A 56216-nucleotide genomic window follows, 5' to 3' on the forward strand; every position below is an offset into this window, starting at 1 on the left:
TGCGTGCGTGGCGGCCGAAGGAGCAGGCGGGTTGCACGGTCCGGACCGGACAGGGCGCAACCGCGGCGTGCCGCGGTCAGTCCGGGAGGGTCATCGCGAGCCGTTGTCGGGCGATCTGCTTCACGTCCGTTGACAGTGCTGCATCCGGCAGGCCATTGGCCCAGACGGAGAACGAATCCTCGATCAGGTTGCGCGTGTCGGGCGGCAACTCGGCCAGGACCAGCGACAGGACGGTGAACAGCACGGCGGTGTCGCCGGCCTGGCGGCTCGCGTTCGCGTCGACCGCCTTCTTCAACTGGTCGACCGACGCCTGCAGCGCCTGTAATGCCTCATTCGACTCGCTCATCACACACTCCATGCAAAGTGGGTTCGATCGGCGACGAACATGCAGCCGGCCGCGCGCGACGCCCAGTGGGCATCGCGCGGACAGCCGAGGTCAGGCCGTTGGGTTGCCCTGCGGTGCGACGGCCACCGATGCTTCGCTCGTCAGCATCAGGAACGTGAACGTTTCGCGCAGGTACAGGCGGACGACCTTGTCGGTATGGCTCGTGTAGCCGATCGATACGTCTTCCCCGAGATGCAGCTCGTAATCGCCGCCGCGCGTGGACAGCACGCAGCCGCCGCTGATCGCCGGCGCCCAGATGATCTCGCCGCTGACGATCCGTTTGATATGGCCGAGGACCGGATAACCCTGGTCGCGCGCCTCGCTGAGCGCCGTGTACGCATCCGAGCCGAGCACCACCGAATACGGGCCGTCGACGCCGGCCAGGCGGAGCGCCTCGAGCGCATCGCTGATCGCGTCGGGATACGCGCTGACGTCCGCCGGCAGCGTGAGCTTGCGGTTCGACGTGCCTTCGCGGATGCCGACGATGCCGGCGGCCCGGTAGCCGTCGAAGATCGCGTTGTCTTCGGCGAACGCGAGCCGCTGCGCGGCGTCCTTCGCCGGTTGCCAGTCGGCATCGCGCGCGCCGCGCTCGACGCTGTCGATCGCATCGCGGCTCAACTCGAACGGCACCGTCAGCTCGACGATCGTGCGGACTTCGCGCAGCCGCGCGTTCACGTGCTCGCGGGGCGCGTCGACGGCGACCAGGTGCCCGGTACCGACGGCCGACAGCTCGGGGCCTTCGGGGCCGTCGACATCGACGACGCGGCGGCCGGCCACCGATCGTTTGAACGTGCGTGCCACTTCCTCCTCGATTTGTTCCCAGGCGGAAGACGAGATCGGGGCGAGTTCGCGGTGCAGGTTATTCATGGATTTGGATTGCCTCACGTCAGCGGAAACACTTGATGGCGGGCCGATCGGCTGACGGGCTGTGCGTGATGCCAGCCTGCCGATCGCGGACGAAAATGAATATTAGCAGGCTCGATCGACACCGCTGCAGCACAAATCGAAACGACACCGTGCGGTCGCGCAACTGTGATGCAATTCGTGCGGTGCGGGTGTGGGCGAACACGGAATGCCGCGACTGGATTGCCGCGATACCCGGGGCGTGCCGGCGGCACCGTCGCCCGGGCCGCGTTCGACGCTGTGCGGAATCAATTCCGGTCGACGTCCTGTCGCGAGTCGTGCATTCTTACGAACATTCATCCAGCCGGGTTTCTGCCAGCAGGGGTTGGGCGGTCGTCGGAGCCGGGCCCGGATGAATCATAGACGCAGCCTATTGATGCTTCACAACAAGTGGAGGTCGTTCATGGCATTGCAACTCGTCTCGCCCGAAGACAAATACATGCTGAAGACGGGCGTCATCAATCACGAGGATGTCATCGGGCATTTGCGGCAGGTATTGAACGCGTTTGCCGCGAAGCCGGAGTACAGCAAGTTCTATATCGGCATCACCAGCGACCTGTACACCCGGCTGGCGAAACATCGCGCCACCAAGCCCGACTTCAAGCTGATGGCCCCGATCTATCTCGAAGCGCACAACCTGGTCGGGAACGCGTTCGACCGTCTGGAGCGCAAGGCCATCGAGACGTTCCGTACCGGCATCACGCACCCCCAATCCGGCGAACGGCTGCTGGCATGCAGCAACGGCCCGGGCGGGGCGTTGCCGAAGAACTGGCTCTATATTCTGGTGGGTTGAGTCACGTGGGCGGCGTGCCGGGAATGCAAGCCTGCGCGCATAACTGCCCATAAGCGGTGGCGCGGTGGGGGGGGGCTGTTGCGCAGCGCTGCACGCGCGCTCCGGCCGACTGCACCGCGGCGGCTCCGGACACGCCCGGCGCGCGGTCGCGCGCCGGACGGCCATCGGTACCCTGCGTTACGACGGGATGCCTTTCAGCGAGCCGATTTTCAGCGAACCGTCGCGATGCGGCGCGGACGGCGACGCTTCCGGCTGCGCGGCGTCGGCGGCCGGCGCCGCGCGATCGGCGAGCGCTTCGAGCAGGTCGGCGGACGGCACGAAGAACAGCGAGCCGGTGACCGCGCGGCTGTAGTCGAGCAGGCGGTCGTAGTTGCCGGGCGGCCGGCCGACGAACATGTTCTCGAGCATCTGCTCGATCGGCGCCGGCGAGCGCGCGTAGCCGATGAAATAGGTGCCGAATTCGCCCGCGCCCGGGCGCCCGAACGGCATGTTGTCGCGCAGGATCTTCACTTCCTGGCCGTTCTCGTCGAGCGTGGTCAGCGAGCTGTGCGAGCACGACGGCTTCACGTCCGGCGCGAGTTCGATATCCGACAATTTGGTGCGGCCGATGATGCGCTCCTGCGTCTCGACCGCGAGCGCGTTCCAGCCGGCCATGTCGTGCAGGTACTTCTGCACGATCACGTAGCTGCCGCCCGCGAATTCCGCGTCTTCGTCGCCGATCACCGTGAAGTCGACCGCCTCGCGGCCTTCCGGGTTCTCGGTGCCGTCGACGAAGCCGATCATCGCGCGCTGGTCGAAATTGCGGAAGCCGTGCACCTCGTCGACCACCGTGACGGCATCGCCGAGCGCGCCGAGCAGCTGCGTCGCGAGTTCGAAGCACAGGTCCATCGCTTCCGCGCGGATGTGCAGCAGGATGTCGCCCGGCGTCGCGACCGCGACGCGCTGCCCCGCGCCGAACTCGCGGAACGGATGCAGCGCGGCGGGGCGTGGGTCGCCGAACAGCGCGTCCCATGCGTCGGCGCCGAAGCCGCACACGCAGGTAAGGTTGCCGCCCGGCACGCGCTTGCCGACCGAGCGCACGAGCGCGGCGATGTCGCCGCACCATGAACGGATCGTGTCGGCGTGATCGGTGCCGGGATTGATCGTCGCCACGAGGAAGATCGCGCTGCGCGTGATCGGGCTGTGAACGGCCTGGGAGAGTGGGGGAGGTGTCTGCATCGTGGGCTGCCGGTCAGTCATGTCGGGACGGGCGGGCCGTGGCGCGCGAAGGCGAACGGATGAACTGTGTCATGCGACTGTTCTCTTGGTGTCATGCGGATGAAGGACGTCGCGCGTGCCTCGCGCAACGGGCCGCGGCGGTGGCGGCCGGCCGCGCGGCGCGTGACCGGCCCGCACCGCGTAACGTCGTCGAGCAAGCAATCTAGCAGCTTCGGCGGGGCTTTGGAACCCGTATCGCCGAACTGTCATGCGAATGCGTCAAACAGGGCCGGTTTTCGGGCGGCGCGCGCGCAGCTGTACTCCTGGCGTGCGCGGCGCTGTGCTCTTGAGCGTGCGCGGCGCGTGCAGTAGATTAGGTTCCGCTGCGCCCGCCGACGAGGAGCGTCATCATGAACCTGCTGGAAGCGATGCGTGTGTATGTCGCGGTGGTCGAGCGTGGCGGCCTGTCCGGCGCGGCGTCCGAACTGCGGCTCGACGAAGCGCAGGTGAGCGAACGGATCGACTGCCTCGAACGGTATCTCGGCTGTCGCCTGCTGCTGTGCCGCGAGCACGACGACGTGGCCTGCTCCGATGCGGGCGTCGCGTTCCACGTGTGCTGCCGCCGGACGCTGTCCGCGGTCGAGCAGGCGATCGGCGCGGCCGGCCAGCACGCGCCGGCGGTGCCGGATGCGCCCGACGTGCCCGATAGCGGGGCCGTGCATGCTGCCGCGCGCGACGCGGCGTTCCCGCCACCCGGCGCCGTTCAAGTTTCCTCAACGCGACTGTCACCTTGAATACGACCACCGTTCCCAGCTCGCCGGCCGAGCGCATTCGCCGCCGCTTCGGCCATTTCCTTCACGCGGCCGAGCTGGCCGGGCTGATCGTGATCGGGCTCGCGACCGCGTTCGCGATGGCGCAGGAAGCGTGGAAGGTCGTGCTGGCGGGCGAAGTGTCGCTGACCGACCTGCTGCTGATGTTCCTGTACCTCGAAGTGCTCGCGATGGACGTGCGCTACCTGCGGCTCGGCCGGCTGCCCGTGCGGTTTCCGCTGTTCATTGCGATGACGTCGCTCGCGCGCGACCTGATCCTGCGCGGGGCGACCGACAGCCCCGAGCGGATGCTGATGACGACGTTCGGAATCGTGCTGCTCGCGGTGGGCGTGCTGATCCTGAGTTTCGGCCAGCATCGCTTTCCGGCGGATGTCGACGATGTCGAGGACGATGTGCATGCACGCAGGTGAGGCGCGGGCGGCGTGCCGCATGCGGTGCGGCGGCTGTAACCGGCCAAACTGACTAACCAACCAACCAACCGAGCGAGGTATCGAATGACCAGGCAACTGATCGTCGCCGTGTTCGGCAGCGTCGACACGGCCCGTCGGGCCGCGAGCGATTTCGAGGCGCTGTCGGACAAGCATGAGGGATTCCACATCGAGAACGGCGTCGTCGTCGAGAAGGACGCGACCGGCAAGCTCGCGGTGCTCGATGCCGAATCGCGTCCGTTCAAGGGCGGCGTGATCGGCGCGATCGCAGGCGGGTTGCTCGGGCTGCTCGCCGGGCCGCTCGGCGTGGTCACCGGCATGGCGGCCGGCGCGGGGGCAGGCATTCTCGCGGAAGCGGCCGGCAACGCGCTGCTCGACGGCACGTTCGTCGAGACGATTGCGGCGCGGCTCGTGCCCGGCAGCGTCGCGGTCATCCTCGAAGCGAAGGAGGACACGCCGTTCTCGGTCGACAACGTCGTGACGGGATTCGGCGGCAAGGTGTTCCGCCAGACGCTCGATTGAGACACTTCCTTTCGGCCTGCTTCGGGAGAACCGCATGCGCATCGATCAATCGTACCGGCGCTTCGACATCGCGGCGACGTTGACGCCGCTGCCCGGCAGCGGCAAGCGCGCGATCGCGACCGTCGACGTGACGACCGCCGATCCGGCCCGCCTCGCCGATCTCGGCACCGGGCAATTCCTGCAGATCCGCAAGTGGGTCGAGTCGAACGACGTCGCGTGGCTGACGGTGGTGTTCGACGAGTGCAAGGTCGCGATCGACCACTACGCGGACAACGTCGACGACGCTTGATCGCACGCGAGGCCCGCGCATGACCGGGCTTCGCGTGATGGCCGCCCGCCGGCCGGCGGCAATACGCGAGCACGTGCTCCTGCATGGAGCCCGGTGAATGGCCCCGCGCCGGGCCGTGTCGTCGCGTTCGAATCTGTTCACCACGCCGGCCGGATTTGGCGTTTCCTCGCCAAACTGTCACTTACATTCGTCGAAATGACGCAGTAGGATGCCGAACCTTGTCTAGATGAGATTCGCGTTGCTATCCGCCTTCAATTTCGATAACGGACGAGGTTCGAACCGGGCCCCCCGCGCCCGGGCACGGCTATCCGGCTTCGTGCACCGGCGCGGCCATGCCGCCCGTGCAGCGCAGGCCGGTTCATCGCTGGCGGGGCGAGGCGGATGAAGCTCTACGAGAAGTTTGCAAACGACGTAGAGAGACTCATCCGGCAAGGCGTATATCGACACGGCGATCGTGTGCCGTCGGTGCGGCAGGCGAGCCAGCAGCACCGGATCAGCATCACGACCGTGCTGCACGCGTATCTGCTGCTGGAAAGCCGCGGGCTGCTCGAAAGCCGCCCGCAGTCCGGCTATTTCGTGAACCTGCGGCGCGACGACGGCCATGCGCCGGTGCGCGAGTTGCGGCCGTCGAAGCCGATCGCGATCTCGTCGTCGGTCGACGTGAGCCGGCTCGTGCTGTCGACGCTGCGCTCGATCGGCACCGACGACGCAGTGCCGCTCGGCTCGCCGTACCCGGACCCGAGCCTGTTCCCGTTCGAGAAGCTGAACCGCTACGCGTATGCGGCCGGCCGCGACAAGTCGCTGTGGGGCGTGACGGACGGATTGCCGCCCGGGCATCCGCGGCTGATCCGGCAGATCGCTCGGCGCTACCTGGAAAACGGGATGTCGGTGGACCCGAACGAGATCATCGTGACGGTCGGTGCGACGGAGGCGATCAACCTGTGCCTGCAGGCGGTGGCGAAACCGGGCGACACGATCGCGGTGGAATCGCCGACGTTCTACGCGATGCTGCACGCGATCGAGCGGATGGGGATGAAGGCGATCGAGGTGGCGACGCATCCGGAATACGGAATCGACATCGCGGCGCTGGCCGCGATCGCGAAGTCGCAGCCGATCGCCGCATGCATGGTGATGCCGAACTTCCAGAACCCGCTCGGCTTCCAGATGCCCGACGAGCGCAAGCGCGAACTGGTCGAGTTCGCCGCGAAGGCCGATCTGCCGGTCATCGAGAATGGCGTGTACAACGAACTGTACTTCGGCAACATGCATCCGAGCACGCTGAAGTCGTTCGACCGCCACGACATCGTGCTGCATTGCGCGTCGTTCTCGAAGAGCCTGACGGCCGCGTACCGGATCGGCTGGGCGCTGCCGGGCCGTTATCGCGAGCAGGTCGAGAAACTGAAGTTCCTGAACACGCTCGCGACGCCGTCGCTGCCGCAGCTCGCGATCGCGGAGTTTCTCGAACGCGACGGCTACGAGCATCACCTGCGGCGGATTCGCAAGGCGTATGCGCAGCAGGCGAACCTGATGCGCACGATGGTGTCGCGGTTCTTCCCGGAAGGCACGCGCATTTCGAGCCCGGCGGGTGGTTACGTGCTGTGGGTCGAGTTGCCCGTGCAGGTCGATGCAATGCGGCTGTACCAGCTCGCGCTGGAGCAGGGCATCACGATCGGGCCCGGCTACATGTTCTCGATCGCGGACAGCTACCGGAATTTCATCCGCCTCAACTACAGCAGCCCGTGGTCGCCGGAGATCGAGCAGGCGGTCGTGACTGTCGGCAAGCTCGCCGCCTACTGCGTCGACTGATCGTACCGCCGCGCGTCGGGCGCGGCGCGTGGCGTCACGTCAGCCGGTACGACTGCGCGCCCGTTCCCGCGAGCGTGCCGCCGTCGACGATCAGGTATTCGTTGCGGATCGGCTTGCCGTCGAACCAGCACTGCAGGATCTCCAGCGTGCCGGCCGCATAGCGTGCCTGCGCGGACAGCGACGTGCCGGAGATGTGCGGGGTCATCCCGTTGAACGGCATCGCGCGCCACGGGTGATCGGCCGGCGCCGGCTGGGGAAACCACACGTCGCCGCCGTAGCCCGCGAGATGCCCGGACGTGACCGCATTCACGACTGCGTCGCGGTCGACCAGCTTCGCGCGGGCGGTGTTGATCAGGTACGCGCCGCGCTTCATGCGCGCGATCATCGCCGCGTCGAACAGGTGCTCGGTTGACGGGTAAAGCGGAATCTGCAGGTTGACGATGTCGACGGCGCTCGCGAGCGACGCGGCATCGGCGTGATACGTGAGCGCGAGTTCCTGCTCGACCGACGCGTCGAGCCGGTGGCGCTGCGTGTAGTGCAGCTGCAGGCCGAACGGCTTCAGCCGGCGCAGCACGGCGAGCCCGATGCGCCCCGCGCCGACCGTGCCGAAATGCATGCCCTCGACGTCGTAGCTGCGCGACACGCAATCCGCGATGTTCCAGCCGCCTTGCTGCGCGATCGCATGCGACGGCAAGTAGTTGCGCACCAGCGCGAGCGTCGTCATCACCACGTGCTCGGCCACGCTGATGCTGTTCGAGCCGGTGACTTCGGCGACGGTGACATGCGCGCGCGCGGCGGCGTCGAGATCGACGTGATCGGAGCCGATGCCGGCCGTCAGCGCGAGCTTCAGCTTCGGCGCGCGGGCGATCCGTTCGGCCGTCAGGTACGCGGGCCAGAACGGCTGCGAGATCACCACGTCCGCTTCGGGCAGCCGGCGCTCGAATTCGGAATCGGGGCCGTCCTTGTCGCTCGTGACGATCAGCGTGTGGCCGTGCGCCTCCAGATAGCCGCGCAACCCGAGCGCGCCGGACACCGAGCCGACGAGTTCGCCGGGCCGGAAGCCGGGCGGGCCGGCCGGCGTCGGCGCGGTTTGCCCGTCCGCGTAGTGCGTGATGACCGGAATCGCATCGCGCACGTAGCGCGGCGGGTAGCCGTCGACCGGATCGGGGTAGAGCACGCACAGGACGGTGGCCATCGGGTAGCACTCCTGGTGAAGGGGGGAATGTGGCACGCGGATTGCGCAGGACGCGCGACGTGCCCTCGCAGGCAACGGGTGTGTTGCGCCGCAACGTTGATGACGTTCTACGCCCGTCATGGCTCGCGTACAAGCTACAGTCGGTGTTTGCGTGCGCTGCGGAGGCGTCTGTACCTGTTCTTTTCAAATGGGATGTCGATAATGGGATCGTTACCTGACTTTCCGGGAGCCACGTCATGACTGGAAGCGACGCTTCGTCGTCACGCCCCGACCTCACGCAAGGCATCGCGCTCGACGATCTCGCCGACGGCGCGATGATCGAGGGCCATGTCGGCGATACCGCGGTGCTGCTCGTGCGCCGCGCCGACGAACTGTTTGCCGTGGGCGCGCAGTGCCCGCACTACGGCGCGCCATTGGCCGACGGCCTGCTGGAGGGCGACACGATCCACTGCCCATGGCATCACGCGGCGTTCTGCCTGCGCACGGGCGCGCTGCTGCGCGCACCGGCGCTCGACGGGCTCCCGTGCTGGCGCGTCGAACGCCGCGACGGCCGTGCCGTCGTGCTCGATGCGCGGCCGGCTGCCGCGCCTCCCACGCTGAATGCGGCCGGGCTGCCCGCGTCGGTGGTGATCGTCGGCGGCGGCGCCGCCGCGATCGCGGCCGCCGTGACGCTGCGGGAGGCGGGTTATCCGCATCCCGTCACGATGCTCACCGCCGATGCCGATCCGCCGTACGACCGGCCGAACCTGTCGAAAGACTATCTCGCCGGCACGGCCGACGCCGACTGGCTGCCGCTGCGTGCGCCGTCGTTCTATACCGACCACCGGATCGACGTGCGGTGCGGCACGCGTGTCGCGCGGATCGACCCCGCGCGGCAGGCGGTCGAACTGGCCGACGGCAGCCGTGTCGGGTACGGCGCGCTGCTGCTGGCAACGGGCGCCGAGCCGAACCGGCTGAGCGTGCCGGGCGCGGATCTGCCGCACGTGTGCGTGCTGCGCTCGCGTGCCGATTGCGACGCGCTGATCGACAAGCTGAAAACGGCCCGCCGCTGCGTGGTGGTCGGCGCGAGCTTCATCGGGCTCGAAGCGGCCGCCGCGTTGCGCACGCGCGGGCTCGACGTGCAGGTCGTCGCGCCCGATGCGCATCCGATGGCGCGCGTGCTCGGCGAAGCGCTCGGCGATACGATCAAGGCCCTGCACGAATCGCACGGCGTCGTGTTCCATCTCGGCGCGACGCCGGCGCGGATCACGCCGGACAGCGTGACGCTGTCGACCGGCGACGTGCTGCCGGCCGACGTCGTGTTGGTCGGCATCGGCGTGCACCCGAACGTCGCGCTCGCGCAGGACGCGGGGCTGGCCGTCGAACGCGGCGTGACGGTCGACCGCTTCCTTCAGACGAGTGTGCCCGGCATCTACGCGGCCGGGGACATCGCGCGCTGGCCCGATCCGTTGACGGGCGAGCGCATTCGCGTCGAGCACTGGGTCGTCGCCGAGCGGCAGGGCATCGTCGCGGCGCACAACATGCTTGGCCAGCAGCGCCCGTTCGACGCGGTGCCGTTCTTCTGGAGCCAGCATTACGACCTGACGATCAACTACGTCGGGCATGCGGAGCAATGGGATCGCGTCGAGATCGACGGCGACCTCGGCGCGCACGACTGCGCGATCGCGTACTGGCGCGGCGACACGCGGCTCGCGGTCGCGACGATCGGCCGCGATCTCGACAGCCTGAAGGCGGAAGCGGCATTCGAGCGGCAGATTGCAGCCGCATGACAGCCGCGTGACGACATGATTCGAACCCGGAGGCAAGATGAGTCCTGAAATCCGCACACGTTTCGAAACCGAGTTTGCGCCGCGCATCGCGGCGCGCGTGCTCGGCCTGTATCAGCCTGGTGACGTGCGCGTGGAAGTCGTGCCGCACGACGGGCAGGGGAGTCCGACCTGTGTGGACGTGATCGGCCTCACGTCGACGGTCGGGCTGCCGAACCGGCTGAACGCGCGGCTCGCGTGGCGCGACGATGCGATCGCTGCGTTGCTGGCCGAGTCCGACCGCAGCCGCTTCGACCGCTATCTCGCGGCGCTGCCGGTCACGATCGAACGCTGGCAGATGGAATTGCCGGTCGACTTCAGCTCACGGACCCAGCGCGACCGCGAAATCCTGATCGGCGATCTCGATTTCGATGCGTGAAACGCGCGGCGCGCTGCCAGCCGACGATGCGGCGATGAACCGCGCGACGTTAACGGTCGCGTGTCTTGATGATCACGCGGCCCTGGTCGATGCCGCCGCGCAGCGCTTCGTCGCACGTGAGCCATTCGGGCGTGACGAGTTCGGGCGCGGGCAGGTCGACCGGCGCGCCGTCGCGGAAGATCCGCACCTGCGCGACCCACGCGCCGTTTGCGTTGCGCGTCGCCTCGACGCGAATCTCGTGATCCATGAAGGTGTCGGTGGCTTGCATTGGTCGGGGCCCTCCGTCGTGCGTGAACGCGGTGCGTCGATCGTAGCAGCATGGCGCGCGCCGTGCACCGGAAACGAAGTGGAACCTGCGTGCGATTGGGCATGCGAACCGACGCGTGAGACGGGAGCGAACCTGTGGCATTCGACCTGACCTTTTCGATCAAGGTGTTCGCGGCGCTGTTCGCGATCATGAACCCGATCGCGAACATCCCGGTGTTCCTGTCGCTGACCGAAGGCGCGGCGGACGGCGTGCGCCGCAAGGTCGCGCTGACGGCCGCGATCGGCGTGACGGTCGGCTGCATCGTGTCGGCCGTCGCGGGCGGCGCGATCCTGCACGTATTCGGCCTGACGATCGACGATTTCCGTCTCGCGGGCGGGCTGCTGGTGCTGCTGATCGCGCTGTCGATGCTGCACGGCGCGCCGAGCCGCCAGCATTCGCCGGGCGAGGACGAAGGCGCCGACCCTGCGGCGGCCGAGAGCGTCGCGATCTATCCGCTGACGATCCCGCTGCTCGTCGGCCCCGGCACGATCGCGACGATGATCGTGCTCGGGCACAGCGCGTTCTCGACCGGACAGGAACTCGCGTTCGCGCTCGGGCTCGCCGCGTTTCTCGTGCTGCTGGCCGTTTCGTTGCTGTCCGCGCCGCTGATCGGCCATTACCTGTCGCCGCGCGTGACGGCGGTGACCCAGCGCCTGATGGGGATGATCCTCGCGGCGATCGCGATGCAGATGATCGTCGCGAGCCTGAAGGCCGCGTTCGGGTTGCCGCATTGAATGCAATGCCGCGCCACGGCGAGCCGTGCGGCAGTTCGAGCACGGGCGTTACGACGGACGCCGAATCCCGCGTGCGACACGCTGCAGCAGTGCGTCGAGCACGTTGATCTCGACGGGTTTCACGAGGTGCGCGTCGAAGCCCTCGCGTTCGGTGCGTGCGAGGTCGGACGCGCGCGCGTGGCCGGACAGCGCGACGCAGGTCGTGTCGCGCAGCGCGTCGATCGCGCGCAGTTCGTGCAGCAGCGTGAAGCCGTCGACGTCGGGCATCGTCAGGTCGAGGATCATCAGTTGCGGCGCGTAGTCGCGGGCGAGCGCCAGCGCATCGCCTGCGTTGTACGCGACGCGCGGCGCATGCCCCTTCACCTTGAGCAGCACGGCGAGCGTGTCGGCCGAGTCGCGGTTGTCGTCGACGATCACGATGCGCAGCGGCGTGGTGTCCGATGGCGCGTGCGCCGCCGGCTCGCGCGCGCCGGCCTGCTCCGCACGTCCCGTCCGTGTGATCGGCAGCCGCACCGTGAACGTCGCGCCGTGCCCGGGCCCGCCGCTTTCCGCGGAAATCCGCCCGCCGTGCAGTTCGACGAACGTCCGGCAGATCGCGAGCCCGAGCCCGAAGCCGCCGGTCGGCGAGCCACCCGACGCGCCTCGCTGCTCGAACAGGTCGAAGATCGTTTCGAGCGCGCCGTGCGCGATGCCGACGCCATGATCGGTGACGCGGATGGCGACCACCGGCCCTTCCACCCGTGCGCCCACGTCGATCCGCCCGCCGTGCGGCGAGAACTTCGACGCGTTGTCGAGCAGATTGTGCAGCACCTGGACGAGCCGTGCATCGTCGCCGTGCAGCAGCACGGGATCGGCCGGCAGGTCGATGTGGATGTGCTGCCCGCGCGCGGCCAGCTTCGGCTGGATGCTTTCGACGCCGCGGCACACGATGTCGCGCACGGCGACGGGGCGATCGTTCAGCTCGACCTTGCCGGCCGTGATGCGGCCGACGTCGAGCAGATCGTCGACGAGCCGCGTCAGTTGCCCGACCTGGCGATGCACGGCGTCGCGGCATTGCGCGAGCACGGGCGCCGGATCGGGCAGGCTCTGCAGCACGCCGATCGAATGGCGCAGCGGCGAGAGATGGTTGCGCAGCTCGTGCGCGAGCATCGCGATGAACACGCTGAGCCGGTGCGTGGACGCTTCGAGTTCCTCGAGCCGCTTGCGCTCGGTCATGTCCCGCGTGATCTTGATGAAGCCGCACAGGTGATTCTCGTGATCGTGCACGGGGGCGATCGTCACGCTCGCCCAGAACTGCGAGCCGTCCTTGCGCACGCGCCAGCCTTCATCCACGAAGTGGCCCCGCGCGGCCGCCTCCTCGAGCCCGTGCGACGGCCGGCCGGCCGCGATCGCATCGGGCGGATAGAAGCACGAGAAGTGATGGCCGACGATCTCGGCCGCGCGATAGCCCTTGATGCGCTCGGCACCCGCATTCCACGTCGCGACATTGCCGTGCGGATCGAGCATGAACACCGCGTAGTCGGTAATCGAACCGACGACCGTCTGGAAACGGAACTCGGCGAAGCGATGCACCAGGTCGCGCGCGTCGGGTAAACCGGGCGGCGGATGAGAGCGAGGAGAGTCGTTGTCTTTCTTCATCGTGTGGCAGGTCGAAGACGGGCAGGCAAACGCTGCCCGGCCGCCGCCGGGCGCGCCGGCGGTGGCCACATCAAACGGATTGGCACCCCGGAAAGCATAAGGGAACTCAATTCGGCTGATCAATGGGCGCGCATCGCCCGTGCCGTCCGCGATCCCGGCAAGGGCATCCGTTCCGGGTGCGCGATGCGGCATGCCGATTGCACGCGCCTCCCGTCCGCATGCCGTGCCGCGGCCGCCCGGCCACACGTAGCGGCAAGCAGCGGCAAGCAGCGGCACGCCAGCAAGGAGGTCGACATGAACAGCACGCTGAACCCCGACAACGAACCGGCCGGCCCGGACGACGAGAACGCCCGTCGCGGCCGCGACGGCCGCGCACTGGGGCCGGGCGACTCGTCCGACAGCGGCAGCGACACGGCCGGCGCGCGGCGCTATCCGTTCGACATCGATTCGCCGCTCGACGCGCATGCGCTCGAACGCGGCGATGCATCGCTCGACAGCGATACGGACCGCGCTGGTACCGGCGAGCGCGCGTCGGCGGACGGCGATTCGACGCTCGAAGAAGGTGCCGATATCGAGCCGGATCGCGACGACGCATCCGGGGACCCGGACGACCCGGACGATCCGGACGCCGGCGGCGGGCCATGACGCCCGGCACGCAAAAACTGCAATCGCATTGCAGATTGGCGCGCCCGGCAGCGGATCGACGGCGCGATGCGCATCCGTCGTGCGCCGGCAACGATATCGGCACGCGGCTTGCGTTCGAGCCGGCCGGCATGCGCCGTGTCGCGACCCGGCATGGGGCCGTGCGCGGCGCAGGCGCGAACAAGGAGAGACACGATGCAACGACGATATCCCGGACGGCACGGCGAGCGCGGCATCCCGGACGACCCGGCACGATGGCCTGAGGAAGACCCTGAATCGGCGCGCCGTCGCTCGGCGAGCGAGAGCGTCGGCGCGGAAGACTGGGGCAGCGAATGGACCGAGCGCGCCGCGCGGCCGGTGGACCAGCGGCGCGGCATGTCTGACCCGGGCCGGCAGGGCGGTGCGCGCCCGCCCGCATGGGAGGCCGAACGAGGCTACCGCGAACCGGGCCGTCGTGCGGAGGGCAGTGAAGGCCCGTACGGCGGCGACCGTCCGGAATTCCGCGGTCATTTCCGGATGGGCCGGTACGGCGGCGAGCACGACCGTGGCGACCCGCGAGACACGCCGCGCTACGGCAGCGACGCCGACCGCGACGCGCTGCGCCATCGTCGCGGGCCGAAAGGCTATACGCGTTCGGACGAGCGCATCCGCGAGGACGTGTGCGAGCGGCTCGCGCATGCGCTCGACATCGACGTGAGCGACGTCACCGTGCAGGTGCAGGACGGCTGCGTCGTGCTGGACGGCACGGTGCCGTCACGCTGGATGAAGCACGACATCGAGGATCTGGCCGACGGCTGCATGGGCGTGCGCGACGTCGAGAATCGCGTGCGCGTGCACCGCGACAGCGAACACGATACGGGCATGGTGCTGCATCCCGACCAGCGAACCGTCACGCCGACGCTGCCGCCCGCGCGCGATCCCGAACCCGGCACCGTCGAACGCGACCGCGAGCGCAAGCCGCATCATTGACCGGCCGTGCACGAAACGGCGCGACCGCGGGCGGCGTGCGCATGACGACAACCCGCACGGCCTGACGCGGGCGCGTGTTCCGGTATCGATCGGTTCACGCGCGGCCGGGTCGCGCACCGTGCGACGACGTGGCAGCGTGACGGGCCGCGTTTACGGGGGCGTCGCGTTCGACGGGCTGGTCGTGTCGGTTGCGCCGGTCGCATTCGCGGACCCGGCGGCGTTCGTCGCGGCGCCGCCGTTCGCCGCATTGCGTTCATGCTCGGGCAGCAGCGCGAGACGGTTGTACAGCGTCTTCAGGCTGATGCCGAGCGCTTTCGCGGTGCGCGGCTTGTCGCCGTTGAAATGCCGCAGCGACGCGACGATGAAACGCTGCTGCGTATGCGCGAGCGTCGTGCCGAAATGCAGCGTCATCGCGTTGTGGCGCACGTCGTCGCGCGGCTGCAGCCGGCGCGGCAACTGCAGGTCGATCTGCTCGTCGGCGAGGATGAAGGCGCGCTCGAGCGCATTGCGCAGCTCGCGCACGTTGCCGGGCCACGAATACGCGCGCAGCGCCTTCATCGCCTGCATCGACAGCCGCTTGCGCGTGCGGTGCCGCGCATTCAGCCGCTCGACGATCTGCAGCGCGATGTCGTCGACGTCGTCCTCGCGCTGCCTGAGCGCGGGCACGTGCAGCGCGACCGGCGCGATCCGGTAGAACAGGTCCTCGCGCAGCCGGCCGCTGCGCACGGCCTCGACGGGATCGTGATGGGTGGCCGCGACGATACGCACGTCGAGCGGAATCGGCTCGTGACCGCCGACGCGGACGATCGTATTCGATTCGAGCGTGCGCAGCAGCTTGACCTGCAGTTCGGCCGGCATCTCGGCGATTTCGTCGAGAAACAGCGTGCCGCCGCGAGCGGCTTCGAACATGCCGACATGCTGGGCGATCGCACCGGTGAAGCTGCCTTTCTCGTGCCCGAACAACTGCGACTCCGCGATATCGGGCGGGATCGCGCCGCAGTTCACGGGGACGAATGGCCCGCGCCGGCGCGGGCTCAAGTCGTGCAACAGCCGCGCGACGATGTCCTTGCCCGCGCCGCTTTCTCCGACGATCAATACGCTGATGCGTGTCGCGGCCACGCGCGACACCTTCGTCAACAGGGTCTGGATCGAACGCGAGCGTCCGGACAGACGCTTGCCGTCATCGACGGATTTCGACATGACGTGATATCGAATGGGGAAGATTTGACCGACTATGACCCAGGCACACGAAAAAACGACACGTTATGCGCCGTTATTCATGCGCAAAGCATACGTGTTATGTCGCCGCGGCCGCATTGAATCTCGCAATGCATGCCGCGCGGGCGGATAGATTTATTCGATGAAGGGCCGATGCGCGACGTCGCTCTTCTATACTGCTAAGCGATTCCTTCGTCATGGCAGCATCGCCTGCCAGTTCATTCGCTGCAGCGTGGAATGCATTGCCTCGTGCCTGGCGGCGTGCGATGCGCTGCACATCTGTCGCGATGTCCGGTCGACACTTGCACCGGCTCGCATCACGAGGAGCTTCGATGCCCTACGTCCTGATCGTCGAAGACGATGCCGATACGCGCACGATGCTGGCGACGCTCGCGCGAACGCAGCAACTCGCCTGCGATACCGCCGCGACGCTGGAGGAAGCACGCGCGCTCGTGTCGACGCATACCCCCGATCTCGTGCTGTGCGATCTCGTACTGCCCGACGGCAACGGGATGGACTTGTTCGACGCGTTGCCCAAGCGCGCGCATTGCGAGATGGTGCTGACCACCGGCCATGCGAGCCTCGAAACCGCGATCGACGCATTGCGGCGCGGCGCGACCGACTATCTGGTGAAGCCGCTGAACATGCAGCGGCTGAACAGCATCTTCGCGCGCGTGCCGCGCACGACCGCGCTGCACGAGGAAATCGCGGAGCTGCGCTCGGAACTGCAGCGCCTCGGCCGTTTCGGCCGCATGCTCGGCAGCTCGCCCGCGATGCAGGCCGTCTACGATGCGATCGGGCGCGTCGCGCGCACCGAGGCGTCGGTGTTGCTCACCGGCGAATCGGGCACCGGCAAGGAGCTTGCCGCGCAGACCGTGCACGACCTGAGCTTGCGCCGCCGCGGCCCGTTCCTCGCGGTGAACTGCGGTGCGATCGCCGCGAACCTCGTCGAGAGCGAGATGTTCGGCCACGACCGCGGCAGCTTTACCGGCGCGGAGCGCCAGCACAAGGGCTTCTTCGAACGCGCGGACGGCGGCACGCTGTTTCTCGACGAGATCACCGAGATGCCGCTCGAATCGCAGGTGAAGCTGCTGCGCGTGCTCGAGACGGGGCGCCTCACGCGGCTCGGCTCGACGCGCGAGATCGACGTCGACGTGCGCATCGTCGCCGCGACGAACCGTGATCCGGAAGCCGCGATGGCCGACGGCAAGCTGCGGCCCGACCTGTTTCACCGGATCAACGTGTTTCCGATTCCGCTGCCGTCGCTGCGCGAGCGCGGCGACGACATCCCGATGCTCGCCGATGCATTCTTGCAGCACTACAACGAGGAAAGCGGCCGCAACCTGCGCTTTGCGCCGGCCGCGCGCGAGGCGCTGAAGACCTACGAATGGCCCGGCAATGTACGCGAACTGCGCAACTTCGTGCAGCGCGCGAGCATCTTCACCGACGCCGACGTGATCGACACGCTGCCGCCGCCGATCATGGAGGAGCTGTCCAGCATGGTCGATTCGCACGAGGATCGCGTGACGGTGCCGTTCGGCACGCCGCTCGAGGAAGTCGACCGCAAGCTGATCCTCGGCACGATCGCGCAGTGCGGCGGCGTGAAGGCGCAGGCGGCCGAAGTGCTCGACGTCAGCCTGAAAACGATCTACAACCGGCTCGCGCAACTGGAAGACGAAACGGAGAAGCCGGACTCCTGATGCCGTCGCGATCACACTCATGCTCCCGTTTCCGCATCACGCGTGCGCAACCGGCGACGGCATCGCCGGGATGCGGCGAGACGAGCCCGCGCGCCGGCGCGGCCGTCGCGTGAATCATCCCGTGGCGGGCGGCTGCACGGCCGGTTCCGGCCGGCCGTCGCGCGTCGTGCCGGTCGGCGGTGTCCGGGGTCGCGGCCGTCGGCCGGCCCCGCAGGAGCGTGTCCGATGATCGATCTTCCCCGGCGGCAGGCCGGAAACTACGCGACGGCCGCGATGCTGGTCGCGATCGCGACCGTGCTGCAGGTGCTCGCGATCCGCTTCGGCGGCGTGAACCTGCCGTTCGTGATGTACTACCCGCTGCTCGCAGGCGCCGCGTGGGCGACGTCGTTCCTGTTCGGGATCGTGTCGACCGTCGTCAGCGGGCTGCTCGTGTGGACCCTGTTCCTGTCCGATCCGGCCGCCTATCCGGCGCCGCTGCCCGAGCGGCTCGTGCAGCTCGGCACCTTCATCCTGATCGGTGCGCTCGTTTGCGCGATCGCGTCGATGTTGCGACAGACACGGATCACGAACGATCGCGCGCGCCGACACGAGGCGGCTTTACGCCGGCAGCTCGAAGCCGTGCTGAGTGCGCTGCCGCACGGCGTGATCGCGGTCGACACGAAAGGGCGGCTGACCTATATCAACGCGGCGGCGGCCGAACTCGCCGGCTGCCGGCCTGGCGACGCGGCGGGGCGGCCGGTGCGCGACGTGCTGCGGATCGTCGATCGTGACGGCCGCCGCGTGCAGACGACGCCGCTCGATCGCGCGCTCGATGGCGCGGACGCGGTGTCCGACCGGCACTGGCTGCAGCGTGACGGCACCGGCGATCCGGTGCCGATCGTCGAGGTTGCCGCGCCGCTCGGCGATCCGGACGGCAACCTCGACGGCGCGGTGCTGCTGCTGCGCGATGCCGGCGCGGATCGCGCACGCGTCGACGCGTCGCGCTTGCAACGCGCGGTGGTCGACGCATCGCCGGACGCAATCGTCGGCATCGACGCGAACGGCCGCATTGCCAGCTGGAATCCGGCCGCGCAGCGAATCTTCGGTTACGACGAGGCCGACGCGCGCGGCCGCATGTTCGACTCGCTGATCGCCATGCGCTGGTTGCGGCGCAATCCGCTGGCCGAATCCTTCGAAGCGATGCGCGATCCGGTCGGGCCGCTCGAACTGCTGTGCGTGCGGCGCGACGGCCGGCGTTTTCGCGCGACCGTGTCGGCGTGCCCGGTACGGGGCGAGGCACGCGAATGCGTCGCGCTGTCGCTGACGCTGCGCGAAACCGGTGCGCAGCGCCGGCGCGACCTCCGCGCGCAGCGCTCGCTGCGGGGGGCGCGCGACGCACGCGACCAGGCCGATACGTCGAACCGGCTGAAGGACGAGCTGCTGGCGACGGTATCGCACGAGTTGCGCACACCGCTGAACGTGATCTATGGCTGGGTCGAGGTGCTGCGCAATTCCGGCGACCAGGCGCTGCAGAACCAGGCGATCGATGCCATCGACCGCAGCGCGCGTTCGCTCACGCGGATGGTCGGCGACATTCTCGATGCGTCGTCGCTCGCGACCGGCAAGCTGCGCCTCGACGCGACGCCGGTCGACATCGTGCGGCTGTTCTCCGATTCGGTCGGCGCGTTCCAGACGGCCGCGTCATTGGCCGGCATCGAGCTCGAATTCGATTGCGAGACCTCGTCGTGCATCGTGTCGGGTGACGCCGAGCGATTGCGGCAGATGTTGTCGAACCTCATCTCGAATGCGCTGAAGTTCACGCCGGACGGCGGCAACGTGACGGTCGGGCTCGCGCGCGACAACGCGCGGGTGATCCTGACCGTGACCGATACGGGGCAGGGTGTCGCGCAGGAGTTCCTGCCGTACGTCTTCGACATGTTTCGCCGCGCGGACGATTCGCCTGCGTCGTCGCGACGCGGCCTCGGTCTCGGCCTGTCCATCGTGCGGCATATCGCCGAGTTGCACGGCGGCCGCGTGACCGTCGTGAGTGCGGGCCGCAATCGCGGCACGACCTTCACGGTGACGCTGCCGGCCGGCTGGCAGCCGGTCGGCGCGATGGCGTGGGGGCTCGCGCAGGCGGGCGGGCAGCGCGAGCCGCTCGTGCTCGATGCGCAGCGGATACTGATCGTCGACGACGATGCGACGACGCGGGCGAGCCTCACGGCCGCGCTGACCACGTTCGGCGCGTCGGTCGCGATCGCGTCGTCGGGCCGCGAGGCGCTCGCGGTCGCCGCCGACTTGCGGCCGACCGTCGTGCTGTCCGATCTCGCGATGCCGGACGGCGACGGCTTCTGGCTGCTCGATGCGTTGCGGCACGGGGCGACGAACGGCGACAGCGGGCCGCCCGACGTTTGCGTGCTCGCGGTCACCGCGCATGCCGGCCTTGCCGACCAGCGCCGTGCGCTGGAGGCCGGGTTCGACGGCTATTTGTGCAAGCCGGTCGACGTGCGCGAACTGGTGCACAAGATCGCGCACGCGACGAAGCGCGACGACTGACGCGCTGGCCGCGGTTGCTTGACGTCGAGGGCGCCGGTAGTCACGTGCCTCTCGCACGAATGTGAACCGGGAAAGATGGCGCTGCCGTCGACGAACCCGCGTTTTATCTCGCAGTCCTCCATTGAATGTTTACGTTGCCGTGCGCGAGTTCGCCACGGGCATCGTGGCCGATGTCGCGCTCCACGGATTGCTTTGCGACGTCCGCAACTTGAATCCTCCGCCCGCCCGCGTCCACACCGCCGGCTCCCCGCAACCGCGATACGTGTTCACTGATCGACGCGCCTCCTCGCCGGGCGATGCCCCCGAGGTCCGGCCCGCGCAAACGGGCCGCCGTGGCTGCCTGTCGGCAAGCGGCATACCCGCGCCGTTGCGGGGGAAACCGCCAGCCGCCATGTCGAAAAAATTACAACGCATTGGACGAAAGCGCGTCCGGCCGGCGATTGCCGCCTGCAACCGGCGATGCGGCCGCGGCACGCGGTTTGCGCCCGTGATGTCCGCCCGCCGGCCGTGCCGGCTCGACGAAAGGAGGTCACGATGAAGGTATTCCAGCTGCAAGCCCGCTCCCTGCACATCCGCCGCCATCGCGCGAAGCGTGTCGGCATGGCGATCGCGATCGTCGCGGCTAGCGCCTGCGTCACGGCCGTGCCGGACGTGTTCGCCGCCGGCGACGACAGCGCCGCGTCGTCCACATCGTCGACGTCATCCACGTCGTCGCATTCGACGGCCGGCAGGAAGATCCGCGACGCGACGATCACGACCAAGGTGAAGGCCGAGCTTGTCGGCACGAGCGGCCTGTCGTCAGGCGACATCCACGTGAAGACGCGGCACGGCATCGTGATGCTCACCGGCAGCGTGCCCGACGAACAGCAGCGCACGCAGGCCGTCGGCGTCGTGAAGCAGGTGGACGGCGTGCAGGACGTGCGCGACCAGCTGACCATCCGGGCCAAGTAACGTTGCCGCTACAGGAGTTCCGTCATGAACTGCATGCTCAAACCGGTCGGCGAGCAGACGATCGTGATCACCGGCGCGACGAGCGGCATCGGTCTCGTCACCGCGCGCAAGGCCGCTCGGCGCGGCGCGAAGCTCGTGCTGTTCGCGCGCAACGAGGGCGCGCTGAACACGTTGTGCGAGGAAATCAGCCAGCACGGCGGCCTCGCGGTGCCGGTCGCCGGCGACGTCGCGAACCTCGAGGACGTGCAGCGCGCGGCCGCGAAGGCGGCGGACACCTACGGCGGCTTCGACACCTGGGTCAACAACGCGGGCGTGTCGATCTTCGGCACGGCGGCCGCGGTGCCGCTCGAGGATCAGCGCCGCCTGTTCGAGACCAACTACTGGGGCGTCGTGCACGGCTCGCTCGTCGCGGCCGATCACTTCCGCCGCAAGCGCGATTTCCACGGCGGCGCGATCGTCAACATGGGCAGCGAAGCATCCGATGCGCCGGTGCCGCTGCAAAGCGCGTACGCCGCGTCGAAGCACGCGGTGAAGGGCTTCACCGATTCGCTGCGGCTCGAGATGGAATCGGACCACCTGCCGGTGTCGGTCACGCTGATCAAGCCGGCCGCGATCGACACGATGTTCGTGATGCACGCGAAGAACTACATGAACGTCGAGGCGAGGCTGCCGCCGCCGATCTACGACCCCGACCTCGTGGCCGACGCGATCCTGTTCGCGGCCGCCCATCCGCGCCGCACGCTGTTCGTCGGCGGTGCCGCGAAGCTGACGTCGGCAAGCGCGTATCACGCGCCGCGCCTGTTCGACCGTGTCGCGGCCACGCTGTTCTCGCGCGGCCAGCGCACGGTGCGGCCCGCGCGCCCGCGCGACGACAACGCGCTGTACGACTCGCGTCATGCGCTGCACGAGCGCGAAGGGATGGACGGCCCCGTGCTGCGCAGCTGTGCATACAACACGGTGGTGCAGCGGCCGAAGATGGCAGGCGCGGTCGCGCTCGGCGCGGCGGCGCTCGTGTTCGCCGCGCTCGCGCGTGCGCGCCGCGGGTCCGCGTGATTCCGTTTCCGTTCATTCGATCAAGGAGGTTTCGATGACATCCCGACAACACACGGGCCATGAACTCAGCCGCGCCCGCGCGCACGAAGGCGAGCGCGCGCAGCAGGACCACGACAAGGGCGGGCACCAGACCGGCCACGGCAAGCCGCCGGGCCCGGTCGACGTGCAGAAGGCGCTGAAGGGGATGGACTACCCGGCGAGCAAGGCGACCATCGTCGAATGCGCGCAACGCTCGCATGCGGCCCACGACGTGCTCGACATGCTCACGCGCATTCCCGATCGCGAATACGACACGCCGGCATCGGTGTCGAAGGAGCTCGGGCGGCTGATGTGAGCCGTGCCGCCACCGTGCCGTGCGCGCTCGCGCGCGGCGTACCGCGACAAGGAGCACGAGCATGGCGATGATCGTCGCAGGCCGCTTCACGACGTTCGATGAAGCCGAGAGCGGGGCGCGCAGCCTTTACGAGCGCGCGTTCGGCACGGACGACGTGTCGATTTTCTTCCTGAACCCGGGCGGCCAGCACGCGCGCTTTCCGATCGGCGGCGACGTCTACGCCGACACGGCGGCGAAACCCGGCGGGCGCGGCGCGATGGTCGGCGCGATGCGCGGGTTGCTGATCGGCGCCGTTGTCGGGGTGGCCGTCTATGCGGTGGGCGTGCGCTACTGGTTCGTGCCGGCGGCGGGCGCACTGGCCGGCGCGTACCTCGGCGCGCTGGGCGGTGCGCTCGGCCGGATGCGCGGCGAGCAGGACGAAGGCAAGGGCACGCTTGCACGAAGCGAGACGGGCGTGATCCTCGCCGCGCATGTGACGCCTGAGACGGCCGCCACGGCGGAAGACGTGCTGCGTGCGACGGGCGCGAAGTCGATCGAGCGCGTCGACGGCGACTGGCAGGACGGCAAGTGGCGCGATTTCGATCCGGTGCGCCGGCCGGACGAAGCCGCACGACGACGCGGCCGGTGACGTGGGCAGCGGCAGGCTGGCCGGCGAGGCCGCGCCCGTGGCGGACGGCGCGAGCGACATGACGGGGCAGACGCTGCACCCGAACGGCGGCTCGATCGTCGGCGGCTGAAGGCGATCGGTGGCCGTCGGTGGGCATCGGCGGCCGCTTCCACGCAAGTGCAAGGAGAAGGCAGATGAAACATCCGAACTGGACGACCGCGGCGCTTGCCGCGGGCGTGCTCGCCGTATCGGGGCTCGCCGGCGCGCAGGCGCCGAGCGAGCCGCCCGCATCGAATTCGCATGTGCCGGGCGGCGTGATCGATCCGTCGTCGGGCGCGGGCGACGCGCGGATCGCGAAGGCGCCGCAAGGCGGTGACGCGGAGTTCATCGACAAGGCCGCGATCGCCGGCAAGGCCGAGGTGCAGGCCAGCCAGCTCGCGCTGAAGCAGGCGCAGTCGCCGGACGTGCGCGTTTTCGCGAAGCAGATGGTGAGCGATCACGGCAAGGCGAATGCACGGCTCACCGAGCTTGCCGCGCGCAAGGGCATGAAGCCGCAGGTCGAACAGATTTCAGACCCCGACGTCGAGGCGCTGCGCGGCAAGAACGGCCGCGACTTCGACGTCGCGTATGTCGCGGCGGTCGGCCCCGACGCACACCGCAAGGCCGTCGCGCTGTTCGAAGGCGAGGCGCGCGACGGCAGGGACCCGCAGCTGCGCGAATTCGCGAGCGCCACGCTGCCGACGCTCAGGCATCACCTGAGCATGGCGCAGGCGCTCGAACGCAAGGTGGGCGCGCGGTGACGCGTGCCCGTTCATCCCCGGGCCGCGCGCGGCCCGTTTTTTTCGGAGAGGCAGTCATGGCCCATCGGCAACCGAAACACGAAGGCATCCGCGAATTGCTCTGTCAGGCATACGAAACCGAGCTTGGCGGCGCGAAGCTCTACGAGGCCGCGCTGCAGTGCGCGACCGACGGCGATCTGCACAAGGAATGGGAGAAGTACCACCGCGAGACGCTGCATCACCAGGAAGTGCTGCGCAAGGTGTTCGAGACGTTAGGCATGGACCCCGATGCGCAGTCGCCCGGACGCAGCGCGGTCGCGGCCACCGGCAAGGCGCTGGTCCACGTGATCGAGCAGGCGCGGAAGCAGGCCGATCCGGCCGTCGCGCAGGTCGTCGCGGCGGAATGCGTGGTGCTCGCCGAGACCAAGGACCACCTGAACTGGGAGCTGATCGGCTACGCGGCCGACCAGTTGTCGGGCGATGCGGCGAAGACATTGAAGGACGCGCATGACGAGGTCGAGGCCGACGAGGATCACCACCTGTATCACACGCGCGGCTGGGCGCGCGAGATGTGGATCGAGTCGATGGGCTTCAAGGCCGTGCTGCCGCCGCCGGAGGAAGTGAAGAAGGTCGAATCGGCGGCGGAGGCGGCGCGCGCCGAACGCTCGCGCGGCAAGATGATGTGACGGCAACGGGGCCGCAGCCGGGGCGTTGCCGCTCCCGGTTGCGGCGCCCGATGAAGGCAGCCGCGAGCTGCATGGCGATCGGTTCCGGCGACAGGAGAAAGGAGCGGCGCGATGCAACCCGACCCTGGCGACGATCCGGCCGCCGCCCGGCATCGCGCGTGGTCTCCAGCGCGATCGGAGCGGTGCCGTAGCGCACTGAACGCACGCAACGCACCTCACCTTCCGCCGTCCCCGCTTGCAAAAAAGACGCCCCGCGCGAGCGGGGCGTGTAGAAAGGAAAGCGGATGGCGCCGGCGAACCGGCGCCCCATCGTCGCGCGATCAGTGACGGTCGCGCGCGCGCGGATCGTTCAGTTCCTCGGTCGGGTCGGTCAGCCCGAGTTCGTCGCCGCCGCTCCAGTACGGCGCGCTGCCGTAGAACTCGTGCAGCGGCTCGGCCCATTGCGGATCGGCCATCGCCGGCCAGTGGTCCTTGTCGAACCCCGGCGCGTTGCGGATGCGCTCGGACGACACCGACAGCAGGAAGCATTTGCGTTCGGTGTCGAGCGTGAGCGCGCTCCACGGAATGGCGTGCAGCTTGTCGCCGATGCCGAGGATGCCGCCGCTCGACAGCACCGCGTAGGCGACGCGGCCTGAGCGTACGTCGAGCATGATGTCCTTGATCTTGCCGACGTCGTCGCCGTCGGTCGTATAGACCTTGTCGCCTTCCAGCGTATCGGCCGCCATCACGTCGGGGCCGGGGCCGGCCGCCGTTGCGGCGCCCTTGCCGATGATGCGGGTCTGACCTTGATCGGAAGTGTGCATGGTTTCCTCCAGGCTGCGTGGGGCGCGACGGTGCCCGGGGCGGGCCCTGCGGGTCGCGCGGGTATCGTGCGGCGCAAGGATCGCGCCGTCACGTCTGCTTCGGTTGCGACACGCCTTCGAGCGTGTTCGCGACGTCGTCGCGCGCCGGGCCGGCCGAGCGCGTCGCGATGTCCGCGAGCGACAGCATGCCGACCAGTCGTTTGTCGTGATCGACGACGGGCAGGCGGCGCAGCTGCGCGTCGGCCATGTAGTGCTGGATCTCGTCGAGCGAATCGTCGTCGAAGCACCATTCGATCGGGCCCGATGCGACTTCGTGGACCCGCGTTTCCGGCGGCTTGCCGGCCGAGATCGCGCGCACCGCGAGATCGCGGTCCGTCACCATCCCGATCAGCCGGTTGTTGTCGCACACGGGCAGCGCGCCGATGTCGTAGCGCTCCATCAGTTGCGCGGCATGACGGATCGAGTCGGTCGGCGCGATGCGCACGACGTCCTGCGACATGATTTCGTTGACGCGATGCATGACTTCCTCCTTGCAGGTGGGGATGGCGAATTCGTCGGTGGAGTCCGCAAGCCGCGTGCCTTCCTGCACGCGCGGTTCGCTTGGGTACGTCACGCGCCGTCGTCGCGTTCGCGCGGGCTCCGCCACGGCCCTTCGTCGTGCGTGCCGGGCGGCGTGTCCGGTTCGATCCGCGTGACGCCGCCGGTCGCCGGCGGGTCGCTTGCCGGAAACGTGTCCTCGAGCTGCTTGTCGATATGGCGTTCCGAATGGCGCGTGCGCGTGCGGTCCTGGTGCTTCAGCGGCGGCGTCGGATCGGGATGCCGCTCGTGGGCCGGCGCGTCGTGGCCGGGCCGGGTCGAATCCTTCATCGCGAGGCTCCGTATCGGTGACGAGGAGCCGGGATTGCCGCAACGGCCGTGCCCGGCTCGAGGACGCGGCACACGACTTGCCGTATCGACTGCGATGACGACGCGCGGCCCGACCGGTGCCTGCCGTGCGCATTTCGAGCGGAGGCACGATGACGATTCCGAAACGACGACCAGGCGTGCGTTATGAGATCAACGTATGCGGCGGCGGATTCGATTCGGTGAAGAGCCATTTCAACGAATGGAAACACGAACCGCTGATCTACCGGCCCGAGCGCCGGATGTTCGAGGGCAAGGCCGACGTGCGGCCGTTGGGCGACGAGACGTTCGGTTCGACCGAACCGGCGCGTTTCGCGCTGCAGCGCGCGTGCGAGCCGTCCGATTCGTATGCGCTGGCGGCGTGCGTGAAGGACAACGGCCGCGAGCTGTGGCTCGTGATGGCCGCGTACGACGCATAACGACGTGCTTGAAAGATTTGCAGCGAGCGGTGTAGCGAAGGCACGACGCGTCGCATGGGGCCGCGCGTGTTCGCGCCGGCGCCCGCATGCGGGCGTCGCGACCGGACGGCATGCGCATTGCGGGACTTCCGTATCCAGTCACGACCGCCGCACACGATGCCGATCCGAACCCGCCCCGATGGAATGCCGATGAAACACGATCCCGCCCAATGGCTGCAGCGGCCCATCCCGCCGTTCCCCGACCTCGAGCCGGATCCCGACGACCCCGATCCCGACGACTTGCCGCCCGACGTGCCCGAACCGCACCGGCAACCGGCAGGCGATCCGCCCGGGACCGCGCCGCCCGAGCGCGAACCGCCGTCGCGGCAGCCGCCCGTGCATGCGCCGTCGGTCGGCGGGACAGGGCGACTGCATGCGCAGGCGCGGCGATGAGCGTCCGCGTGAAACCCGGCGTGCTGCGCGAGATCGCCGAGACGCTCGGCCGCCATTTCGAAGCGCGCGCGATGCCGTTCCACATCGAGGAGCGGCCGGCCGGTGCGTTGCATATCGGCTTTCGCGTCGACGGCCATCCGGCGTCGCTGTCGGTGTCGTTCGACGCCGACGCATTCGCCGCGCTCGAGCGGGCCGGCATCGAAAGGCAGCGCGGCACGCTCGCGCGTGTCGCGGCCGAATTCGACACGATGATGGCGCGCCGCACGCCGACCGCCTATGCCGGCGATTTCCATTTCAACCGGCTCTGAGCCATCGATCCAACGGAGGTATTCGATGAACACGATCCAGACGATACGCGCGGGCGCCCTTGCGTTCGCCGCCGTGTGCGCGCTCGCTGCCTGCACGCAACCGACGAACGGCCCCTACGGTGCGCACGGGGCGCCGCCCGCACCGCCGGATGGCCGCGGCGCGCAGTCGACCACGACGATGCCGGACGCGAATACGCGCTACGACACGCGTCCGTCGCCGGGCAACATGATGCCGCAGGGCGCGGCTGGCGGCGAACCGGCCGACGTCCCGCCGCCGGGGCCGAACGGTGCGCAGGGCGACCGGCCGTTGCCGGGCACGCCGCCGCCGATGCAGTACTGATCGAGCGTTTTCCACGCATCACGTACGGCAGGTGGCGGCGTTCGGGGGGCACATCCGGATGCCCTTCCGGACGAGCGAATGGCGTGCCCCAAAACTTGCCGCGGGCTTGTAAAAAAGCGGCCCCGGCCAGCGTCCAAGCAGGGTGCGAACCCGCGAGAACTGCGAGGCGACGCGCTTCGCCGAATTGGCACGAAAGCTGCGTAAGTCGTGCAGACGACCTAACGCGAACCGAATAATCAGGAGGCTTTCGATGCCCGTCTCGCTTGCGTTGCAGATGCGACAGCATCTGGCACTTACGCCGAGGCTTCAGCAGTCGCTGCGGCTGCTGCAGTTGTCCTCGCTCGAATTTCAACAGGAATTGCGGCAGGCGCTCGACATGAACCCGTTTCTCGAAGACGGCCCGGGCGACGAGGAAGCCGCCGACGGCGCGCCGGAGCAGCCGGCGGAAGCGGTCGCGCCCGAAGCGGCGCCCGAGCCCGAGGATGTCCGGCCGCCCGACGGCGAGGTGCCGCTGACGGCGGCGCCCGCGCCGCGCGGCACGAACCGCCAGGGCGACGATGCGGACGGCCTGTCGCCGGGCGAATGGATCGCCGCCGAACCGTCGCTGCATCAGCAGCTGCACGACGCGCTCAGGCTGTATCCGTTGAACAGGCGCGATCGCGAAGCCGCGCGCATCGTGATCGACGCGCTCGACGACGACGGCTATCTGCGCCAGGAGCTCGCCGAGCTGCGGGTCGCGGCCGATCCGGCGCTGCTGCTGTCGGAGCAGGATCTCGCGATCGCGCTGCGGCTCGTGCAGATGCTCGACCGCCCTGGGATCGCGGCGCGTTCGCTGTCCGAATGTCTCGTGCTGCAGCTCGACGCGATTCCGGCCGGTACGCCGGCGCTCGCGGAAGCGAAGGCGATCGCGCGCGAGCATCTCGAACGGCTCGCCCGCCGCGAGACGGCGGAGATCCAGCGGCGTCTCGGCTGCAACCCGCAGACGATGCACGCCGCCTGCGCGCTGGTGCGCGGGCTCGACCCGCGCCCCGGCAGTCACTACGGCAGCACGCGCGGCGACTACGTGGTGCCCGACGTGATCGTGCGCCAGGTACGCGACGAATGGATCGTGACGATCAACCCGGCCGTGCTGCCGCGCGCGCGCCTGCACGAGCGCTACGCGACGCTGTTCGCGCAGTCGAGCGGCGAGCGCGATTCGCCGCTCGGCCAGCAGCTTCAGGAAGCGCGCTGGCTGATCCGCAACGTGCAGAAGCGCTTCGACACCATCCAGCGCGTGGGCGAATGCATCGTCGCGCGGCAACGCGATTTCTTTCGTTACGGCGAGATCGCGATGAAGCCGCTCGTGCTGCGCGACATCGCGGAAGAGCTCGACCTGCACGAATCGACCGTGTCGCGCGCGACGGGCAACAAGTACATGGCCACGCCGCACGGCACGTTCGAGTTCAAGCATTTCTTCCCGCGCAAGCTCGAGGCGGCCGGCAAGGGCGTGTGCTCGGCGTCGGCGGCGAAGGTGCTGATCCGCGACATGATCGCGGCCGAGCGGCATACCGATCCGCTGTCCGACGTCGCGCTCACGGAGAACCTCGCGGGCCGCGGCATTCTTCTTGCGCGTCGTACGGTGACGAAGTATCGGCAGGCGATGAAGATTCCGGCGGCCGACCTGCGGCGTCGCGATGCCGCGTGACGTGACGGCTTGCCCGCCGAACCGATCTTCGACCGCGCGCGGCGCCGCCCGTCGTGTCGGCCCGCGCATCCACCCACGACAGGAGTGCAACCATGCCAGCAAAATCCCAGGCCCAGCAGCGTGCCGCAGGCGCGGCGCTGTCGGCGAAGCGCGGTGAAACGAAGATGAAGGACCTCAAACCGCCGGCGAAGTCGATGGCCGAGTCGATGAGCGAGAAAGAGCTCGAGATAATGGCTTCCACGCCCGTACGCGGCAAACCGAAACACAAGCACGATGCGTGACCGACGACGACGTTTGGTGACGACCGCTGTCATCCAGGAGGGTTCCATGCTTCGATACGCCATCATCTTCTTCATCATCGCGATCGTCGCCGCCGTGTTCGGCTTCGGCGGGATTGCGGCCGGCGCGGCCGAGATCGCGAAGATCCTGTTCTACATCTTCGTCGTGATCTTCCTGGTCACGCTGCTGCTGGGCGTCGTGCGACGATGAGTGCCGCGCCCGACCGGTCGCAGCGCGTGGCCGAACTCGAACATGCGCTCGCGATCGGCTTTCCGTCGCAGTCGACCATCGTCGTGCACGCGGACGACGCATCCGGCGGCCTGACGATCCAGGTGTCGTGGGTGCGCGTGCCGTCCGACGAGGACGCGCGCGAATGGCGTTGCGCGGTCGACCTGCGGTTCGATCCCGACGTCGTCGATCGCTACGTTTTGCTCGACGCGGCCGACCGGCTGCGCGTGCGCACGCAGTTGTGCGACCGCGCGCGGCGCGCGGTGGACGAGCGCAAGCCGCGCGTCGAGGATGCCGCGATCGAATGCAGCGTGACGCTCGACGTGACGCGCGCCGAATTCGACGCGGCGCTGGCCGCGCCCTGAATTCGCAGCCGGCGTCGCGGGCGCGGTCGCGGCCCGTCGTGCCGGTTTTTGCTGCCGTCCGCATGCCCGCGCGCCGCGGCGCGGCGGTTTGCGTGGCGGCTGCCCACCCGAATGCCACGAGGACCTTTCGATGACCCGTTCCACATCAGCCGGCAGGACCGCGCCCGCGCAGTCGACCGACAGCGTGAAGTCGCGCCAGCTCGACGAACACCGTTCGCGGCCCGACCACGAAGCGTTGCGCACCAACCAGGGCGTGCGGATAGCCGACAACCAGAACACGCTGCGCGGCGGCACGCGCGGCCCGTCGCTGCTCGAAGACTTCATCATGCGCGAGAAGATCACGCATTTCGATCACGAGCGCATTCCGGAACGCGTGGTGCACGCGCGCGGCTCGGCCGCGCATGGCGTGTTCCGCGTCTACGAACCGATGGCCGACTATACGAAGGCCGCTTTCCTGCAGGACCCGGCCGCCGAAACGCCGGTGTACGTGCGCTTCTCGACGGTACAGGGCCCGCGCGGTTCGGCGGACACGGTGCGCGACGTACGCGGCTTCGCGGTGAAGTTCTATACGGAAGAGGGCAACTACGACCTCGTCGGCAACAACATGCCGGTGTTCTTCATCCAGGACGCGATCAAGTTTCCCGACTTCGTGCATGCGGTGAAGCCCGAGGCACCGAACGAGATGCCGACCGGCGCGTCCGCGCACGACACGTTCTGGGATTTCGTGTCGCTGGTGCCGGAGGCCACCCACATGGTGCTGTGGCTGATGTCGGACCGCGCGCTGCCCGCGAGCTTTCGCGCGATGGACGGCTTCGGCGTGCATACGTTCCGCTTCGTGAACGCGGACGGCGCCGAGCGTTTCGTGAAATTCCACTGGCGGCCCGTGAGCGGCGCGTATTCGCTGCTGTGGGACGAGGCGCAGCGGATTGCCGGCCACGATCCGGATTTCAACCGGCGTGACCTGTGGATGGCGATCGAGCGCGGCGACTATCCGGAGTTCGAGCTCGGCGTGCAGATGATCGATCCGGCCGATGCGGGCCAGTTCGACTTCGACCTGCTCGACCCGACCAAGCTCGTGCCGGAAGAGTGCGTGCCGGTGCGGCCGATCGGCCGGATGACGCTGAACCGCAATCCCGACAACTTCTTCGCGGAAACCGAGCAGGTCGCGTTTCACCCGGGCCATGTGGTGCCGGGCATCGATTTCACGAACGATCCGTTGTTGCAGGGGCGCCTGTTCTCGTACACCGATACGCAGCTGAGCCGGCTCGGCGGCCCGAACTTCCACGAGATCCCGATCAACCGGCCGGTGTGCCCGTTCGCGAACAACCAGCGCGACGCGATGCACCGGCAGACGATCAACGTCGGGCAGGCGTCCTACGAGCCGAATTCGACGAGCGGCGGCTGGCCCCGCGAGACCCCGCCGGCGCCGTCGGGCGGCGGCTTCGAGACCGTGCACGAGCCGCTCGAAGGCGAGAAGGTGCGCGTGCGAAGCGAATCGTTCGCCGATCATTTCTCGCAGGCCGCGTTGTTCTACCAGAGCATGACGGAGATCGAGCAACGGCATATCCGCGACGCGTACTGCTTCGAGCTGGGCAAGGTGACGCAGCCGCGGATTCGCGAGCGCGTGGTCAACGACATCATCGCGCGCTTCGACGCGGGGCTGGCCGCGCAGGTCGCCGAACGGCTCGGGCTGCCCGCACCGCATCCGGGGGCGACGCCTGCCGTCGCGCAGCGCTCGCCCGCGCTGAGCCTGATCGGCCGCTCGAAGCCCGGTATCCGCTCGCGCAAGATTGCGCTGATCGCGACGCCGGGTGCGAGCCAGGCGCTCGTCGAGCAAGTGCGCGACGCGTTGCAGGGCGCGCATGCGGTGCCGACGATCGTCGCGCCGACGCTCGCGCCGATCGGCAGCATCGTGCCGCAGGCGACGCTGGCCGGGATGCCGTCGGTGATGTTCGACGCGGTGTTCGTGTGCGGCGGCGACGGCGATGGCCGCGACCTCGCGCACAGCGCCGACGCGCGGCACTTCGTGCGCGAGGCGTTCAAGCACCTGAAGCCGATCGCGGCCGTCGGGTCGGGGCGGCAACTGCTGAGCGCCGCGCATCTGCCGGACCCGGCCGAAGGCGTGTGCGTCGGGCAGGCCGTCGATCTCGATGCGATCCTGAATACGCTGTCCGACCACCTCGGCCGCCATCGCGTGTGGGCGCGCGAGCAGCAGGCCGCCGAGTTGCCGGCCTAGCGCCGCGCGATCATGGACATCGTCGTCGCGCTGTTCGGACAGGGCCGGATGCTCGGCCCCGGGCAGATGGCGCTGCGTGCGATCGTCGTGTCCCTGGTCGCGCTCGTGCTGATCCGCATCGCCGGGCGGCGCGCATTCGGCCAGCGTTCGCCGTTCGACTACGTGGTCGGGATCCTGCTCGGCGCGATCCTGAGCCGCGCGGTGGTCGGTGCGTCGCCGTTCGTGGCGACCGTCGCGGCGTCGTTCGCGATCGCGCTGCTGCATCGCGCGATCGGCTGGGCCTGCGTGCGCTCGCGCCGGCTCGAGCGGCTGCTGGTGGGCGTCGAGCGCGAGGTGTATCGCAACGGCCGCTTCGACGACGCGCAGATGCGTGCCGCGCTGCTCACGCCGACCGACATCCGCGAAAGCGTGCGGCAGGCGCTCGGCGCGACCGACCTGTCCGACGTCGATGCGGCAATCCTGGAGCGCAACGGCCACGTCAGCATCGTGCGGCGCAGCCGCTGCCGCAGGCCGTGACTTTCGCCGGACCACACACGCCGCAAGGAGGACCTCGATGGCACGGATGATCTGGAAAGGCGCGATCAGCTTCGGGCTCGTTCACGTGCCCGTGCAGCTGTTCCCGGCCACGCGTACGGTGAAGCCGTCGTTCCGCCTGCTCGACAGGCGCTCGATGGACCCGGTCGGCTATCGGCAGATCAACAAGCGCACCGGCAGGGAAGTCACGCGCGAGGACATCGTGCGCGGCTACGAGTACGAGAAGGAGCGCTATGTCGTGCTGACCGACGACGAGATCCGCGCGGCGAACCCCGAATCGACGCAGACGGTCGACATCGTCACGTTCGTCGACGAAGGCGCCGTGTCGTTCCTGTATCTCGACACGCCGTACTACCTCGTGCCGGACCGCAAGGGCGAAAAGGTCTACGCGCTGCTGCGCGATGCGCTGAAGGACAGCGGCAAGATCGGCATCGCGCACGTCGTGATGCGCGACCGTCAGCATCTCGGCGCGCTGATTCCGGTCGGGCCGCTGCTCGCGCTCGATACGCTGCGCTGGCAGGAGGAGCTGCGCCCGCTCGACGAACTGTCGGTGCCGGCCGGCGATGCGAAGCGCGCGGGCGTCAGTGCGCGCGAACTCGCGATGGCGAAGAAGCTGATCGACGACATGTCGGGTTCGTGGACACCCGACGAGTATCACGACACGTTTCGCGACGACATCCTCGACCTGGTCGAACGCAAGGTGCGCGCGGGCCGGATCGAGGAGATCGAGGACAGGCCCGCGCAGACGGGGCGCGCGGCGTCCAACGTCGTCGACCTGACCGAGTTGCTGAAGCGCAGCCTGAAGGGCGGCGGTGCGCGGGCAGCCGAAGCGGACGATGAGGCGGATGCCGGGGCGCCGGCATCTTCGCGTGCCGCCGGTGCGCGGCGCAAACCGGCTGCGAAAGCGCCGACGAAAGGGGCCGCGAAGGGTGCAGAAAAGGGTGCCGCGAAGGCGCCCGCGAAACGCGCGGCCGCGAAGCACGGCACGGCCGTGGCGCACCCGGCGAAGAAGATCGCCGCGCGCCGCAAGCACGCCGCATGATCGCGCAACGGAGAACGACGCGATGGCCGCGAAACTCGACCCCTATCGCCGCAAACGCCGCTTCGACGCGACGCCGGAACCCGAGGGCGCGCACGCGCGGCGGCGCGCGCCCGCCGACGCGGACGCGCGGCAGTCGCCGAAGGCGGGAACGTCCGCGCGCACGGCCCGGCCGCTGCGCTTCGTGATCCAGGAGCACCACGCGAGGCGGCTGCACTACGACTTCCGTCTCGAACTCGACGGCACGCTGAAATCGTGGGCCGTGCCGAAAGGGCCGAGCGTCGATCCGGCGGTGAAACGGCTGGCCGTGCACGTCGAGGACCATCCGCTCGAATACGCGTCGTTCGAAGGCGAGATTCCGGCCGGACATTACGGTGCGGGCTCGGTCGTCGTGTGGGACGAAGGAACGTGGACACCCGACGGCGGCGTCGCGCAGGCACGCGCGGGCTATCGTGCCGGCAAGCTGACGTTCCGGCTCGACGGCGCGAAGCTGCACGGCGGCTGGGCGCTGGTGCGCAGCGGGCGGCAGCAGGGGCGCCAGGAGCAATGGCTGCTGATCAAGGAGCGCGACGACGACGCGCGCGATGCGGCGGCGTTCGATGTCGTCGCGCAGCGGCAGGGCAGCGTGCATGACGGGCACACGCAGGCCGCGCGCACGAAGGGGAACGGCGAAAAGCCGCCCCCTGCGCGTGCCGCGCGGCGCGGCCACGGCAACGCGCCGGGCACGCACGACGGCGACGCGGGCAACTCGTTGGCTGACCTGTCTCGCGTGGACGGCGCCGTGCACGCGGCGTTGCCCGAGCGCATCGCGCCGCAACTCGCGACGCTGGTCGATGCGCCGCCCGCGCACGGCGACTGGCGCTACGAAGTGAAATTCGACGGTTACCGGATTCTTGCGCGGATCGCGGGTCGCGGCGCGCGGCGGCACGTCACGCTGATGACGCGCGAAGGCCGCGACTGGACCGCGAAGCTGCGTGCGCAGCGCGATGCGCTCGCCGCGCTCGAGGTCGACAACGCATGGCTCGACGGCGAGGCCGTCGTGCTCGGCGAGAACGGCCTGCCCGATTTCCAGGCGCTGCAGAACGCGCTCGGCGCGGGCCGCTCGGACGCGGTGACGCTGTTCGTGTTCGACCTGCCGTTTCTCGACGGATACGACCTGCGCGACGTGCCGCTCGCCGCGCGTCGCGCGCTGCTCGAGCCGCTGCTCGCCGGCAGCGATCCGGCCAGGCTGCGTTTTTCACCCGACCTCGGCGACGACGTCGTGCCGCTGATCGCGCACGCGTGCGACACGGGGCTCGAAGGGTTGATCGGCAAGCGCGCGGAGTCGCGTTATCGCGGCGGCCGCTCGCCCGCCTGGATCAAGCTGAAATGCCGGCGGCGGCAGGAGTTCGTGATCGGCGGCTACACCGAGCCGGCGGGCAGCCGGCACGGCTTCGGCGCGCTGCTGCTCGGCGTCCATGCGCCGGACGCGGGCGGCAAGCGGTCACGCGGCACGCCGCCGTTGCGCTATGTCGGCCGCGTCGGCACCGGGTTCGACACGCGCCTGCTCGACCGGCTCGCGGCAATGCTGCGCAAGCATGAGCGCGACACGACGCCGTTCGACCCGCCGCCGCGCGAACGGTCGCGCACGCGCGTGCACTGGGTCGAGCCGACGCTCGTCGCCGAATGCGAATTCGCGGAATGGACGGGCGACGGGATCGTGCGGCAGGCATCGTTCATCGCGCTGCGCGAAGACAAGCCGGCGCGGCAGATCGTCCGCGAGGTGCCGCGCCATACCGAATCGGAGACGACGATGGACGAACCCCAGGCAGCGCACGGCAACCCGCATGACAACCACCCGCATGCACCGCATACCGATACCGGGCACGACCGCCGGCCGCGCGCGCGAACGCATGCGTCCGCCGGCCGCGCGCCCGGAGAACCCGGCGTCGATCACGTCGGCCGCGTGCGCATCACGCATCCCGATCGCGTGCTCGACCCGCGCAGCGGCACGCGCAAGATCGACCTCGCGCATTACTGGTTGTGGGTCGCGCCGTGGCTGCTGCCCGACCTGAAAGGCCGGCCCGTGTCGCTCGTGCGCGCGCCGGGCGACATCGCCGGCGAACTGTTCTTCCAGAAGCATGCGGAACGCCGGGAAATCCCGTTCGTCAGGCAGCACGCGGGACTCGATCCCGGCCACGGCCCGCTGCTGTCGATCGACAGCGTCGACGCGCTGCTCGGCGCCGCGCAGATGGGCACGATCGAGCTGCACACGTGGAACGCGCACGCGTCGAACATCGAGCGGCCCGACCGGATCGTGTTCGACCTCGATCCCGATCCGGCGCTGCCGTGGCGCGCGATGATCGACGCCGCGCAGATCGTGCGCGGGCTGCTCGACGAACTGGGGCTCGTGTCGTTCTGCAAGACGAGCGGCGGCAAGGGGCTGCATGTCGTCGTGCCGCTCACGCGGCATGCGGGCTGGGACGACGTAAAGGACTTCTCCCGCGCGGTCGCGCAGCACGTCGCCGCTACGCTGCCCGAGCGCTTCACCGCGACGATGGGGCCGCGCCACCGGCGAGGCAGGATCTTCGTCGACTACCTGCGCAACGGCCGCGGCGCGAGCACGATCGCCGCGTACTCGCTGCGTGCGAGGCCCGGCATGGGCGTGTCGGTGCCGCTCGAATGGGACGAGGTGCCCGCTACGACGGGCGGCGCGCAATGGACGATCGACACGCTGCGCGCACGGCTCGACGCGCTGAAACGCGACCCGTGGGAAGGCTATGCGCACACGCGCCAGCGCATCACGGCGTCGATGCGTGCGCGGCTCGGGGCGCAAACGTGAACCCGTCAGCGCCGATGCTGCAGCCGGTGATACCAGTTCATCAGCGGCGTCGCGGAGATCCCGTGCGCGATCACCGACGCCGATACGACGACCAGCACCGGCGCCGCCAGCGAGCGCACCGCGCCGGACGGCGCGTGCTCGATCGCGAACAGCAGGTAGTAGAACGAGCCGATCCCGCGAATGCCGAACCAGGCCATCAGCCGACGCTGCGCCTGCGTCGCACGCGAACCGGCGAGCGTGACCAGCACCGCGAGCGGCCGTACGACGACGAACAGCACGGCTGCCAGCGCGGCCGCCCCCCACGTGAGCAGCGGGCCCGGCAGCGTCGCGAGCACGCTGCCGACCATCGTCATCACGACGGCTTCCGCGATCCGTTCGAGTTCGATCGTGAAGCCGAGCACCGATTCGGCCATGAACGCGTGCGCCTTCTCCGGATGCTTCTCGGTGGCGACGACGTCTTCCGAATCGATCTGGCCGATTACTTCACGCGGCCTGCGGTCGCCGCTCGCACGGTGCTCGACGCGGCGCATCGCGACACCGGCCGCGAACGTCGCGACGAAGCCGAACGTGTGCGCGAGCTGCGCGGCGCCGAACGACAGCACGATCAGCGCGAGCGCGAAGAAGCCTTCGAGCCCGAGCGCCTGCGCGTGCCGCGTGCGCAGCCAGCCGATCAGTTTCGTCGTCGCCCAGCCGAGGGCGCCGCCGATCGCGGCCGCGCCCGCGATGCCCCACAGCGCGACGAGCGCAAACGCGCCGGACAGCGGCGCGAGCCCGTAGGTCGCGTCGCGCGTGCCGCACAGTGCGAGTCCCGCGAGCGCGAACGGCAAGGCGATGCCGTCGTTCAACCCGCCTTCGCCGGACAGCGCGAAGCGCACGAGATCGCGATCGCCCGGGTCGTGCACCTGCACGTCGTGCGCGAGCACGGGGTCGGTCGGCGCGAGGATCGCCGCGAGCAGCAGCGCCGGGCCCCAGCCGAGCCCGAGCGCGAGCACCGCGCACGCGGCGAGCAGCGGCACGGTGACGATCATCGCGAGCAAGCCGAGGCGGCACGGCACGAGCCACAGCCGGTCGGTCAGCGGCACGCGCAGCCGCAGCCCGATCGCGAACAGCGACACGAGCAGCGCGATTTCGACGATTTCACGCAGCAACGGCGCGTCGCGTTCGAGGTCGAGCTGCAGCAGGCCGGCGCCGGCCGGGCCGAGCGCGACGCCGAGCACGAGATAGATCATCGCGGTGCTGCACGGCAGGTGGCGCAGCGCCGACGTCGCGACGCCCATACCGAGCAGCACCGCGCCGATGATCAGGTACCAGAGCGTCTCGTGCATGCGCGGGTTCGGGGCCGGCGGGGAAGGCGGACGCGCAACCCGTCAGGGCTTGCGGCCGAATGCCTCGCGCAGTTTGCGTTTCGCGCGTTCGAGCGTCGTGCGGCGCGTTTTCGGCAGGTTGCGGCCCGCGCGGTTCACGTAGAAGTTCAGCATCGACATCGCCGACTGGAACGGCGACGCCTTGCGGCGGCGGCTGTGTTCGGCCGAACGCTTCAGCGACGCGGCGATCGCCGCCGGATCGTCGGACTTGAAGATGTCGGGCTCGATGTCGAGCGCGTCGCTGCGTTGCGTGACTTCGCCCGACCAGCGCTTGCGGTGTGCCGGATCGGCGCTGCGGGCGCGGCCGGGACGGCGCGTGAGGCGCTTGCCGTGTGCGTGGGAAGCAGAAGCGGAAGGCATGTGACGGGGCTCCGTATGGGGTCGAGGGATGGTCCTGCGGAGACGGGCGACGCAATCCGCGTGCCGCGCCGCGGGCGGGGGCGGACGTCGGCATGGGCATTGCTGGAACGGCGTTGCCGGACGGCACGAGCAGGCATTTCCGTTACCGCGTCATCACCACGGAGCACACGCCATGAAGCCGGCAACCGATCCGAAGCCGGTCGCGCGGGGCGATGACGGCGCGGTTTCCCGGGACGGGCGCGCGGCCACCACGCAGGAGGACATCATGCAATCGAATTCCCGGATTTGGCTGGAGAACGACGAGATCGACGGCGAGGCGCTCGACGTGGACGATCTCGACACGACGGTTCATGTCGACGTCGCGACGGGCAGGGTCATGTTCCAAGCGGCGTGGGCGAATGTGCTCGAGGCGCCGCCCGAGGTGGCGCGGTATTCGGTCGTGCTCGCGCTCGACTGCGACACGATGGAGCATTACGCGGATCTCGACGACGGCGCACGCACGCGGGTGCATGCGATGCTGCACGAGGCCGTGCAGCAGACGCTCGATCAGTTGCCCGACACCGACGAAAACCTGACGCTGACGATCGAACTGACCGACGCGATGCTCGATGCGGCGCGGCACCTGCAGTAATCGTTGCGGGTCGACGTGCCGCATCCGATTACATCCCGTTGAAATCTTTGCAGCCGGGCGCGCGGCGACGTCGAATGGGCCGGCCTCGATGCGATCGCGGGTCGTTCCCCGGCCGGTGTCGCGATGCGAGCGGGTGCGACCCTGCACGTGCGCGTACGGCGGTCTCCGCGGCCGGCACGCCGATTGCTGCACGACCGATGCGGCACGACGTGTGCCGCCCATCCGAAGGAGACGTTCATGAGCGGCAGGCTGGAGCATTGCAAGGTGGCCATCCTCGCGGTCGACGGATTCGAGGAAGCCGAACTCGTCGAGCCGCAGCGCGCGCTCGCCGCCGAGGGCGCGCAGGTCGACGTGATTTCGCAGAAGCGCGGCGAGATCCAGGGTTTCCGGCACGTCGACAAGGGCGAGCGCGTGAAGGTCGACCGCACGTTCGACGACGCGCGCGAAGGCGATTACGACGCGGTCGTGCTGCCTGGCGGCGTCGTGAACGGCGACGCGATCCGGATGCTGCCGGCCGCGCGCGAATTCGTGACGGCGGCCGTCGGCGCCGGCAAGCCGATCGCGGCGATCTGCCACGGCGGCTGGCTGCTCGTGTCGGCCGGGCTCGTGGAGGGCCGCACGATGACGAGCTGGCCGAGCCTGCAGGACGATATCCGTCATGCGGGCGGCAAGTGGGTCGACGAGGAGGTCGTGCGCGACGGCAACCTGATCACGAGCCGCAAGCCCGCCGACCTGCCCGCGTTCAATGGCGCGCTGGTCGAGCGCCTTGCGTCGCGGGGGGCGTAAGCCGATGCCGGCCGATGCCGCCCGCCGCGTGACGCTGACCGACACGCCGCCCGTGTTCGACGGAGCGGCGCTGCAGTTGAGTTTCGTCGTCGACGTCGATGGCGTGCCGCAGACCTGCGCGATCACGGTCGAGGCGCTGGAGGATCATTTCGGCGCGCAGTCCGCGCTGGAGGCCGACCTGCGCGATGCGTTCGAACGCGGCCGCGCGCGCATCGAGGCCGCGTGCGCGGAGGTGCTGGCCGACGGCGGCGGGGCGGACGTGGTGCTGCATAGCGGTTATTTCCGTGCGCCGGGCGGTCGGGCGCGGGCCGGGCTGTTTGGTCCGGGGAAGTCCTGACCTCCGTCGCGCTTCCCGAAGCGTCGTTCCGCGCCGCATCCAGCCATCAGGCCATCCGGCCAACCGCATTACACGCCATTGAAAACTTTGCCGCGCGCCGCAGGCGTTGCCCGGTGCCACATCGCGCCGCGCGCCGGGCGCGCGGTGCGGTTCGCGTGGCGTCGACTGGCATGTTCCCTGCATGAATGGCCTGTTGCCGGCGCACGATTCGCGCCGCATGCCGATGCGACCCGTTCGTCGCATCGCACGTAGCCGCAGACGGGGAACGAGCATGCTGACCGCCCATGAATTTGCCGTGCTGTTCCTGGTGCATCACGCGCCGGAACAGATCCAGATCGACCGCGACGACGTCGTCGCCCTCGTCGAGCAACGCCTGATCGAGATGCAGCGCGACGACACGTCCGGCGAGCGTCGGCCCGTGTTGACGGCCGGCGGTCTGTCGGTCCTGAAGTGCGTGCAGCGGCATGACGGGGTCGCGACCGACGTGTCCGACCTGAGCGACCTGAACGACGCGTGATGCGCGGCGCCGCGCGGCGTTCACCGCGCGATCGCGACGCCCGCGTTCACGGGTACGACAGGTGTCCGGCCGTCGAACGGCGGCGCGGGCAGGAAGCGGTCGATCACGCCGGCTTCGAACAGCAGGCAGTACGTCGATCCGCCGAACTGGAAGTAGCCGATCTCGTCGCCCTTGTCGACGCGCTGCCCCGGCACGACGTCGATCACGCACGACGACACGTCGCCCATCCCGACGAACACGGCTGCCACGGTGCCGATGCCGGGGTCGTCGCAGGAGAGCGCGACCACCGCGCGCGTGGCGACGGCCGTCATGTAACCCTGCGAGTCGTTCAGCCCGGCCGGATCGGCGCCTTCTGCCTCCGCGACCGAGTAGTAGGTCCCGTCGACACGGTACGCGTGCGTGACGACGCCGCGCACCGGTGCATGCCAGCGATGGTAGTTGTACGCGCTCAGGTAGGCCTGGTAGATGTCGCCGCCGACGAAGCGCTCGGCGAGCGGCAGCCATGCGGGCGTGAAGAGGTCGCGCAACGAATACGGCTGTGCCTTGACCCAGAACGTGTCGCGCAGCTTCACCTTCGATTCGGTGTGGTACGGCGCGGCCTCGCATGCGCTGACGATCACGTGCGGATCGTCGGGGGCCTCGACCGGGCGCGCGCCGTCGCGAAAGCGTCGCGTGAAGAAGTCGTTCCACGAGTCGAAGCCCAGGTGCGGCTGGTCGTCGCGATACTCGAACTGGGACAGCCCGAGGCGCCTGCACGCTGCGTCGCAGAACCAGCCGTCGGGCGCCGACGTGTTGAGATGCGTGCGCGAATGCGGGCCGCCGAGGAAGTCGCACCACACGTTCAGCACGCGCTTCAGGTGCGCGTTGACGGTCGCGTCGCGAAACACCGCATGGCCCGACGGCATGCACATCGGCCAGTCGAGGAACGCGTTGATCGGGCACACGATCAGGCTCGCTTCGCTGAAAGGGGGCGTATAGGTCATCAGGTGATCGAGCACCGTCATCAGCTCGCCGATCGACGCGTAGCCGAGCCGCAGGCCCGCGTCGAGCGCCTCGTCGATTGCGCGGGTCAGGCCCATGCGCAGGACGGCATGGTCGTCGAACAGCCGTGCGAGCGCCTGCACGGCCGGCGTGCGCAACCGGTCGCCGGCATGCGCGCGGGCCTCCGCCGCGATCCCTTCGCGGAACGCGGCCATGTGGGCTTCTTCGCGCGCCATCCATTCGCCGAGCCGATGGCGCGTGGCGGGCGGCGGGTTGCGGTCGGTCGGCATGGCTTCCTCCGGACGTTGGTTCGGCATGAACGTGATCAGCAAGATGCTTGCCCGGCGGCGGCACCGAAATTGCGGCGATCGTTCGTCCGGTTTTCATGACAGGGGAGACGAAGATGAACGCGGCTTCGAATGCACGACAGGCGAACAAGACGAACGAAACGAGCGAGACGAGCGCGACCGACGCGCGCCGCAGCGGCGATCCGCACACGGTGACGCCGACGCGCCCACGCGTGCGAGCGGCCAAGCCGGCGTCGCGCGACGCGCGTCGGCCGGCCGGGCGCGGCTCAGGTGGCTCAGGTGGCTCAAGCGGCTCGAGCGGGACGAGCGGCTCAAGCGGGCCCGTGGCCGCGCACGACGGCGACAGGAAGGGCAACCCGCTATGGGAGGACGACGGCGGCGCAATGCCACCGGAAGAGTGGTCGTGACGGGGCAATCGCGTTTGGGCACTTGCGCAAGGTCGCCGACGTTCGGTCGATTCGATTGACGATCGCCGGTGTGCCAGGTACGACACGCACCGGCAGGGCCGGGCAGCTTTCAACCGCCGGCACACGCCGCCACGAGCACCGCAACAGGCAATCCCGCCAGGCAGCGGCGTAGCGCCAGTACCCCGTCGGGCGCATCGATCGCGTCCCGACCATTCAGCCAGTCGATCCAAGGCCCCGCGATTCCGCGCGGCAGCACGACCGCCGTATCGCCCCACTGCGCAGGCGCCACGCGCGGCATCCCGGGCGCTTCCCCCAGCAACCGGCTCGCGAGCCGTGTCGCGACGATCACCACGGTGGCGGCCGCGTCGCACCGCGCGAACGCCACCGCGTGTCGCCCAAGCGGGCCGCGCACGCGTAGCGGCACGTACGCGCCGTCCGCAAACGTCGCCGGCCACCGCGCGCGCAGCGCGAGCATCCGCTCGATCAGCGCGCGTTTCACGCGTGCGTCGGGCCAGGCCGGCAGGTACGACGCGACCGGATCGTCGACCCGTTCGGCCGCCAGTGCGTCGAACGGCACGTCGCGCCGGTTGTCCGGATCGACGAGCGAGTGATCCCAGCACTCGGTCCCTTGATAGAGGTCGGGCACGCCGGGCGACGCGATCCGCAGCGCTGTCTGCGTCAGGCTGTTGACGATGCCGGCCGGTGCGATCCGTGCGACGAACGCATGCAGCCGGTGCACGAAATCGCCGGCGCCGCGCGGCGTCAGGATCGCGCGGACGAATGTTTCGCAGGCATGCTCGTAGTCCGGTTCGGGCGCCAGCCAGTCGCTGTGCCGCTTCGCTTCGCGCAATGCTTTCGTCTGCCACTGCGCGACGCGTGCGGCGAGTCCGGCGAGCCCGGCCGCATCGTCGGGCGCGAGTGCCGGCGGCCAGCAGCCGACGAGCGTCTGGTACAGCATCGCCTCCGCGGCCGGCCCCGGCGCCCACGCGAGATCGCGATGCGCGCGGCCCCGGTGCGGCAGGTTCAGCGCGCTCCAGTCGAGCGATACCGCGCGCCATGCGTCCGGGATCTCGCTGAGCACCGCGAGCCGTGCACGCGCGTCCTCGCCGCGCTTGTGGTCGTGCGTGGCCGTCGCGACGAGCCCGTGCGGCACGGTGCGCGCGCGGCGCCGGTTGCGTGCGTGGAATGCACCGCGCGACAGGCTGAAGTCGCCGGCATCGGCGCCGACCTCGTTGCGCGACAGCAGCCGGCCGTAGCGATAGTGGGCCGTATCCTCGACGCCTTTCGCGGCGAGCGGCGCGGTGAGCTGCGCGAACGCGACGCGCGCCGCGGCCAGCGCGTCGGCGTTCGCGCGCGGCACGCGTGCGGCCGGCAAGCCCAGCCACGCGGCGACGCGATCGAGCGCGAACCGGTCGGCCGGATCGACGGCCGCGCACGCGCTTTCGTACGCGTGCGCGAGCACGCGGCGGTCGGCATCGGCCGGCTCCTCGCGCGGAGCCGGATACATTCGGTACACGGGCAGCCGCACCGCCAGTTCGCCCAGCACGCGCCGAATCGCGATCAGGCTGACGTCCCGCGTGGCGGGCGACGCGCGCGCGATCCCGTGCAGCAGCCGCGCGGCGCGCGCATGCTCGACGGCGAGCTGGCGCATCAGCACGCGCCGCTTGCCGTCGAGCGCTTCCTGCGCGAACGTGCGCGACGAGCCCGACACGGCCGCCCAGTGCGCGGCGAGCGGTTCGGCGCCGGCCGGGTCGTGCAGCAGCGCGCCGACGTCGTTCATGAAGTCGTAGCCGGTCGTGCCGGCGACGGCCCAGTCGGTGCGCAGCGATTCGCCCGGCGCGAGGATTTTCTCGACGACGACATACGGCGGCGCGCTGCGTTGCGCGGCCAGTCGTGCATGCAGCCGCCGGCAGTAGGCGCGCGGATCGGCGAGGCCGTCGACGTGATCGACGCGGATGCCGTCGACGAGCCCGGCCGCGTGCAGGCGCAACGGCAGCGCGTGAACGGCGTCGAACACCGCGTCGTCGTCGACGCGGACGGCCGCGAGCGTCGCGATGTCGAAGAAGCGCCGCCAGTTCAGTTCGTCGGCGGCCGTGCGCCACCACGCGAGCCGGTAATGCTGGCGTTCGAGCAGCCGGTGCAGGCTGGTGCGCGAGCGCGCGACGCGCGGGTCGGCGCCGCGCAGCACCGCGTCGAGCGCGTGCGGGCCGTGCGCGGCCGCGTAATCGCGCAGCGCGGCATGCGCGGCGGCCAGCCGTGCGCTGTCGCGCGCCGGCGCGGCGTCGAAGCGTTCGGCGAGCGCGTTCAGGTCCGCGCGGTTCGCGAGGCGCAGGATGTCGGCATGGGTGGCGGCCGCCACGGGCAGCTGCCGTCCGGGGCACGCGATGAAAAAGCGGCCGCTGGCCGGGTCGGCGCCCAGCGTGATGTCGCCGGCTGCAAGCGCGTCGCCATAGGGCATGCCGAGACACGGCAGCAGCACCTTGCCGTCGAGCGCCGGATCGGGCGGGTGCCAGTCGATGTCGAAATGGCGCGCGTACGGGCTGGCGGGGCCCCATTCGAGCACGTCGTTCCACCAGCCGTTCGACGAGCCGCCGACGCCCATATGGTTCGGCACGATATCGACGATCACGCCGAGGCCGCGCGCGCGCAACGCGTCGACGAGCCGATTGAAACCTGCTTCGCCGCCGAGTTCGGGATTGAGCGTGCCGTAATCCACGGTGTCGTAGCCGTGCCGCGAGCCCGGTTCGGCGGTCGCGACCGGCGACAGGTACAGGTGACTCACGCCGAGCCGCGCGAAGTAGTCGGCGTGCGAGGCCGCGTCGTCGAACGTGAAACCCGCATGAAGCTGCAACCGCAGCGTCGCGCGCGGCGTCATGCGCCGCGCTCCCTCGAACGGCGCGCCTGCACGACGGCGGCGATGCGTTCGCGCACGTCGGCGTCGAACAGCGTGTCGATTGTGCGCGGCAGACGTTGCCGCCAGTTCGGATGCCCGCACGGCGGCCCCGGCAGGTTCGGCTGCGCGTCCAGCGCGAGCAGGTCCTCGAGCGGCACGATCGCGAGCGGCGACGGGCTGCGCGCGACGTACGCGAGGATCGCGCCGACCGGCGGGGCATCGGCCGGCGGGGCGGCGGCGCCGGCCGGTGCGCAGCCGGCCTGCTGCAGCGCGCGCCATAACGCCGCGCGTTCGGCGGCGCGTTCCGCGTGCGCGGCGGGAAGGCCGGGGGGCGTGTCGGGCGGCGCCGCGTTGCCGCTTTCCGGGCGCGGTGCGGTGTCGTGCCCGCGCGCCTGCACGATTTCGTCGGAATCGTGCGCACTGGCGTCGTCCGGCGCGGGAGCGGCCACATCGTGCCTGTCCGGTTCGTCGTGCTGCGCGGCGCCCTGGGCTGCGGCTTGCCGCCAGGCCAGGTCGACGCCGCGCCACCAGCCGGCCACGGTCGGCAAATCATGTGTCGACGTCGTCGCGATCGCGTCGCGGTCCCACTCGGACGGCTGCCGGAACGCGCCGCCCGCGTCGCGCTCGAACCACAGCACGCGCATGCCCGCGACCCCCTGCGCGCCGAGCCGTTCACGAAACCCGGCGGGCACCGTGCCGAGATCCTCGCCGATCGCGAGCGCCCGATGGCGGGCCGCCTCGAGCGCGACGAGCCGCATCAGATCGTCGACCGGATAACGCAGGTACGCGCCGTCGCGCGGCGAGCCGCCGTCCGGCACGATCCACATCCGCGCGAAGCCGAGCACGTGATCGATGCGGATGCCGCCCGCGTGCGCGAACGCCGCGCGCAGCAGCTCGATGAACGGCACGAAACCTTCCGCGCGCAGCGCGTCCGGCGTCCAGGTCGTCACGCCCCACGCCTGGCCGGCCGCGTTGAACAGGTCGGGCGGCGCGCCGAGCGACACGCCGCGCAGCAGCGTCGCGCCGTGCGCCCACGCGTCGCTGCCCGCGCGATCGGAGCCGACCGCGAGATCGGCGATCAGCCCGGTGGCCATGCCGGCGCGGCGTGCCGCATGCTGCGCGTCGCCGAGCGCGCGCGCGGCGCACCATTGCAGGAACGTATGGAACGCGACCGTATCGGCATGCGTGTGCGCGAATGCGTCGACTTCCGCCGATGCCGGGTCGCGCCACGGCGCCGGCCACTGCCGCCAGTCCGCCCCGAGCCCGTGTTCGAGGCAGAACGCCTGCAGCGCATCGAAGCGCGCATGCGCGTCGAGCGCCGCGCCGCCCGTCGCGCGAAACCGCTGGAATGCGTCGCGCGACGGGGCGTCGTCGGCGCGCCACGCTTCGAAGCACGCGCGCAGGCGGCGCAGCTTCAGCGGCAGCACGTGCGGCCAGTCGATCAGCGGCGCATCGGCTGCCGCACCGGATACGTGACGCACGGCCTCGGCGCCCGGCACCGCGTCGCAGTCGAGATACGCGACGTTGTGCCAGCGCCGCGACGACGGCGAATACGGGCTGTCGTGCGCGGGCAGCGCCGGATAGCCGGCGTGCGTCGGGCTGATCGCCACTGCCTGCGCGCCATGCCGCGCCGCGCGCGCGGCCAGCCGCGCGAGCGCGGTGTAGTCGCCCGCGCCGCCGTCGCCCGCGCGGCGCAGGCTGTAGAGCTGCGCCGCGATGCCCCAGCGGTTGCCCGCATCCGCCGCACGCGTGTCGAACGGGTGCGTGCGCGGCGGTGCGATCGTCAGCCCGATGCGCCGGTCGCCGACGTCGAGCGCGTGGTAACCGGGCATCGCGAGCGGCGGCAGCGCGCCGTGCGCATCCACGCGCCCGTCGATATGTCCGCCTGCTTCGAGCGTGATCCGGAAGCGCGCGCCCGGTTGCGCGAGCGCGGCGGGCAGGGGCAGCGGCAGGCCCGCGTCGCCGGTCACGACGCGCGGCACCGCCGCATGTCCGCCGGCGAGCGCCGCCGCGCTGTCGACGCGCTGAGCCGCCGTGCCGCACGGCCAGCCCAGCGCATCGACGAGCGCGGCGAGCGCGCGATCGTCCACCCGCCGCGCGATGCCGCCGGCATCGGTCCAGTCGGCGTCCAGGCCGGCCGCGTGCGCGAGGGTCGAGATCGAAACGTCGGTCGTCATGATCGGCTCTGCCCGTTCGCGCGATGATGCCGCGCATCGTGATTGACCGCACCGTCCCGCCACGCGATGCACGCGCGTGGCGGCAGTTTCAGATCGGTCAGCCGGTCGCGGGCGCGCGGCGGCGTCTCGAACACGATCTTGCCGACCGGCAGTTCGGGCAGTGCCGCGTCGAGCGAGCCGAGATTCAGCGCGATCGTCAGCGTGCTGCCGTCGCCGAGGCGCCAGCGCGCGACGAGCGCCGCAGGGTCGCCGTCGCCCGCGAGCAGGTCGACGCCGAGTGCCCGCGCACCCGGCAGATGCGGCGTCACGAGCACCGCGCGCACCGTCAGCGCGCTGCGGTAGAAGCGCTGCCACGCGGCCGCATCGGGCCAGTTGTCGTCCGGCGGATGGTGCGACGACGAACGGACGAACGTCGCGATGTCGTTCGGGTCGGGAATCAGGTCGCGATGCGCGGGATCGGCGAATGCGGGAAACGCCGCGAATTCGCGGCGCCGGCCTTCGCGCACCGCGTCGGCGAGCGCGCCGCGGTAGTCGGTGAAGAACTGGAACGGCTGCGTGCTGCCGTCTTCCTCGCCCATGAACAGCAGCGGGATCGGCGGCGCGAGCAGCATCAGCGCGGTGGCCGCGCGCACCGCGTCGTCGTTCGCGAGCGCGCGCAGCCGCTCGCCGAACGCGCGGTTGCCGATCTGGTCGTGGTTCTGCAGGAACGTGACGAACGCGGTGGGCGGCAGGTGCGCGCTCGGCTCGCCGCGCGCGGCGCCGTCGTGCAGCGGCGACGGTTCGCCCTGGTACGCGAAACCTTCGCCGAGCGTGCGCGCGAAATGGCGCAGCGGCGCGTCGGCGTACGCGCGGTAGTAGCCGTCGCGCTCGCCGGTCAGCAGCACGTGCGCGCTGTTGTGGAAGTCGTCGTTCCACTGCGCGTCGAAACCGCCGGGGCCGAGCAGGCTTGCCGTGTTGCGTTCGTTCTCGAGCACGAGATGAAGGTGGCGTGTGTCGCCCGCAACCGCCCGCACGCGGTGCGCGAGTTCGCGCAGCCACGCGTCGTCGCCGATCGCGTGCGCGGCGTCGATGCGCAGCCCGTCGAAACGGAATTCTTCGAGCCAGTACAGTGCATTCTCGATGAAGAACGCGCTCGTCTGCGGGTGCGAGAAATCGATCGCGGGCCCCCACGCGGTCCGCCGGTCGTCGCGGAAGAAGGCGGGCGCGTAGCGCGGCAGCAGGTTGCCTTCCGGGCCGAAGTGGTTGTACACGACGTCGAGGAACACCTGCAGCCCGAGCCCGTGCGCGGTGTCGACGAGCGCCTTCAGTTCCTCGGGCCGCCCGTACGACGCGTCGGGCGCGAACGGCAGCACGCCGTCGTAGCCCCAGTTGCGCGAACCGGGAAACGCGTTGACGGGCATCAGCTCGACGGCGGTCACGCCGAGCGCGGCAATGGCCGGCAGCCGCCGATCGACGCTCGCGTAGCCGCCGCATGCGCCGACGTGCAACTCGTACAGCACCGTCTCGTGCCACGGCCGGCCGCGCCATGCGCCGTCGCGCCAGCGATACGACGCCGGATCGACGACCTGGCTCGGGCCGTCCACGCCGCCGGGCTGGAAGCGCGACGCCGGGTCGGGCACGGTGAAACCGTCGTCGAGGCGGTAGCGATACAGCGCGCCGGGGCCGCACGGCGCGACCGTCTCGAACCAGCCGTCGCCGACGGGTGTCATCGGGATCGTGTGTTCGCTGTCGTCGTGCAGTTCGACGGCGGCCGTGCGGCTGGCGGGCGCCCAAAACCGGAAGCGCGTGTGTTCGGCGTCGACGCAGGTCGCGCCGAACGACGATTCGAACGCGTGCGTGCCGGTTGGACGGTCGGAACGGGATGTCATGGCGGTCCTCAGGAGGGCGGGTCGGGCGGCACGGCGGCCACCGCGATCGCGGCTGCATGCGCGGCGACGTCGAGCCCGTCGGCCGGCCAGTTGCGCGGGCCGGCGTCGGGCGTAGCCGTGTCGACCAGCACGCGGTATTCGAGCACCGGCGCGGGCGGCGCGAACACGATCGTCTCGGACGACGCGTTCAGCATCACCAGCAGCGCCTCGGTGCGCCCGGTGCGGCCCGTGCCGACACGCCGCATCGTCAGCGCGCGGCGTTCGCGGTCCTGCCACGCGGGCACGGTCATCGCGGCGCCGCGCTCGTCGAACCAGTCGATCTCGGCCATGCCCGGTGCGGCGTCGCGGTCGCCCGACGGATAACCCGGCGCGGACATCACCGGATACATGCGCCGCAGCGCGGCGAGCCGCGACACGAAGCGCATCAGCGTCACGGCTTCGTCGCCGTGAGCGAGGTCCCAGTCGAGCCACGACAGCTCGTTATCCTGGCAATACGCGTTGTTGTTGCCGTGCTGCGTGCGGCCGAACTCGTCGCCGGCCACCAGCATCGGCGTGCCGAGCGCGGTGAACAGCGTCGCGAGCATCGAGCGCGCGACGCGCGCGCGCACCGCGCGGATCGCGGCATCGTCGGTGGGCCCTTCGGCGCCCCAGTTCGCGCTGCAGTTGTCGTCGCGGCCGTCGCGGTTGTCCTCGCCGTTCGCTTCGTTGTGTTTCGCCGAATACGAGACGAGATCGGCGAGCGTGAAGCCGTCGTGCGCGGTGACGAAATTGACCGATGCCCACGTATGGCGCCGCTGGTGGTTGAACAGGTCGGCCGACCCGGCGAGCCGCGCGGCGAGCTCCGGCCGCTGGCCCGCGTCGCCGCGCCAGAAGCGCCGCACGGTGTCGCGAAAGCGGTCATTCCACTCGGCGAAGCCGGGCGGGTGGCGGCCGAGCTGGTAGCCGCCGGGGCCGAGATCCCACGGCTCGGTGATCAGCTTGCGCTGCGCGAGCACCGGGTCCTGCCGCAGCGCGTCGAAGAAGCCCGCGCCGGGATCGAAGCCGTGCGCCTCGCGCCCGAGCGTCACGCCGAGGTCGAAGCGGAAGCCGTCGACGTTGAACGCGGTGGCCCAGTAGCGCAGCGAATCCATCACCATCTGCACCACGCGCGGATGCGACAGGTTCAGCGTGTTGCCGCAGCCCGTCTCGTCGACATGAAAGCGCTGGTCGCCCGGCACGAGCCGGTAGTAGCTCGCGTTGTCGAGGCCGCGCCACGACAGCGTCGGGCCGAGCTCGTTGCCCTCGCACGTATGGTTGTAGACGACGTCGAGCACGACCTCGATGCCGGCCGCGTGCAGCTGCCGGATCGCGATGCGCATCTCGTCGAGCCGCCGCGTCGCGAGATACGCGGGCTCCGGCGCGAAGAACGCGGCCGTGTCGTAGCCCCAGTAGTTGCGCAGCCCGCGGTTCACGAGCGCGCGCTGCTGCAGGAACGCGTGGACGGGCAGCAGCTCGACCGTCGTCACGCCGATCGACAGCAGGTGATCGATGAACGCGGGATGCGCGAACGCCGAGAACGTGCCGCGTTCGGGCGGGCGCAACCCGGCGCGGCGCATCGACGTGCCGCGCACGTGGGTCTCGTAGATCACCGTGTTGCGCCACGACACGCGCGGGCGCCGGTCGGTGCTCCAGTCGAACGCCTCGTCGACCACCACGCATTTCGGCATCGCGGGCGCCGAATCGCGGCGGTCCATCGACAGGTCCGCGCGATTCGAATGGACGCGATAGCCGAACAGCGCGTCCGACCAGCGGAACTGGCCGACCAGCTTGCGCGCGTACGGGTCGAGCAGCAGCTTGGTGGAATTGAAGCGATGGCCGTGCTGCGGCTGGTACGGGCCGTCCGCGCGAAAGCCGTACACGGTGCCCGGATGCGCGTTGGGCAGGTAGCCGTGCCACACCTCGTCGGTGCATTCGGGCAGGTCGAGGCGCGCGAGTTCCTTGCGGCCGGTCGGATCGAACACGCACAGCTGGATGCGCTGCGCGTGCGCGGAAAACACCGCGAAATTGGTTCCGAGGCCGTCCCAGGTCGCGCCGAGCGGATAGCTGCGGCCGGATTCGAGACGGGCGGGCAGGGCGGTCGGCATGGGGCGGATCTCCGTGTCGAGGGCGCGGGTAATCAGGCGGGGGTCAGCCACAGTGTCGCGAGCGGCGGAAGGCGCAGCAGTGCCGACCACGCCTCGCCGTGCGCGGGCACGGCCTCGGCCCACACGGCGCCGTCGTTGCCGGCGTTGGTGCCGCCGTACGGGGCGGCATCGGTGTTCAGCAGTTCGCGCCACTGCCCGGGGGCGGGCAGGCCGATGCGGTAGGCCGCGCGCGGCACCGGCGTGAAGTTGCAGACGGCGACCACGAGGTGCCCGGCGTCGTCGCGGCGCGCGAACGCGAACACGCTGTTGTCGCGGTCGTCGCCGATCAGCCAGGAGAAGCCGGCCGCGTGACAGTCGAGCGCATGCAATGCCGGTTCCGCCGCGTACGTGCGGTTCAGGTCGCGCACGAGCCGCTGCACGCCGCGATGCGCGGGCGCGTCGAGCAGGTCCCAGTGCGGCGTCGCGTCGTGCGCGAACTCGGCCCACTGCGCGAATTCGCTGCCCATGAACAGCAGTTTCTTGCCGGGGTGCGCCCACATGAAGCCGAAGTACGCGCGCAGCGTCGCGAGCCGCTGCCACGCGTCGCCCGGCATCTTCGCGACGAGCGAGCCCTTGCCGTGCACGACCTCGTCGTGCGACAGCGGCAGCACGAAGCGCTCGGAGAACGCGTAGACGAGCCCGAACGTCATCCGGTCGTGGTGATAGCGGCGGTGCACCGGGTCTTCGCGCAGGTACGCGAGCGTGTCGTGCATCCACCCCATGTTCCACTTGAAGTCGAAGCCGAGCCCGCCGTCGCCGGTCGGCGCGGTGACGCCCGGCCACGCGGTCGATTCCTCCGCGACGGTGACGACGCCGGCCGGCGCGGCCGCACCGTGCAGCGTGTCGTTCAGCATGCGCAGGAACGCGACCGATTCGAGGTTCTCGCGGCCGCCGTGCACGTTCGGCACCCATTCGCCTTCCTTGCGCGAATAGTCGCGGTACAGCATCGACGCGACGGCGTCGACGCGGATGCCGTCGACGTGATACCGGCGCGCCCACGCGAGCGCCGACGCGGCGAGGAACGCGCCGACTTCCGTACGCCCGACGTTGAACACGCAGGTGTGCCAGTCGGGGTGCAAGCCTTCGCGCGGGTCGGCGTGCTCGTACAGCGCGGTGCCGTCGAACTGCGCCAGGCCATGCGGATCGTCGGGGAAATGCGCGGGGACCCAGTCGACGAGCACGCCGATGCCGGCCGCATGCGCGCGGTCGACGAAGCGCGCGAAGCCGTCGACCGGCCCGAAGCGCGCGGACGGCGCGAACTGCGCGAGCGGCTGGTAGCCCCACGACCCGCCGAACGGGTACTCGGCGATCGGCATGAACTCGATATGCGTGAAGCCCATGCCCCGCGCGTATGGAATCAGCCGCTCGGCGAGTTCGTCCCACGTCGCGCTGCGGTTCATCTCGTCGGGCACGCGTTGCCACGATTCCGGGTGCACCTCGTAGATCGACCACGGCACGCGGTAGCGGTCGGCACGCGGCCGCGCGTGCATCCAGCCGTCGTCGTGCCACGCGAACGCGTCGAGCGCGGCGACGTCGGCGACCACCGACGCCGTGCGCGGCGGCGCCTCGGTCGCGCGCGCACAGGGGTCGGCCTTGTGCGGCAGCACGCGCCCGTCGGCCGCGCGCAGCTCGTACTTGTAGCACTCGCCCGCGCCGATGCCCGGCACGAACAGCTCCCACACGCCCGACGGCTGCCGCAGCCGCATCGGATGGCGGCGGCCGTCCCATGCGTTGAAATCGCCGACCACCGACACGCGCTGCGCGTTCGGCGCCCAGACCGCGAAGCGCACGCCGTCGGTGTCGTCGATGCGCAGCGGCGTCGCGCCGAGGCAGTCGAGCACCGCGGCCGGATCGCCGGCCGACAGGCGCGCGAGCGTCGCGTCGTCGAGCAGCGTGCCGAACGCGTACGCATCGTCGATCACCTGCCGCGCGTCCGGCCAGTCGACCGCGAGCAGGTAGTGCGGGGCGCCGCCGTTGCGCGCGATCGTTCCCGCGAAGCAGCCGGCGCGATCGACGCAGTCGAGCGTGCCGAGTTCGTCGCCGTCGGGCGACAGCACGTGCACGCCGGTCGCGCCGGGCAGCAGCGCGCGCACGACGGTGCGGCCGGTCTGCCCGTGCGGGCCGAGGCACGCGAACGGATCGGGATGACGTCCGGCGAGCAGCGCGTCGATGTCGGACCGTTCGAACAGCGTATCGGTCATCGGGTGCCTCCGTCGTCGGATGCGCCGCCGTCGTCGAGCAGCCGTTCGACCAGCGCCGCGAGCCCGCCGACCGGCACGCTCAGCCAGTCGGGGCGGTTCGCCGCTTCGTAGCACAGCTCGTACGACGCCTTGTCGATCAGGAACAGCGCGAGCAGGCGGTCGGCGTAGCGCGGATCGACGAAGCGTGCGGGCGCGAGGTCGGCGGCCGCGCGATAGCAGTCGACGAAACGGTCGGCGGCGGCCTGCCCGAAGCGGTCGAACAGCGCACGCTTGCGGCCGGCCGCCTGCGGCGGCGCCTTCTCGATCGCAAACTGCGCGGTCGCGCTCACATACGACAGCGAGCGCAGCAGGCCCGCCACGTCGCGCAGCGGATGCGACTTCGCGCGGCGGCGCTCGAGCGGGCGCGCCGGCTCGCCTTCGAAGTCGATCAGCAGCGCGTCGCCCTGCACGTCGAGCACCTGCCCCAGATGGAAATCGCCGTGAATCCGCATGCATTGCGCGTCGAGCGCGCGCGGCACGAGTGCGCCGAGGGCCCGCACGGCCGCGTCGCGCGATGCGAGCAGCGTGTCGGCCGCCGCGCGCATCGCGGGATCGAGCGCATCGAGCCGCGTGTGCAGCACGTCGAGCGCCTGCTCGAACGACGCGATCGCGTCCGCGCACCAGCCGTCGACATGGCCGGGCGTCGCCCGCTCCGGCGCGAACGCGGGGTCGTCGGACGGCTGCGCGAGCGCGACGTGCAGCTGGCCGAGCCGCGTGCCGATGATGCCCGCGAACGCCGCGTAGCCGAGCAGCGCTTCGGGTTCCTCGTCTGCTTCGTCGGTTTCGTCGTTGTCCGCGGCCGGCAGCGCGAGCTCGTCCACCGCGCGGCGCAGGAAGTCGAACGAGCGCGTCCACGCGTCGCCCTGGTTGTCCGCATAGCGCTGCAGGATCGCGACCGTGTGCGGCGTGCCGTCCGGGTCGACGTGCACGACTTCGCCCGCGAGCGTCGCGGTGTTCGGGTAGCCGATCCGCGTCAGGTAGCGGCTCATTTCCGCTTCCGGATGCACGCCGTGCGCGACCTTGCGCACCAGCTTCAGCACGATCGCGTCGCCGATCACGAGCGAGCTGTTGCTCTGCTCGGCCGCGAGCCAGCGCACTTCGGCGTCGTCGCCGGGGTCGAGCGCGGCGAGCGCGTCTTCCGGCAGGAACGCGAGGCGGCCGCCGTCGGAGGTCGGCACCACGGCGCCGTCGCGCAGCTTGCGCAGCATCCCGCGTGCGAACGCCGGCAGCGCGAACGCGTCGGTCAGGTAGCCGATCGTGTGGCCGCGCCGCACGCGCGCGAGCGCGAGCTGCGTGAACAGCGGCTGCGAGGTCTCGCCGCCCCATGCGGCCGCGAGCGGCACGACGTAGCGTTCGACGTCGCGCTGCGCGCCCGCTTCGACCCAGGCCTCCGCATACTCGAACGGCTCGCCCGGCACCGGCGTGACGACGTTCAGCCTGGCTTCGCCGATCGTGCGGTCCTTCGACGCGAACCAGCGCCGCCGCGCGAGCCACGACGGCAGCGCGTCGTGCGCGAGCGTGTGCAGCTGCTCGAGGTTCGGCCGCGCCTCGCCGCGCCGCATCACGAGCGTCACGTATTCGGGCAGCGCTTCCGCGTGCGGCTGCCGCCACGACGGCTCGCGGCCATGTTCGGCGAGCACGAACCACAGGAAGCCGTACGGCGGGAAGGTGAGGAGATACGGGAGCTGGCCGATCGGCGGAAACGGGGAATCCGACGTCATCTCGATCGGTACGCGGCCCGCGAACCCGGACAGGTCGAGCTCGACGGCCTGCGACGCGCGCGACAGGTTCGCGACGCACAGCACCGGATCGTGGCCGTCCAGCTCGCGCAGGTACGCGAGCACCTTGCGGTTCTCCGGGCGCAGGAAGCGGATCGTGCCGCGCCCGAACGCCTGCGACGCGCGGCGGGTCGACAGGATGCGGCGCGTCCAGTTCAGCAGCGAATGCGGGTCGCGCGTCTGCGCCTCGACGTTGACCGCGTCATAGCCGTACAGCGAGCCCATCACCGGCGGCAAGACGAGCAGTTCGGGGTCGGCGCGCGAGAAGCCGCCGTTGCGGTCCGACGACCACTGCATCGGCGTGCGCACGCCGTCGCGGTCGCCGAGATGG

At 70.0% G+C, this 56216-nt stretch carries 55 protein-coding genes (1 of these 55 running past the window's edge); 36 read left to right on the forward strand and 19 right to left on the reverse strand.

What is annotated here, in order from left to right; genetic code table 11:
- Window positions 1-76: 76 nt before the first annotated feature.
- A complete protein-coding gene (locus tag E9536_RS21810; RefSeq protein WP_027792496.1) occupies window positions 77-346 on the reverse strand; it encodes a hypothetical protein in 270 nt (89 codons plus the stop codon).
- Window positions 347-436: 90 nt separating this feature from the next.
- On the reverse strand, window positions 437-1252 hold the full coding sequence (locus E9536_RS21815) for a family 1 encapsulin nanocompartment shell protein (protein WP_021157952.1): 816 nt from the start codon (window positions 1250-1252) through the stop codon (window positions 437-439).
- Between the two features lie 439 nt (window positions 1253-1691).
- Here E9536_RS21815 and E9536_RS21820 point away from each other — a divergent pair, with 439 nt between their 5' ends.
- The gene (locus E9536_RS21820) at window positions 1692-2081 is read left to right on the forward strand and encodes a GIY-YIG nuclease family protein (protein WP_021157953.1); all 390 of its coding nucleotides are present in this window, start codon (window positions 1692-1694) and stop codon (window positions 2079-2081) included.
- Window positions 2082-2258: 177 nt separating this feature from the next.
- On the opposite strand, the gene E9536_RS21825 is transcribed toward E9536_RS21820, so the two are convergent.
- Window positions 2259-3320 (reverse strand): Dyp-type peroxidase, encoded by a 1062-nt coding sequence (locus E9536_RS21825; protein ID WP_060085568.1) that lies wholly within the window; start codon window positions 3318-3320, stop codon window positions 2259-2261.
- 368 nt (window positions 3321-3688) lie between these two features.
- Here E9536_RS21825 and E9536_RS21830 point away from each other — a divergent pair, with 368 nt between their 5' ends.
- From E9536_RS21830 to E9536_RS21850, 5 genes are all read left to right on the forward strand, one after another.
- A complete protein-coding gene (locus tag E9536_RS21830; protein ID WP_136470623.1) occupies window positions 3689-4072 on the forward strand; it encodes a LysR family transcriptional regulator in 384 nt (127 codons plus the stop codon).
- Complete coding sequence (locus E9536_RS21835; protein ID WP_059682421.1) at window positions 4069-4518, forward strand: phosphate-starvation-inducible PsiE family protein; 450 nt, start codon at window positions 4069-4071, stop codon at window positions 4516-4518. The genes E9536_RS21830 and E9536_RS21835 overlap by 4 nt, the downstream gene beginning before the upstream one ends.
- Window positions 4519-4602: 84 nt before the next feature.
- Window positions 4603-5058, forward strand: coding sequence for a DUF1269 domain-containing protein (locus E9536_RS21840; RefSeq protein ID WP_027792499.1), 456 nt, complete (start codon window positions 4603-4605; stop codon window positions 5056-5058).
- 34 nt (window positions 5059-5092) lie between these two features.
- Window positions 5093-5347, forward strand: coding sequence for a hypothetical protein (locus tag E9536_RS21845; RefSeq protein WP_060085565.1), 255 nt, complete (start codon window positions 5093-5095; stop codon window positions 5345-5347).
- A gap of 381 nt (window positions 5348-5728) precedes the next feature.
- Entirely contained in the window at window positions 5729-7153 is a 1425-nt protein-coding gene (locus tag E9536_RS21850; protein WP_060180734.1) for a PLP-dependent aminotransferase family protein, read from the forward strand.
- A 34-nt stretch (window positions 7154-7187) separates the two neighbouring features.
- Here E9536_RS21850 and E9536_RS21855 read toward each other — a convergent pair whose 3' ends face one another.
- Window positions 7188-8348 carry an NAD-dependent formate dehydrogenase gene (locus tag E9536_RS21855; RefSeq protein ID WP_027792501.1) on the reverse strand — a complete coding sequence of 387 codons (1161 nt, stop codon included), beginning with the start codon at window positions 8346-8348 and terminating at the stop codon, window positions 7188-7190.
- 236 nt (window positions 8349-8584) lie between these two features.
- On the opposite strand from E9536_RS21855, the gene E9536_RS21860 reads away from it, so the two are divergent.
- Window positions 8585-10117, forward strand: coding sequence for an FAD-dependent oxidoreductase (locus E9536_RS21860; RefSeq protein ID WP_136470624.1), 1533 nt, complete (start codon window positions 8585-8587; stop codon window positions 10115-10117).
- A gap of 37 nt (window positions 10118-10154) precedes the next feature.
- Window positions 10155-10532 (forward strand): DUF5594 family protein, encoded by a 378-nt coding sequence (locus E9536_RS21865; protein ID WP_136470625.1) that lies wholly within the window; start codon window positions 10155-10157, stop codon window positions 10530-10532.
- A gap of 49 nt (window positions 10533-10581) precedes the next feature.
- On the opposite strand, the gene E9536_RS21870 is transcribed toward E9536_RS21865, so the two are convergent.
- Window positions 10582-10800 carry a DUF6566 family protein gene (locus E9536_RS21870; RefSeq protein WP_027792503.1) on the reverse strand — a complete coding sequence of 73 codons (219 nt, stop codon included), beginning with the start codon at window positions 10798-10800 and terminating at the stop codon, window positions 10582-10584.
- Window positions 10801-10934: 134 nt separating this feature from the next.
- On the opposite strand from E9536_RS21870, the gene E9536_RS21875 reads away from it, so the two are divergent.
- Window positions 10935-11573, forward strand: a complete 639-nt coding sequence (locus tag E9536_RS21875; protein ID WP_027792504.1) for an NAAT family transporter — start codon at window positions 10935-10937, stop codon at window positions 11571-11573.
- A gap of 48 nt (window positions 11574-11621) precedes the next feature.
- Here E9536_RS21875 and E9536_RS21880 read toward each other — a convergent pair whose 3' ends face one another.
- Complete coding sequence (locus E9536_RS21880; RefSeq protein ID WP_136470626.1) at window positions 11622-13211, reverse strand: ATP-binding protein; 1590 nt, start codon at window positions 13209-13211, stop codon at window positions 11622-11624.
- A 294-nt stretch (window positions 13212-13505) separates the two neighbouring features.
- On the opposite strand from E9536_RS21880, the gene E9536_RS21885 reads away from it, so the two are divergent.
- Complete coding sequence (locus E9536_RS21885; RefSeq protein ID WP_136470627.1) at window positions 13506-13856, forward strand: chemotaxis protein; 351 nt, start codon at window positions 13506-13508, stop codon at window positions 13854-13856.
- A 192-nt stretch (window positions 13857-14048) separates the two neighbouring features.
- Window positions 14049-14822, forward strand: a complete 774-nt coding sequence (locus E9536_RS21890) for a BON domain-containing protein (RefSeq protein ID WP_247873490.1) — start codon at window positions 14049-14051, stop codon at window positions 14820-14822.
- Window positions 14823-14972: 150 nt separating this feature from the next.
- Here the strand turns inward: E9536_RS21890 and E9536_RS21895 are convergent, their stop codons facing one another.
- Window positions 14973-16022, reverse strand: a complete 1050-nt coding sequence (locus tag E9536_RS21895) for a sigma-54 dependent transcriptional regulator (protein WP_136470628.1) — start codon at window positions 16020-16022, stop codon at window positions 14973-14975.
- A gap of 350 nt (window positions 16023-16372) precedes the next feature.
- Here E9536_RS21895 and E9536_RS21900 point away from each other — a divergent pair, with 350 nt between their 5' ends.
- From E9536_RS21900 to E9536_RS21935, 8 genes are all read left to right on the forward strand, one after another.
- Window positions 16373-17740, forward strand: a complete 1368-nt coding sequence (locus tag E9536_RS21900) for a sigma-54 dependent transcriptional regulator (protein WP_027792509.1) — start codon at window positions 16373-16375, stop codon at window positions 17738-17740.
- 225 nt (window positions 17741-17965) lie between these two features.
- Complete coding sequence (locus tag E9536_RS21905) at window positions 17966-20275, forward strand: ATP-binding protein (RefSeq protein ID WP_119338826.1); 2310 nt, start codon at window positions 17966-17968, stop codon at window positions 20273-20275.
- 534 nt (window positions 20276-20809) lie between these two features.
- Entirely contained in the window at window positions 20810-21226 is a 417-nt protein-coding gene (locus E9536_RS21910; protein ID WP_136470629.1) for a BON domain-containing protein, read from the forward strand.
- A gap of 24 nt (window positions 21227-21250) precedes the next feature.
- Window positions 21251-22279, forward strand: a complete 1029-nt coding sequence (locus E9536_RS21915) for an SDR family oxidoreductase (protein ID WP_136470630.1) — start codon at window positions 21251-21253, stop codon at window positions 22277-22279.
- 34 nt (window positions 22280-22313) lie between these two features.
- Complete coding sequence (locus E9536_RS21920) at window positions 22314-22613, forward strand: DUF2795 domain-containing protein (RefSeq protein ID WP_027792513.1); 300 nt, start codon at window positions 22314-22316, stop codon at window positions 22611-22613.
- 61 nt (window positions 22614-22674) lie between these two features.
- A complete protein-coding gene (locus E9536_RS21925; protein WP_136470631.1) occupies window positions 22675-23241 on the forward strand; it encodes a hypothetical protein in 567 nt (188 codons plus the stop codon).
- A gap of 173 nt (window positions 23242-23414) precedes the next feature.
- Entirely contained in the window at window positions 23415-24020 is a 606-nt protein-coding gene (locus tag E9536_RS21930) for a DUF4142 domain-containing protein (RefSeq protein WP_136470632.1), read from the forward strand.
- A gap of 56 nt (window positions 24021-24076) precedes the next feature.
- Entirely contained in the window at window positions 24077-24685 is a 609-nt protein-coding gene (locus E9536_RS21935; RefSeq protein ID WP_021161236.1) for a DUF892 family protein, read from the forward strand.
- 320 nt (window positions 24686-25005) lie between these two features.
- Here E9536_RS21935 and E9536_RS21940 read toward each other — a convergent pair whose 3' ends face one another.
- From E9536_RS21940 to E9536_RS21950, 3 genes are all read right to left on the reverse strand, one after another.
- Window positions 25006-25488 (reverse strand): PRC-barrel domain-containing protein, encoded by a 483-nt coding sequence (locus tag E9536_RS21940; RefSeq protein WP_059693369.1) that lies wholly within the window; start codon window positions 25486-25488, stop codon window positions 25006-25008.
- A gap of 88 nt (window positions 25489-25576) precedes the next feature.
- A complete protein-coding gene (locus E9536_RS21945) occupies window positions 25577-26008 on the reverse strand; it encodes a CBS domain-containing protein (protein ID WP_027792518.1) in 432 nt (143 codons plus the stop codon).
- Between the two features lie 89 nt (window positions 26009-26097).
- Window positions 26098-26355 (reverse strand): hypothetical protein, encoded by a 258-nt coding sequence (locus E9536_RS21950; protein WP_027792519.1) that lies wholly within the window; start codon window positions 26353-26355, stop codon window positions 26098-26100.
- Window positions 26356-26504: 149 nt separating this feature from the next.
- Between E9536_RS21950 and E9536_RS21955 the strand changes: the two genes are divergently transcribed.
- The 12 genes from E9536_RS21955 (at window position 26505) to ligD (ending at window position 37076) form a co-directional block, all read left to right on the forward strand.
- The gene (locus tag E9536_RS21955) at window positions 26505-26810 is read left to right on the forward strand and encodes a hypothetical protein (RefSeq protein WP_027792520.1); all 306 of its coding nucleotides are present in this window, start codon (window positions 26505-26507) and stop codon (window positions 26808-26810) included.
- A gap of 183 nt (window positions 26811-26993) precedes the next feature.
- Window positions 26994-27242, forward strand: a complete 249-nt coding sequence (locus E9536_RS21960; RefSeq protein WP_124840292.1) for a hypothetical protein — start codon at window positions 26994-26996, stop codon at window positions 27240-27242.
- Window positions 27239-27550 carry a hypothetical protein gene (locus tag E9536_RS21965; RefSeq protein WP_027792521.1) on the forward strand — a complete coding sequence of 104 codons (312 nt, stop codon included), beginning with the start codon at window positions 27239-27241 and terminating at the stop codon, window positions 27548-27550. The genes E9536_RS21960 and E9536_RS21965 overlap by 4 nt, the downstream gene beginning before the upstream one ends.
- A gap of 25 nt (window positions 27551-27575) precedes the next feature.
- Complete coding sequence (locus tag E9536_RS21970) at window positions 27576-27890, forward strand: hypothetical protein (protein WP_059693374.1); 315 nt, start codon at window positions 27576-27578, stop codon at window positions 27888-27890.
- A gap of 250 nt (window positions 27891-28140) precedes the next feature.
- A complete protein-coding gene (gene rpoN, locus E9536_RS21975) occupies window positions 28141-29574 on the forward strand; it encodes an RNA polymerase factor sigma-54 (RefSeq protein WP_134319380.1) in 1434 nt (477 codons plus the stop codon).
- A 92-nt stretch (window positions 29575-29666) separates the two neighbouring features.
- Complete coding sequence (locus E9536_RS21980; RefSeq protein ID WP_136470633.1) at window positions 29667-29855, forward strand: DUF3008 family protein; 189 nt, start codon at window positions 29667-29669, stop codon at window positions 29853-29855.
- 46 nt (window positions 29856-29901) lie between these two features.
- Window positions 29902-30063, forward strand: a complete 162-nt coding sequence (locus E9536_RS21985) for a DUF1328 family protein (protein ID WP_027792525.1) — start codon at window positions 29902-29904, stop codon at window positions 30061-30063.
- Window positions 30060-30446, forward strand: coding sequence for a DUF3022 domain-containing protein (locus E9536_RS21990; protein ID WP_060194496.1), 387 nt, complete (start codon window positions 30060-30062; stop codon window positions 30444-30446). Before E9536_RS21985 ends, E9536_RS21990 begins: the two co-directional genes overlap by 4 nt.
- A 130-nt stretch (window positions 30447-30576) precedes the next feature.
- A complete protein-coding gene (gene katE, locus E9536_RS21995; protein WP_136470634.1) occupies window positions 30577-32682 on the forward strand; it encodes a catalase HPII in 2106 nt (701 codons plus the stop codon).
- 12 nt (window positions 32683-32694) lie between these two features.
- Window positions 32695-33198: a YetF domain-containing protein gene (locus E9536_RS22000; protein WP_021161221.1), complete on the forward strand. Its 504-nt coding sequence runs from the start codon at window positions 32695-32697 to the stop codon at window positions 33196-33198.
- Between the two features lie 37 nt (window positions 33199-33235).
- Window positions 33236-34258 carry a Ku protein gene (locus tag E9536_RS22005; protein WP_136470635.1) on the forward strand — a complete coding sequence of 341 codons (1023 nt, stop codon included), beginning with the start codon at window positions 33236-33238 and terminating at the stop codon, window positions 34256-34258.
- A gap of 22 nt (window positions 34259-34280) precedes the next feature.
- Complete coding sequence (gene ligD, locus E9536_RS22010; protein ID WP_136470636.1) at window positions 34281-37076, forward strand: DNA ligase D; 2796 nt, start codon at window positions 34281-34283, stop codon at window positions 37074-37076.
- Window positions 37077-37081: 5 nt separating this feature from the next.
- Here the strand turns inward: ligD and E9536_RS22015 are convergent, their stop codons facing one another.
- On the reverse strand, window positions 37082-38401 hold the full coding sequence (locus tag E9536_RS22015) for a cation:proton antiporter (RefSeq protein ID WP_027792531.1): 1320 nt from the start codon (window positions 38399-38401) through the stop codon (window positions 37082-37084).
- Window positions 38402-38443: 42 nt separating this feature from the next.
- Window positions 38444-38800: a DUF3175 domain-containing protein gene (locus E9536_RS22020; protein ID WP_021161217.1), complete on the reverse strand. Its 357-nt coding sequence runs from the start codon at window positions 38798-38800 to the stop codon at window positions 38444-38446.
- A 265-nt stretch (window positions 38801-39065) separates the two neighbouring features.
- Here E9536_RS22020 and E9536_RS22025 point away from each other — a divergent pair, with 265 nt between their 5' ends.
- The 4 genes from E9536_RS22025 (at window position 39066) to E9536_RS22040 (ending at window position 41071) form a co-directional block, all read left to right on the forward strand.
- Window positions 39066-39431 (forward strand): hypothetical protein, encoded by a 366-nt coding sequence (locus E9536_RS22025; RefSeq protein ID WP_060350149.1) that lies wholly within the window; start codon window positions 39066-39068, stop codon window positions 39429-39431.
- Between the two features lie 237 nt (window positions 39432-39668).
- Window positions 39669-40217 (forward strand): type 1 glutamine amidotransferase domain-containing protein, encoded by a 549-nt coding sequence (locus E9536_RS22030; RefSeq protein ID WP_027792535.1) that lies wholly within the window; start codon window positions 39669-39671, stop codon window positions 40215-40217.
- Between the two features lie 4 nt (window positions 40218-40221).
- On the forward strand, window positions 40222-40554 hold the full coding sequence (locus E9536_RS22035) for a DUF1488 domain-containing protein (protein WP_059485895.1): 333 nt from the start codon (window positions 40222-40224) through the stop codon (window positions 40552-40554).
- A 271-nt stretch (window positions 40555-40825) separates the two neighbouring features.
- Window positions 40826-41071 (forward strand): hypothetical protein, encoded by a 246-nt coding sequence (locus tag E9536_RS22040; RefSeq protein ID WP_027792537.1) that lies wholly within the window; start codon window positions 40826-40828, stop codon window positions 41069-41071.
- A gap of 20 nt (window positions 41072-41091) precedes the next feature.
- On the opposite strand, the gene E9536_RS22045 is transcribed toward E9536_RS22040, so the two are convergent.
- Window positions 41092-42342, reverse strand: coding sequence for a phosphatidylserine decarboxylase family protein (locus E9536_RS22045; RefSeq protein ID WP_136470722.1), 1251 nt, complete (start codon window positions 42340-42342; stop codon window positions 41092-41094).
- Between the two features lie 113 nt (window positions 42343-42455).
- On the opposite strand from E9536_RS22045, the gene E9536_RS22050 reads away from it, so the two are divergent.
- Window positions 42456-42767: a hypothetical protein gene (locus E9536_RS22050; RefSeq protein WP_136470637.1), complete on the forward strand. Its 312-nt coding sequence runs from the start codon at window positions 42456-42458 to the stop codon at window positions 42765-42767.
- 109 nt (window positions 42768-42876) lie between these two features.
- Here the strand turns inward: E9536_RS22050 and treY are convergent, their stop codons facing one another.
- The 6 genes in view from treY to treS are tightly spaced (at most 32 nt apart) and all read right to left on the reverse strand, a layout consistent with a single transcriptional unit that may run on beyond the window.
- Window positions 42877-45642: a malto-oligosyltrehalose synthase gene (gene treY, locus E9536_RS22055; protein ID WP_136470638.1), complete on the reverse strand. Its 2766-nt coding sequence runs from the start codon at window positions 45640-45642 to the stop codon at window positions 42877-42879.
- The gene (gene malQ / locus E9536_RS22060) at window positions 45639-47837 is read right to left on the reverse strand and encodes a 4-alpha-glucanotransferase (RefSeq protein ID WP_136470639.1); all 2199 of its coding nucleotides are present in this window, start codon (window positions 47835-47837) and stop codon (window positions 45639-45641) included. Before malQ ends, treY begins: the two co-directional genes overlap by 4 nt.
- Window positions 47834-49705, reverse strand: coding sequence for a malto-oligosyltrehalose trehalohydrolase (gene treZ / locus E9536_RS22065; RefSeq protein WP_136470640.1), 1872 nt, complete (start codon window positions 49703-49705; stop codon window positions 47834-47836). The genes malQ and treZ overlap by 4 nt, the downstream gene beginning before the upstream one ends.
- Before the next feature lie 8 nt (window positions 49706-49713).
- Window positions 49714-51828, reverse strand: coding sequence for a glycogen debranching protein GlgX (glgX, locus tag E9536_RS22070; RefSeq protein WP_059687741.1), 2115 nt, complete (start codon window positions 51826-51828; stop codon window positions 49714-49716).
- A gap of 32 nt (window positions 51829-51860) precedes the next feature.
- Entirely contained in the window at window positions 51861-54068 is a 2208-nt protein-coding gene (gene glgB / locus E9536_RS22075) for a 1,4-alpha-glucan branching protein GlgB (RefSeq protein WP_027792543.1), read from the reverse strand.
- On the reverse strand, window positions 54065-56216 hold the 3' portion of the coding sequence (gene treS, locus E9536_RS22080; RefSeq protein WP_060350146.1) for a maltose alpha-D-glucosyltransferase. The gene runs 1262 nt beyond the window's last position; only the last 2152 of its 3414 coding nucleotides appear in the window; the start codon falls outside the window, past its right edge — the gene reads right to left on this strand; it ends in the stop codon at window positions 54065-54067. The genes glgB and treS overlap by 4 nt, the downstream gene beginning before the upstream one ends.

The sequence above is a fragment of the Burkholderia sp. LS-044 genome, from assembly GCF_004803625.1.
GTDB lineage: Bacteria > Pseudomonadota > Gammaproteobacteria > Burkholderiales > Burkholderiaceae > Burkholderia > Burkholderia cepacia.

Coding starts and splice junctions, on each gene's coding strand:
- E9536_RS22025 (WP_060350149.1), top strand. CDS start 39,066: ATGCAATCGAATTCCCGGATTTGGCTGGAGAACGACGAGATCGACGGC.
- ligD (WP_136470636.1), top strand. CDS start 34,281: ATGGCCGCGAAACTCGACCCCTATCGCCGCAAACGCCGCTTCGACGCG.
- E9536_RS21980 (WP_136470633.1), top strand. CDS start 29,667: ATGCCAGCAAAATCCCAGGCCCAGCAGCGTGCCGCAGGCGCGGCGCTG.
- E9536_RS22045 (WP_136470722.1), bottom strand. CDS start 42,342: ATGCCGACCGACCGCAACCCGCCGCCCGCCACGCGCCATCGGCTCGGC.
- E9536_RS21960 (WP_124840292.1), top strand. CDS start 26,994: ATGCCGATGAAACACGATCCCGCCCAATGGCTGCAGCGGCCCATCCCG.
- glgX (WP_059687741.1), bottom strand. CDS start 51,828: ATGCCGACCGCCCTGCCCGCCCGTCTCGAATCCGGCCGCAGCTATCCG.
- E9536_RS21940 (WP_059693369.1), bottom strand. CDS start 25,488: ATGCACACTTCCGATCAAGGTCAGACCCGCATCATCGGCAAGGGCGCC.
- E9536_RS21815 (WP_021157952.1), bottom strand. CDS start 1,252: ATGAATAACCTGCACCGCGAACTCGCCCCGATCTCGTCTTCCGCCTGG.
- katE (WP_136470634.1), top strand. CDS start 30,577: ATGACCCGTTCCACATCAGCCGGCAGGACCGCGCCCGCGCAGTCGACC.
- E9536_RS21935 (WP_021161236.1), top strand. CDS start 24,077: ATGGCCCATCGGCAACCGAAACACGAAGGCATCCGCGAATTGCTCTGT.
- E9536_RS21880 (WP_136470626.1), bottom strand. CDS start 13,211: ATGAAGAAAGACAACGACTCTCCTCGCTCTCATCCGCCGCCCGGTTTA.
- E9536_RS21830 (WP_136470623.1), top strand. CDS start 3,689: ATGAACCTGCTGGAAGCGATGCGTGTGTATGTCGCGGTGGTCGAGCGT.
- treZ (WP_136470640.1), bottom strand. CDS start 49,705: ATGACATCCCGTTCCGACCGTCCAACCGGCACGCACGCGTTCGAATCG.
- E9536_RS21820 (WP_021157953.1), top strand. CDS start 1,692: ATGGCATTGCAACTCGTCTCGCCCGAAGACAAATACATGCTGAAGACG.
- treY (WP_136470638.1), bottom strand. CDS start 45,642: ATGACGCCGCGCGCGACGCTGCGGTTGCAGCTTCATGCGGGTTTCACG.
- E9536_RS21845 (WP_060085565.1), top strand. CDS start 5,093: ATGCGCATCGATCAATCGTACCGGCGCTTCGACATCGCGGCGACGTTG.
- E9536_RS21850 (WP_060180734.1), top strand. CDS start 5,729: ATGAAGCTCTACGAGAAGTTTGCAAACGACGTAGAGAGACTCATCCGG.
- E9536_RS21920 (WP_027792513.1), top strand. CDS start 22,314: ATGACATCCCGACAACACACGGGCCATGAACTCAGCCGCGCCCGCGCG.
- E9536_RS22035 (WP_059485895.1), top strand. CDS start 40,222: ATGCCGGCCGATGCCGCCCGCCGCGTGACGCTGACCGACACGCCGCCC.
- E9536_RS22030 (WP_027792535.1), top strand. CDS start 39,669: ATGAGCGGCAGGCTGGAGCATTGCAAGGTGGCCATCCTCGCGGTCGAC.
- E9536_RS21910 (WP_136470629.1), top strand. CDS start 20,810: ATGAAGGTATTCCAGCTGCAAGCCCGCTCCCTGCACATCCGCCGCCAT.
- E9536_RS21900 (WP_027792509.1), top strand. CDS start 16,373: ATGCCCTACGTCCTGATCGTCGAAGACGATGCCGATACGCGCACGATG.
- E9536_RS21865 (WP_136470625.1), top strand. CDS start 10,155: ATGAGTCCTGAAATCCGCACACGTTTCGAAACCGAGTTTGCGCCGCGC.
- E9536_RS21925 (WP_136470631.1), top strand. CDS start 22,675: ATGGCGATGATCGTCGCAGGCCGCTTCACGACGTTCGATGAAGCCGAG.
- E9536_RS21890 (WP_247873490.1), top strand. CDS start 14,049: ATGCAACGACGATATCCCGGACGGCACGGCGAGCGCGGCATCCCGGAC.
- E9536_RS22000 (WP_021161221.1), top strand. CDS start 32,695: ATGGACATCGTCGTCGCGCTGTTCGGACAGGGCCGGATGCTCGGCCCC.
- E9536_RS21810 (WP_027792496.1), bottom strand. CDS start 346: ATGAGCGAGTCGAATGAGGCATTACAGGCGCTGCAGGCGTCGGTCGAC.
- E9536_RS21855 (WP_027792501.1), bottom strand. CDS start 8,348: ATGGCCACCGTCCTGTGCGTGCTCTACCCCGATCCGGTCGACGGCTAC.
- E9536_RS21885 (WP_136470627.1), top strand. CDS start 13,506: ATGAACAGCACGCTGAACCCCGACAACGAACCGGCCGGCCCGGACGAC.
- E9536_RS21950 (WP_027792519.1), bottom strand. CDS start 26,355: ATGAAGGATTCGACCCGGCCCGGCCACGACGCGCCGGCCCACGAGCGG.
- malQ (WP_136470639.1), bottom strand. CDS start 47,837: ATGACGACCGACGTTTCGATCTCGACCCTCGCGCACGCGGCCGGCCTG.
- E9536_RS21915 (WP_136470630.1), top strand. CDS start 21,251: ATGAACTGCATGCTCAAACCGGTCGGCGAGCAGACGATCGTGATCACC.
- E9536_RS21965 (WP_027792521.1), top strand. CDS start 27,239: ATGAGCGTCCGCGTGAAACCCGGCGTGCTGCGCGAGATCGCCGAGACG.
- E9536_RS22040 (WP_027792537.1), top strand. CDS start 40,826: ATGCTGACCGCCCATGAATTTGCCGTGCTGTTCCTGGTGCATCACGCG.
- E9536_RS21990 (WP_060194496.1), top strand. CDS start 30,060: ATGAGTGCCGCGCCCGACCGGTCGCAGCGCGTGGCCGAACTCGAACAT.
- E9536_RS21945 (WP_027792518.1), bottom strand. CDS start 26,008: ATGCATCGCGTCAACGAAATCATGTCGCAGGACGTCGTGCGCATCGCG.
- E9536_RS21825 (WP_060085568.1), bottom strand. CDS start 3,320: ATGACTGACCGGCAGCCCACGATGCAGACACCTCCCCCACTCTCCCAG.
- E9536_RS21860 (WP_136470624.1), top strand. CDS start 8,585: ATGACTGGAAGCGACGCTTCGTCGTCACGCCCCGACCTCACGCAAGGC.
- E9536_RS21895 (WP_136470628.1), bottom strand. CDS start 16,022: ATGTCGAAATCCGTCGATGACGGCAAGCGTCTGTCCGGACGCTCGCGT.
- E9536_RS21970 (WP_059693374.1), top strand. CDS start 27,576: ATGAACACGATCCAGACGATACGCGCGGGCGCCCTTGCGTTCGCCGCC.
- E9536_RS22015 (WP_027792531.1), bottom strand. CDS start 38,401: ATGCACGAGACGCTCTGGTACCTGATCATCGGCGCGGTGCTGCTCGGT.
- E9536_RS21955 (WP_027792520.1), top strand. CDS start 26,505: ATGACGATTCCGAAACGACGACCAGGCGTGCGTTATGAGATCAACGTA.
- glgB (WP_027792543.1), bottom strand. CDS start 54,068: ATGACCGATACGCTGTTCGAACGGTCCGACATCGACGCGCTGCTCGCC.
- E9536_RS22020 (WP_021161217.1), bottom strand. CDS start 38,800: ATGCCTTCCGCTTCTGCTTCCCACGCACACGGCAAGCGCCTCACGCGC.
- E9536_RS22005 (WP_136470635.1), top strand. CDS start 33,236: ATGGCACGGATGATCTGGAAAGGCGCGATCAGCTTCGGGCTCGTTCAC.
- E9536_RS21985 (WP_027792525.1), top strand. CDS start 29,902: ATGCTTCGATACGCCATCATCTTCTTCATCATCGCGATCGTCGCCGCC.
- E9536_RS21930 (WP_136470632.1), top strand. CDS start 23,415: ATGAAACATCCGAACTGGACGACCGCGGCGCTTGCCGCGGGCGTGCTC.
- E9536_RS21870 (WP_027792503.1), bottom strand. CDS start 10,800: ATGCAAGCCACCGACACCTTCATGGATCACGAGATTCGCGTCGAGGCG.
- E9536_RS21905 (WP_119338826.1), top strand. CDS start 17,966: ATGATCGATCTTCCCCGGCGGCAGGCCGGAAACTACGCGACGGCCGCG.
- E9536_RS22050 (WP_136470637.1), top strand. CDS start 42,456: ATGAACGCGGCTTCGAATGCACGACAGGCGAACAAGACGAACGAAACG.
- rpoN (WP_134319380.1), top strand. CDS start 28,141: ATGCCCGTCTCGCTTGCGTTGCAGATGCGACAGCATCTGGCACTTACG.
- E9536_RS21840 (WP_027792499.1), top strand. CDS start 4,603: ATGACCAGGCAACTGATCGTCGCCGTGTTCGGCAGCGTCGACACGGCC.